Genomic DNA, 57,671 nt, shown 5'->3' on the forward strand with positions numbered 1-57,671 from the left:
TTGCGAGTTGCGAGTTGCGAGTTGCGAGTTGCGAGTTGCGAGTTGCGAGTTGCGAGTTGCGAGTTGCGAGTTGCGAGTTGCGAGTTGCGAGTTGCGAGTTAACAAGATAGTGAATTATCTGAAAGAGTAAAGTGAAAGCTTTACTCTTTTTTCTAGTTTAATAACTATGTAATTTACTTTTTGAATTAATTAGATTTATCAAAGAAACCTAAATTAATTTGAATATACAAGGTTTTATACTCGCTGTTAAATGCATCCTTGTGGTGTTGTTGGCCATATAGGCTGATCGTTATCGCTATACAAAACTCCAAAATTAATGTTTGTGAGGTTATTAAAATGAAATTGAAGTTCTAGCCATTCTTTTTCAAACGTTACAGATATAAACGAGCCATAATCATCAACAGAAGGTTCAGAGTCTAGTTCGGTCTTAATAATTGATAAAACTTCGGCCATAGGCTTACCTATAAGTTGATAACCAAACAAAGCTGCACTTTTATTGTAAACTTCGATCCAGCCAAGACGATTATCATTGTCAATTTCAAAAGTCAGCTCTATTAAAAGCTGGTTAAACTGCAATCGCTTATTTTCTGAATCGGTGAAAAATATTTTATCAGGTACACCTAACGCAGAAACAGCTTGCGTCTCTGTAAGACCAAATTGAATTGTGTCGATTCCATGCCCTAGTTTGATTTCCATTAATTGAATCCTTTTAAGCGAAAACAGGGTTTTATATGCAATTAGATATTCGGCTCAACATATCTAAGCCTTGGTTTTGGTTCAAAATAAACCAAGAAGTTATTATCGTCGTTCGCTAAATAGACTCTTAAAACCAACTCACTGCCCCACGCTTGAAAGGCAATTCTTGTAATTTCTTCTTTATAAATATGAAATACTAACTCCGTTCCGTAAAATAACTTTACACTCACTGAGTTATTCATAAATGGTGAATGAGTAAATATTAATTTTTCGTCGGTCTCATAAGTCTTAATGAATGAGAATAGCCCTTCATCATGATCATATTCGCAAGAATAACCAAATCCTTTTTCAAAAAACTCTACTTCATCAGGAAACTCGTATGTCAATTTTACACCTTGCTACAACTGTAATTAATGTACAGTAAAGAGTTTTTAATTACGGGTAATTCTCTAGCTTTCATTAGCAAACAACCTAGCGTCTTCAAGTTGCCCTTCTGTACAAACCCATCGCCAATGAATGTCTTCAATCTTATTGCCTAGTATTGATAACTCTTTTTTTAAGCGGCTTCTATCTCTGGTAAGCCAAAACCAACCACTTAAATTATATCTCACAAAAATAGTTATTTTCGTTTCTTTAAAACTCTCATGATTTAAAGAGTCGTTATATAAATCAACTATGTCTTTCTGAATATTTTTGTCCATAAGGAAGTCATTTGCTTCATCAATTTTATTCTCAAACAAATCTAAATACTTCCAATATTCGATATAAGCTTTAACTAAAATAAGCTTAAGATCACTACCTGTCGGGGCATTCCTAGAAGCTTTTCTTGCAAACTCAAGCATTTCTTCGTTATCACCGCCCCACTTTTCAGATAAAGCAATGATCATGTGCATGTGTGCAGCCCAGTTATAAGGATCTCTAGCTATTGCTTCCTCATAATATTCAAATTTAAGTTCATCGCTATCTGAGTACCATGTAGCTACCATAATCAAGTATGCCCATGGTGTAGGATCCTCTGGTGTTTTATCTGCACATTCTAATAATACTTGCCTAGTTTTATCCAATCGTCTGAAAAACTCTTTCCATTGAGCTTCTGATATTTCAGCTCCACGACCATAGCCCCTTGCAGACCAAGACCATTGTAGTAAACGAGCACCATAACAAAGTAGAGCATCCCCAGAGTCTGGATGAGAATTTGTCCACTTATCTAAAGCTTGAGGAAACATTATTCGAGACATACTTACAGAATAAAAATAACGCTCCTCATGGCTATCTAATGTTTCAAATAACTCTTTAAGGTCACTGTATTGTCCAGGTTTATCTAAAACGTTGTAAGCTTTTATACATCCGTAAGCACATTGTCTACGTTTATTATTCTTATGTTTTCGATGGAAATACATCAACATAGATAAAATTGATAAAGCACACAAAATCAAAAAAATCATTCAAAATCCAAATTTAATAAATAAAGTTCAATGTTGCTTGTTAGTCTTTAATGTCTTCCAACAAACGCTAAAATCCAATCATATTCTTCATCAATTGATGTTTCTTTATTAACGAACTCTGATATTTCAGCTTTCATTGCTTCAAATTCACTAATACCCTCTTTTATGTTTGATAAGTGAGTTGTATGAAAGAAGCAACCGTAAACCCCACTTGTTAAGGTGTATGGTGCATTAACACTATCTTTTTCTAAAGTTAGGCGAGCACCTTTTGAGTGCTCCTCGTCTTTAATTATTTCACCATTTTCAGAACCTATCGTTCCTATAGTTTCTCCGTTATCGATTTCACTCCACATATCATAACTTGTAGTTTAGAAAATCAGTTTCGGGTAATAACAATATCGCATTTATACCCACCCATTTCGCTTTCTAAATTATCACTATTATATAAAGTGTATTTACCGGGAACTGTGAAAAGAATCTCATTAAAACCATTAGCTTCTTATACATATTGGAATTGATGGGCAACATACAAAATAACAGCTGCGGTTAGCCAGCACAATAAAGCCAGTCCTAGGTTTTTAAAAGCCTCTTTTTTATGTGAAATCGCAATTGAATTGAAGAAGTTATTAGTTAGAAATAAAAACGGGAAACAACTAACGAGCAATGGATGAGAACAATTTTCTAATGATTTTCTAAATTCAGAGACTGAATTGACAGAAAAAATTACAAACCCAATAAGCAGTGGGATTACTAAAATTGCAAGTACAAATTTTTCCATGTCCTAATATTTTCCTTACGAATAACCCTGAAGCAATTTTATAATTGAAGAAAATTTACAGTTATAGACTAAAAATAATGTGGCACGAGACATAGCATACCGCATTCGTCCTTCTAATATTAACTTGCTAACTTGCTTTTAATTACCTCTAAAGAATACAGATTGTAAGAAGCTTAAAAGATCAGTTTGATTAGAATAATAGTCAGCAATCTCACCCCAAACTTCGAAGTTACTTAAGTTGAACCCGTCTTCTATATCATTATAATAAAGACATCGCTTACCAATTATTGCGACAACCCAAAAGCCATTGCCCTCTTCACCAAATGGATACTGAGTCCATTTTTCAAGCTCGTTTAGTTTAATTTGGTTCCACAGGTTTCTTTCTACAAAAGACATGTTGAACTCAGCAATTTCTATAATGCCTTCTAAATGAGGTTTTGTGATAGGTTTCCAGTTACTCATAATGCTTCTATATTTGGCGATTTAATTCATCTATAATCAATCACATAATCTTCTGATATTTAGTATTAACGAACTCAAGAAAGAGACCCTCAATATGTGTTTGCCGAAAATATTTTAACGGCTAACAGATATATCAAAGATAAACAGGTTTTTAAAATAACAAAAGAAAAATTAGCTACTTAAAGCAGCAAAAAAGAATCGTTATGCTTACTTTATCCAAGCATGTTGATATGTGTTAAGTGTCGATTATTACGAAACCTTCGGCCCAATAATCTTTACCAAGTGGGTAACACGATATATAGAAACCACTTTCGTCACAAGCAGCGGGATTAATATTTGGAAAATCACTAAACCCAGGTTGCTCTTTTAGCCTTCCAACAGCAGCAATGGCCTCTTGCTCAGAAGCATAAATTCCGATTGTCTTTACACAATCATTGTTTTCAGAAATTATGTGTAAATGCTCGAGCAGGTATACTTTATCCATAGACAACTAACATTTAAATAGTGCGTTCATCGCGCATACTTTGCAGACTTAACGCCAATTATCTGGTTTCTATATTTTTAACAAATTACCTAAATAATTACTACCACGAGGTTTTTTAAGACATCAAAGTCAAATTAAAAAGAGTAATCTGATCCCAACGTTCATATTAATTGATATATCTGAAAAGAACAGTTTAGCAATTGATTAAACATGATGCTTAGCCAATCTCAATGACCACTTTTTGCTCGGACCATACGACTGTAATTTTTCGTGAAGATTAAGTGTCAGCTCATGTATAAAATAAACGCAGTGTTATTTTTCTAAGTGGAGCTATTTGTTAAGCTGATTTATCCTTATTTTCTGTCATCAAGTTTTTCTAATGAAAATTTATTTAGCTTTCTGACAGTTGAAGCTTGTATTCCATTATTGATAATTTTTTTAATTCCAGTCCCATCTTTATTAATTTGATAAATATCTGAAAAACCATCACTGTTATCAGATGAGAAGATCAGTTTATTGCCATCATTTGACCAGTCAGGGTCCCAATCATCAACATGATTAAACGTCATACGCTTTTCGTTTGAACCATCAATATCCATTGTATAAATTTCTCTGTTTCCATCTCGGTCAGAGACAAACACAACATGGTTACCATCAGGTGAAACCTTTGGTGACCAATTATTGGTATCATTATTTGTAATCTGTATAAGATTCGTACCATCTGTATTAGCAATAAATATTTGGCTAGGATCTTTTTTCGAATGAAATAATACTCTGCCGTCTTTCAAAAAATGCGGTGCTCTCCCTTTTAAACCTTGTATTCGATGTTGTTCAGTTCCATCATGGTTCATTAACCATATTTCTTCTTGCCAGCCTTTTTCTGGATCATCATACTCTCTTGCAAAAACAATCTTTTTTCCATCAGCCGACCACGCAGGAGCGCTATCCCAGACATACTTTTTGCGCGTTAACCGTCGCATATTTGTGCCGTCTATATTAACCGTATGAATTGACCATGTTTTTCGGTTGTCGTATTTTCCATAAAATGCAAGCTGCTCTCCGTCAGGTGATACTGAAGGGTAACCATCACTTTTCGTAAAGTCTGTCACTTTAATTCGTGAAGTCCCTGTTTCATCACTTAAATAAATTTCTCTGCCTTTGGATTCTTTCGCTGAATATACAATCGTATAGTCAGAAGAGATTAATTTGGCATTATCTTCACAGCCAAGAATTACGAACAATATAGAAATTAGAAAAATGTATCTCATACCAGGGCCTTGAAACAATTAGGTTAAACATAGGACAGCTACAGAAGAGAGCGATGCTGGCTCCTTTTGTTATATTTGATAGCCATGAACTATAACCCCGTTTTTAGTTTTTGTTATTGGGAATTTACCAACTTTTTGAAGCTCATTTAGAAATGGATCGATATTAAGAGACTTTTGAGTTAATGGCGAATTTTGGTATGTGCGATAGTGATAAATGTATGGGATAAATATTGATTCGATGTGTTTATACTCTAATGGCCCGCCAACACCAACGACGGGGCTATCAATAGCATTTTCCAATACCTGCTGTGCTAAAGGAGCATGGCCATAAAGTACATAATTTGTATCAGTGAAATGATACTCAATCCCGGAAAAGTCTGAGCCATGTTCAGCCATCACAACAAAGAACTTTTGCCATTTATTGTTCGACATTAGAGCTGAAGAGTATTTTTTCCTTATAGCTTGGTCTTTGTGTGCGTCCATACGTTTTCTCTAAAAAATAACAATTTATAACGCGAAAATCGCGTATATATCTTATTCTACCCGTTCATTTTCTGAACACACTAGTTTTAACAAACTCGTTAGCTTATTGCCAACATTAATTGAAATCAGTATCCCTCACTTTATCCAAATGAATCTTCGTAAAGTTTTCACGTTCAAAAATATAAGGGAGAGGTAAAACAGCACAAACAAAAAGAGCACTGTATTTAGCGCGAAATAAATCACGCATACAATGCTCTTTAGAAACTATTTTAAAATAAAGAAGGTTATTATTTTAGTGAGTCGTTAATGTCTTTTAGTGTTGCAACTGGGTCTTCCGATTGTGTGATTGGGCGGCCTACAACTAAATAGTCGCTGCCATCTTCAACGGCTTGTTTTGGTGTCATGATGCGTTTTTGGTCGCCTGCATCGATGCCTGCTGGGCGAATACCCGGAGTAACCAGTTTAAAGTCTGCGCCAAGTTCTGCTTTTAGTTTTTTCGCTTCTTGTGCTGAACACACTACCCCGTCAAGGCCTGATTCTTTGGCAAGGTTTGCTAAGTAAATTACTTGCTCTTCTGGTGTTTTATCTACACCTAAACGAGTAAGCTCTGCGGCATCCATACTGGTTAGTACAGTTACTGCAATCAGTAATGGTGCGTCATCACCAAACTTCTCTAAAGCTTGTTTTGCTTTAGTCATCATTTCAACGCCACCTGAAGCATGCACGTTAACCATCCATACACCCATTTTTGCAGCTGCTGTTACAGCTTTAGCTACTGTGTTTGGAATATCGTGAAATTTTAGGTCTAAGAATACATCAAAACCTAAGTCGATTAGTTCCTTAACAAAGCTAGGACCAAAATACGTGAACATTTCTTTGCCTACTTTAAGGCGACACGTATCAGGCGATAATTGCTTTACAAACGCAAGAGCTGTTTGTTGATCATCATAATCAAGGGCAATTAATACTTTTTTTGAATCTTCGACAGACATAACTTTCCTAAAAACTAATGGACTAATATGAATTAAAAACCGTCTATGCCACGGCTTGGAACAATTGTTTCCCAGTGCTTACAAGATGGACATACCCAATAAATGGTATGACTGGTAAAGCCACAGTGTTGGCACTGAAAATCAGGTTTGGTTGCGATATAAGATGTTACTAGCTTATCAATTTGATCGAGTACATCTTTAATATCGTTGTTTTGTTTGGCAAGTAGCTGTAATAAAAAGCTAAAGCCACGAATAGTCGGATGACGCTTTAAACTATCCGTTAAAAATTTAATTGCTTGCTCGATGTGCCCTTGCTCAAGTAAAGCTTGGCAGTGTTTTATTTTTATTAATACACCACCTTTATCTAGCAGTTCATTCAGTAATTCGTAAAACTGATGCGTTAAATTAAGCTTTTGATAGCTCAGTGCTAATTCTTCAATAAATACCGGCGCAAAAAACGTGAATTGGCTAATAAGCTCGCGCCAATAGTAAATTGCTTTTACATAATCTTCTTTAGTGAAAGCACTGTGGCCAAGCTCATACAATGGGCGAATAGCTTTGTGGTTTAAGCTAATAGCTTTACGCATAATTTGCGTATCGTTATCTTGTAAGGCTGCTTCACAGTAAAAATTGGCAATCGCTTTTACATGCTGAGGTTTAGTGAACAACTCACTATGGGCCTCGTACATGTTAATGCCCTTTTCCCATTCACGGGTTTGTGAATAAAGATTAATAATTGGCTCTAACGCTTCTTTATAGCCTGCCTTTACAAGCCATACTAAATGCTCTTCTGCACCATCTAACAAGCCTGCCATAATATAATCTTCAGCAAGTTCTAAGCGGCTGGTTGCAGCTTGTTGCTCATCAAGACTTGGGTGTTTTAATAGCAGCTCATGAATTTTAATAGCGCGGTCAAGTTCGCCACGGCGGCGGAACATAGTTGCAAGCGTTGAATAGTGTTCAACAGAATCAGCGGCAACTTCGAGTAGATTAATAAGGTGCTCTAAGCCTTGGTCTTCTTCTCTGTCTAAGAGAAATTTAAGGCCTTTAGAATATTCAGAGGTAATTTGGCGATTAAGCTGATGAGCTTGGTTTTTAGCGCTGTTTTTACCCATTATCCAACCGTAACCGGCTGCAACGGGTAAAAGTAAAAACAGAAGCTCAATCATGATTAGGTGTCTTTATTAGCAACAAGCTTTTTATTGTTTTTTTCAGGCGCTAATTTTTTCTTTAAGCGATAATTTTGCCACTTTAACTGAGAAAACAGTGTAAAGCTTATAAAACAACCAATTGCGACACCTAAAATAAAGCAGATACTTATTACTACAGCTAAGGGCAAAGTATTACTGGCAATTAAATAATTGATTTGCACCAATTGTGGATTCTGTGAACCAAGTACAAACGCAATAAATAAACACAGCGCAATTAATACAATTTTTAATACCCTAAACAAGTAACTACTCCTGTATAAAACTAGGCAATACTCGCATTTACGCGGTCACGTAATTCTTTACCTGGTTTAAAATGTGGTACGTGCTTACCGTCTAACTCAACTGTTTCGCCAGTCTTTGGATTACGACCTGTGCGAGGAGAACGATAATGCAATGAGAAACTTCCAAAGCCACGGATCTCGATGCGATCTGAGCTAGATAATGAGCCGGCCATTTGTTCAAGAATTTCTTTAACGGCATTTTCAACATCTTTCACAGGGATGTGTGCGTGTTGCTCGGCAAGTTGTTCTATCAATTCTGACTTAGTCATAGCGTTTCCTTAAAGAGTGGTAAAGGAAGGGCAAAACTGCCCTTCCAATTTTAAAAGACTAGATATTAGTCTTTTTGAGCATTTTTGAATGCTGCAGCCATAGCGTTTTCGAACGCTGGCTCTTCTTTCTTAAGCTTCTCTAGTACTTCTTTCTCTTCTGCTTCGAAAAGAGCTTTAACAGATAAGCTTAAAGTGCGGTTCTTACGATCAACACCAACGTATTTCGCTTCGATTTCGTCGCCTGCAGAAACTACAGTAGTAGCATCTTCAACACGCTCTTGAGCGATATCAGCTACACGGATGTAACCTTCAACGCCTTCGATTAGCTCAACAGTTGCGCCTTTCGCATCAACTTCAGTCACTTTACCTTTAACAATAGCACCTTTTTTGTTTGCGTCCAGGTAGTTATTGAATGGGTCAGCTTCGATTTGTTTAACACCTAGAGAGATACGCTCACGCTCTGGGTCAACTTGTAATACGATAGCAGTGATTTCGTCGCCTTTCTTGAATTCACGTACAGCTTCTTCGCCTGGCGTGTTCCAAGAAATGTCTGAAAGGTGAACAAGACCGTCAATACCGCCTTCAAGACCGATGAAGATACCGAAGTCAGTGATTGATTTGATCTTACCAGTAACTTGGTCGCCTTTGTTTTGTAGACGAGCAAATTCTTGCCATGGGTTAGCAATACATTGCTTAAGACCAAGAGAAATACGACGACGCTCTTCGTCGATTTCAAGAACCATAACTTCAACAGTGTCGCCTAGTGAAACAACTTTTGAAGGGTGGATGTTCTTGTTAGTCCAATCCATTTCAGAAACGTGTACTAGACCTTCTACGCCTTCTTCGATTTCAACGAAACAACCGTAGTCAGTAAGGTTAGTTACACGACCAGAAAGCTTAGAACCTTCTGGGTAACGACCAGCGATAGCTGCCCATGGATCTTCGCCAAGCTGTTTAAGGCCTAGAGATACACGAGTCTTTTCTTTGTCGAATTTAAGAACTTTAACTGCGATTTCGTCGCCAACATTAACGATTTCTGAAGGGTGCTTAACACGCTTCCACGCCATGTCTGTGATGTGTAGTAGACCGTCAACACCACCAAGGTCAACGAACGCACCGTAGTCAGTAAGGTTCTTAACGATACCTTTAACTTCTTGACCTTCAACAAGGTTAGCAAGAAGTTCTTCACGCTCTTGTGAGTTCTCTGATTCGATAACTGCACGGCGAGAAACAACAACGTTGTTACGTTTTTGGTCAAGCTTGATTACTTTGAACTCAAGCTCTTTACCTTCAAGGTGAGTTGTGTCACGTACTGGACGAACATCAACAAGTGAACCAGGTAGGAAGGCACGGATTGAATCAACTTCAACAGTGAAACCGCCTTTAACTTTACCGTTGATAACACCAGTAACAGTCTCTTGCTCTTCACATGCTTTTTCTAAGCGGATCCACGCTTCGTGACGCTTCGCTTTCTCACGAGAAAGGATAGTTTCACCGAAACCGTCTTCGATTGCGTCTAAAGCAACATCTACTTCGTCGCCAACAGCAACTTCTAGTTCACCAGCAGCATTTTTGAATTGCTCAGCAGGGATTGCACTTTCAGATTTAAGACCAGCATCAACAAGTACGATGTTGTTCTCGATTGAGATAACAGTACCTTTAACGATAGAGCCTTGCTCTGCTTCAAAACCCTTAAGGCTTTCTTCAAATAACTGCGCAAAATTTTCTGACATTATACGTCTCTAAATAATTAAATAACCAATTAGCAACCATGCTGCATGGGGTTGTTAAAATAGCACTGGCTTCCTGCCGGCACCTTAATAAATTACTTTTAAGCTTTTGGAAGCTTTCCTGCAAGTACGGCTTCGTCGAGTAAAGTTACAACTTTATCAAACACTTGCATTGCATTGAGCTCGCTAGTATCGAGCTCAATGGCGTCTTCTGCAGGAACAAGCGGCGCAACTTCACGCGTCATATCACGGTGATCGCGAGCTTTTATGTCCTCAAGTAGACCACTTAGTGTAACATCAAGACCGCGTTCGTTCAACTCAGCAAAGCGACGACGAGCGCGCTCTTCAGCTGATGCGGTTAAATAAATCTTCAATGGTGCATCTGGGAACACAACTGTGCCCATGTCACGACCATCGGCAATTAAGCCGCTCTCAGTACGAAACGCACGTTGACGACGTAATAATGCTTCTCTCACCCGTGGTAATGCAGCAATTTTTGATGCCGCAGCACCCACTTCTTCGTTACGAATTGTGGTTGTGACGTCTTCGCCTTCCAAGACAATTTTAGAAGTATGCGTTTGGCTATCGACCAAAAACTGTACATCTAAGTTTGCAGCTAGCGGAACTAGCGCATCTTCATTATCTAGTTCAATTTGATGATGAAGCGCTGCAAGTGACAGCACACGGTAAATCGCTCCACTGTCTAATACATCCCAACCTAATTTCTCGGCTAACAAGCGACAAACAGTTCCTTTACCTGAACCACTTGGGCCATCGATGGTGATTACGGGCATTGATAACGCCTGCATTTATAACCTCCTGCAATGCACACCAAAATAAAACCGCGATATTATACGCCAGTTCTAGAAATAGATCCGCATTTAGAATGTAACTTTTTATATTTTCTTCTGTTTTATTGACTTGAGACAGACTCTAGTACTTTGAAAAACGTTGGAAAAGTTTTGTATGTACACTTAGGATCGTTAATGGTTATCGGCTTTCCGCCAACGGCAACCATTGCAAAACACATGGCAATACGATGATCGTTATAGGTATCAATCGCTACATCGTTAAAAGTGTCTGGTGGTGTAATTTCGATGAAATCTTCACCTTCAATCACTTCTGCGCCGACTTTACGAAGCTCAGTCGCCATGGCATATAAGCGATCTGTTTCTTTGACACGCCAGTTATAGATATTACGAATAGCTGTTTTACCTTTAGCAAAAAGCGCAACAGTGGCGAGTGTCATAGCCGCATCAGGGATTGCATTGGCATCAATATCGACCGCGTTTAGCTCGCCTTTACGTACCACCAGCTTTTCATCGTACCAATCGATTTTGGCGCCTACTTGCTCCATAACTTTGGCAAAACCAATATCACCTTGAACAGATGCCGCACCTACCCCGTTAATTTCAATTTCGCCGCCTGCTATTGCAGCCGCCGCAACAAAATAAGAGGCGCTTGATGCATCACCTTCTACCATAATACGCTCAAGTGCTTGATACTGCTGACAGCCTTTAACGTAAAATGTTTCGTAATTGTCATGGCTTACAGTAACGCCAAAGCGCTTCATTACATCTAGAGTAATATCAATGTAAGGCTTTGATACCAGCGTGCCTTTAATGGTGATTTCTGTATCGCCATTAAATAATGGTGCTGCCATTAGTAACGCTGTTAAGAACTGGCTAGAAATGCTGCCATCAATTGCAACTTTACCACCGTTGATTTTGCCACCTTTTATGGCCAGTGGTGGATAATCTTTATTCTTAAGGTATTCAACATCACCACCCAATGCTTGCAGTGCATCTACCAAATGGCCGATTGGGCGCTCTTCCATACGCGGCTCACCCACCAGCTGGTACTCGCCTTCTACAGCAGCTAAAACCGCTGTCAGTGGACGATAAGCCGTACCGGCATTACCTAAGAACAGTGGCTCACTTGGCGTTTTAAATTTACCTGCAACACCCTCTACGGTGGCCACTGTTTTATCTTCATTAAGCGATACATTTACACCTAGAAGATTTAACGCACCTAGCATGTGACGAATATCATCACTATCTAATAGGTTTTCAACAACCGTTGTGCCCTCTGCAAGAGCAGCTAGTAACAAAATACGGTTTGATAAGCTTTTTGAGCCTGGTAGTGTCACACTACCATTTACCTTTGCAATCGGTTCAAGACGAAGCTGTTCCATAATTAGCTGTTCTCCTTGGCGAATTTTTCCATAAAATTAACCAACGCTTGAACTCCTTCTAGTGGCATCGCATTATAAATGCTTGCGCGCATACCACCGACAATACGGTGACCTTCAAGGGCTAATAAGCCTGCTTCTTTTGATTCACTAATAAATTTATCATTCAGTGATTCGTCGTTTAACCAAAACGGAACGTTCATGCGCGAACGGCAATGCTTAGCAACTTTGTTGCTGTAAAAACCTGAGCTATCAATGTAGCTGTAAAGAAGTTCTGCTTTTGCGATGTTTTGTTCTTCCATCGCTTTAACGCCGCCGTTTGCTTCAAGCCATTCAAATACTTCAGCAGCTAAGTACCACGCAAATGTCGGTGGTGTGTTATACATGCTGCCTTGTTTTGCTTCTAATGCGTAATCAAGAATACCTGGCTTTGCAAGACCTTCACGCTCAAGAAGCGTTTTACGAACAATAACAATCGATAAACCAGACGGACCAATATTCTTTTGTGCACCAGCGTAAATAAGATCAAACTGATTTACGTCAAACTCGCGCGATAAAATAGTCGATGACATATCAGCCACAATCGGTGCTGATGGGTGTGATGGTACGTCAAAAATTTCAATGCCATCTACGGTTTCATTCGGACAATAGTGAATGTATGACGCATCAGCAGGTAATTCCCAGCTGCTTGCTGGTTTTATAGAGAACTGGCCATTTTGCTGCTCATCATCACGTACATTGATGCTTTCAACTGCAGTGAATTTTGCTGCTTCTGACGTGGCCCCTTTAGACCACACACCGTTTTCACAGTACACGGCTGGCTTATCATCAAGGTGAAGGTTCAGTGGTACAGCACTGAATTGACCACGGCCACCACCGTGCATAAATAACACTTCAAACTCATCGCTAATATTCATTAAACGACGCAGGCTTGCTTCACATTTAGTGGTAAGCGCTAAAAAGTCGCTGCTGCGATGGCTAATTTCCATCACAGAGACACCTAAACCTTGCCAATCTATAAATTCTTTTTGTGCTTTTTGCATAACTGCCGGCGGTAGCATTGCCGGTCCTGCACAAAAATTATACTTAGTCATTACTTTGCCTCATTCCAGTAATTATAGTGCGGATAAAAAAAGCGGCCGAAGCCGCTTTTTAAATCAATGTTATTCTGAAGGTGGGTTATCACCCGTTTCTTCAGTATTGGTATCGACTACTTCAACGGCCTCGCCTTCGATGGCTTCAAGCTCATCAACTTCGATTTCTTCGATACGTTGTAAACCAACTACTTGCTCTTCGTCAATAGTTCGTATCAAAATAACGCCTTGAGTATTACGACCAACCGTAGAAACCTCGTTTACACGGGTACGTACTAAGGTACCGCGATTCGAGATAATCATGATCTCGTCGTTATCGTCTACTTGTACTGCACCAACCACAGCGCCATTACGCTCGCTTACTTTGATTGATACAACACCTTGTGTTGCACGGCTCTTCGATGGGTAGTCTTCAAGTGCTGTACGCTTACCATAACCGTTTTCTGTCACAGTCAAGATTGCGCCATCTGACTTAGGTACGATTAACGACACAACGCGTTGGTCGTCAGCCATCTTAATACCACGAACACCTGTTGCTGTACGACCCATTGGACGTACACCTTTGAAGCGGATTTCTGGGTTACCGTTTTCGTCTAGAACTGGGTTACCATTTTCATCAACAACTTCTGTCTCTTCTGCTTCTTTAAAGCGAACAACTTTACCAGCATCAGTGAATAGCATGATTTCATTCGTGCCATCAGTGATATCAACACCAATTAGGCTATCGCCTTCATTTAGGTTAACAGCGATGATACCGCTCGCACGTTGACGGCTGTATGCTGTAAGTGGTGTTTTCTTAACTGTACCAAACGCAGTTGCCATGAAGATGTATTTATCTTCTTCGTACTCACGTACTGGTAAGATAGCAGTAATACGTTCATCAGCTTCAAGTGGTAATAAGTTAACAATTGGCTTACCACGCGCTGCACGGCTTGCTAATGGTAACTGATATACTTTCAGCCAATATAAGCGACCTGCTGTTGAGAAGCACAGGATTGTATCGTGTGTGTTAGCAACTAATAGACGTTCGATGAAGTCTTCATCTTTCATCTTCGTTGCTGATTTACCTTTACCACCACGACGCTGTGCTTCGTAGTCAGATAATGGTTGATACTTAACGTAACCTTCGTGAGAAAGCGTTACAACAACGTCTTCTTCATTGATTAGGTCTTCAAGGCTAATATCGTGAGCAGCTGCACTGATTTCAGTACGACGTTCGTCACCATATTGCTCTTTAATTTCTACTAGCTCGTCGCGGATAACTTCCATTAGACGCTCTGGGCTTGAAAGAATATGTAAAAGCTCAGCAATTAGATCAAGTAAGCTTTGGTACTCGTCTAAGATCTTCTCATGCTCAAGACCTGTTAGTTTGTGTAAACGTAGGTCTAGAATTGCTTGTGCTTGTTGCTCAGATAAATAGTACTGACCGTCACGGATACCTAAATCAGCCGCTAACCAATCAGGACGTGCAACGTTATCTTCACCTGCTTTTTCAAGCATTGCTTTAACAGTGCCTAGTTCCCAAGAACGTGCTGTTAGTGCCGCTTTTGCTTCTGCTGGTGTTGGTGACTTACGAATAAGTTCGATAATTGGGTCGATATTCGCAAGGGCAATCGCTAAACCTTCAAGCGTGTGAGCACGGTCACGGGCTTTACGTAAATCGAATACTGTACGACGTGTAACAACTTCACGGCGGTGTACGATAAACGCTTCAAGCATTTCTTTAAGGTTGAAACACTTAGGTTGGTTGTTATCAAGTGCAACCATGTTCATACCAAACACAGTTTGTAACTGAGTTTGTGCATAAAGGTTGTTTAAGATTACTTCACCAACATCACCACGTTTGATTTCGATAACGATACGCATACCGTCTTTATCTGATTCGTCACGTAGTGCACTAATACCTTCAATCTTCTTATCTTTAACAAGCTCTGCGATCTTTTCGATTAGGCGTGCTTTGTTAACTTGATAAGGGATTTCGTGAACGATGATTGTTTCACGACCGGTTTTTTCGTCAACTTCGATTTCAGCACGAGCACGGATATATACCTTACCACGACCGGTTAGGTACGCTTGCTCAATGCCTTTTTTACCATTGATAATCGCCGCAGTCGGGAAATCCGGACCTGGGATATATTCAATAAGATCAGCAATTGACATATCAGGGTTTTGAATAAGCGCTAAACAGCCATTGATAACTTCTGTTAAGTTATGAGGTGGAATGTTCGTTGCCATACCAACCGCAATACCCGAAGAACCATTTACTAATAAGTTAGGTACTTTAGTAGGTAATACGTCAGGAATTTGCTCAGTACCGTCGTAGTTCGGTACGTAATCAACCGTTTCTTTTTCTAAATCAGCTAATAATTCATGTGACATTTTCGCCATACGGACTTCCGTATAACGCATTGCTGCCGCAGAGTCACCGTCAACAGAACCAAAGTTACCTTGGCCGTCAACAAGCATGTAGCGTAATGAGAAAGGCTGCGCCATACGAACGATGGTGTCATATACCGCGCTGTCGCCATGTGGGTGGTACTTACCGATTACATCACCAACAACACGTGCTGATTTCTTGTAAGGTTTATTCCAATCATTATTGAGTTCGTTCATTGCAAATAAAACGCGGCGGTGAACTGGCTTTAAGCCGTCACGTACGTCTGGCAATGCACGTCCTACGATTACACTCATCGCGTAATCAAGGTAGGAGTTTTTTAATTCATCTTCAATATTGACTGGCAGAATTTCATTGGCGAGATCAGTCATTTGATTTCACATTCCTTCAGTATTGACTCATTAAGAGGCAAACCGCCGTCTTAAGAGCTTTAGTTATTATTTCCAGACCATGCTATCACAATTTATTTAGATTTACAGGCGCTAAATCTTTGCGATTTATTAATTTCCCCCTATATAATGGCCTCAGATTAACGAGGAAGTTTTTTATGACCGAGCATCAAAATGTAGATAATGCAGAAATTGCAAAGTTTGAAGCCATCGCAGAACGTTGGTGGGACCGCGACGGAGAGTTCAAACCCCTTCATGAAATAAATCCTCTACGTTTGGATTTTGTCGCTGATAAAGTAGGCGGCTTATTTGATAAGGAAACCTTAGATGTTGGCTGTGGTGGCGGCATCTTAAGTGAAAGTATGGCGCGTATGGGCGCTAAAGTAACCGGCATCGATATGGGCCAAGAGCCACTTACCGTTGCTAAGTTACATAGTTTAGAAACAGGCGTACCTGTTGATTATATAAAAGTACCAGCAGAGCAATTCGCTGCTGAGCACCCTGCTCGCTTTGATGTAGTGACTTGTATGGAAATGCTTGAGCATGTTCCAGACCCTGCTTCTATTATTCGTGCTGTAGCAGAACTTGCTAAACCGGGCGCCGATGTATTCTTTTCAACATTAAATAAAACACCAAAAGCATACTTGTTTGCTATTGTCGGTGCTGAAAAGCTTTTAAAAATGGTACCTGAAGGTACACATGACCATAAAAAGTTTATCAAACCTGCACAGCTTATTGCATGGGCAGAAGAAGCGGGATTAAAAGTACGCGCTAGTACTGGCCTTCACTATAACCCGTTTTCTAAGCAGTACAGCTTAAATGATGATGTAAGTGTTAATTACATCCTGCACTTTGAGAAACTAGCCTGATGAGTGTTGTGCAAGCACCCTCTATCGATTTTGATGCTTTTATCTTTGATTTAGATGGCACACTACTCGATACCGCGGATGACTTAGGTGGTGCATTAAACCGAGTGTTAGCAGACGCCAATGTGGCGCCTGTTGCTGAGCATGTTTATCGCCCTGCAGCTTCTAACGGTGCAAATGCATTATTAGAAGTGGGCTTTGGTGATAAATGGCCTGAACTTGAACAGCTCGCCTTGCGCCAGCAGCTTCTTGACTACTACGCCGAAGATATTGCTGTACACAGTAAATGTTTCAATGGCATAGAACAGCTTTTAATTGCACTTGAGCAAAACAATATTAAGTGGGGCATTATGACTAATAAGCCCGGCTTTTTAACTGAGCCCTTAGTGCAAGCTATTCCCTCTTTGCGTGATGCAAAAGCGGTTGTGAGTGGCGATACATTAGCTGTGTCAAAACCATCACCGGATCCACTATTACACACCGCTGAGATCTTAGACGTTGATCCGAGCCGTTGTTTGTATATCGGTGATGCTGAACGTGATATCCAAGCTGCAAAAGCGGCCAATATGTACAGCGCAACAGCGTTATGGGGTTATATACCCAGTGTCGACGCTGCACTTGGCTGGCAAGCGGATTTCAATTGGCAAACGCCGATTGATGGTTTCAACCATATATAGTGTTATTTGATAACTGAAACACCATATATTGTGATTTGATTTACTTTTGAGCATTCATTGATGATAAAAAAATCAGTCAAAATTTATTTTTAAAAACGGTAAATTTTCTGGATCTTTTGTTGATTTCTACAAATTTCGTCGTCTATGAATGTTCAAAGGTTAATGGTCACTAACACAATGCGCTTATCCAATAGTTATCCACAAAATGGGGCAATTCTATCCCTTGCAAAACAGCGCAGACCACACTATCTTGTGATCTGCAATTTAAACAACACCAGATATTGTGGCTAAATGTTATTCAATTAGATCACCCTGGCGTTTAATAATAATAATTACATAAAGAATACCTTTGTCTTTACAACTATAATTTCCCAAGGAATACAGGCAAAACTATGAACCAACAGCTATCTGTAAGCAAACGTGACGGCCGTAAAGAGTCACTTGATCTAGATAAGATCCATCGCGTGATCGCTTGGGCCGCAGAAGGTCTAGAGAATGTGTCTGTCTCACAAGTTGAATTAAAATCACATATTCAATTTTATGACGGCATTCGTACCGATGACATTCATGAAACAATCATCAAAGCTGCAGCTGATCAGATCTCTAAAGATACGCCTGATTACCAATACCTAGCTGCTCGCTTAGCTGTATTCCATTTACGTAAAAAAGCGTACGGTCAATTTGAGCCACCACGTTTATACGATCACATCACGAAATTAGTTGAAGACAAGCGTTATGATCAACACCTACTTGTTGATTATACCGAGCAAGAAATTGACGAGTTAGATGCTTACATCGATCACAACCGTGACTTAAACTTCAGCTACGCTGCTGTAAAGCAACTTGAAGGTAAGTATTTAGTTCAAAACCGTGTTACTGGTGAAATCTACGAAAGTGCACAGTTTTTATATATCTTAGTGGCTGCAAGCTTATTCTCTGATTATCCAAAAGAGACACGCCTTGATTACATCAAGCGTTTTTATGATGCAGTATCTACATTCAAAATTTCATTACCTACACCTATTATGGCAGGTGTACGTACCCCTACACGTCAGTTCAGCTCATGTGTACTTATTGAATGTGGTGATAGCCTAGATTCTATTAATGCAACATCGTCTGCGATTGTTAAATATGTTTCGCAACGTGCAGGTATTGGTATTAATGCCGGTCGCATCCGTGCCCTTGGTAGCCCTATTCGTAACGGCGAAGCGTACCATACAGGTTGTATTCCGTTTTATAAGCACTTCCAAACAGCAGTTAAGAGCTGTTCACAAGGTGGTGTTCGTGGCGGCGCAGCAACGCTGTTCTACCCACTTTGGCACTTAGAAGTTGAAAACCTACTTGTTCTTAAGAACAACCGTGGTGTTGATGATAACCGTGTACGTCACCTTGACTACGGTGTGCAGTTCAACAAATTAATGTATAGCCGTTTAATCAAAGACGATTACATCACATTATTTAGCCCATCAGATGTACCGGGTCTATACGATGCGTTCTTTGAAGATCAAGCAAAGTTTGATGAGCTATACATCAAATACGAGCAAGACGAGTCAATTCGTAAAAAACGTATTAAGGCGATTGAGTTATTCTCAATGTTTGCACAAGAGCGTGCCAGCACAGGTCGTATCTACTTACAAAACGTTGACCACTGTAATACGCACAGCCCATTCATCTCGACTGTGGCACCAATTCGTCAATCTAACTTATGTTTAGAAATTGCATTACCAACTAAGCCACTTAGCAATGTAATGGATGAAGAAGGTGAAATTGCACTTTGTACGCTGTCGGCGTTTAACTTAGGTGCAATTGAGTCACTTGACGAATTAGAAGAGCTTGCTGAACTTGCAGTACGTGCCCTTGATAACTTACTTGATTTCCAAGACTACCCTGTTCCTGCGGCGAAAAACGCGACTATGGGTCGTCGCACGCTAGGTATTGGTGTTATTAACTACGCTTACTACTTAGCAAAAAATGGTAAGCGCTACTCAGATGGCAGTGCAAATGCCCTAACTCACAAGACATTTGAAGCAATTCAATATTATCTAATGAAAGCATCAAATGAGTTAGCGAAAGAACGTGGTGCGTGTCCTAAATTTAACGAGACAACGTATTCTCAAGGCATTATGCCGACAGATACTTACAAACGTGACCTAGATCAGTTCTGTGATGAGCCTCTTCACTTAGATTGGGATTCATTACGCGAGAGCATTAAAGAGCACGGTATGCGTAACTCAACGCTATCTGCCCTTATGCCTTCAGAGACATCATCGCAAATCTCTAACGCGACAAATGGTATCGAGCCACCACGTGGTCATATCAGCGTTAAAGCAAGTAAAGATGGTATCTTAAAGCAAGTAGTGCCAGATTATGAAAATCTGAAAGATAACTACGAGCTACTGTGGGATATTCCTTCAAACGATGGTTACCTACAGCTGGTTGGTATTATGCAAAAATTCGTTGACCAAACGATCTCTGCAAACACTAACTATGATCCATCTAAGTACGAAGGCGGTAAAGTACCTATGAAGGTGCTATTAAAAGACCTACTGACTGCGTATAAACTTGGTGTTAAAACCCTGTACTATCACAACACACGTGATGGTGCATCAGACTCTCAAGATGAGTTAACACCAGAGGTAGAAGATGACGGTTGTGCAGGCGGCGCTTGTAAAATCTAATTAAATTAATAACATAACAAAAGCGGGCTCATTAGCCCGCTTTGTCCTGACTGTTTTTTGAGAAATCACTATGTCATATACAACTTTTAGCCGAAATCATAATAACCAATTACAAGAACCGATGTTTTTCGGCCAAACGGTAAACGTGTCACGTTACGACCAACAAAAGTACCCTATCTTCGAAAAGCTAATCGAAAAGCAACTTTCGTTCTTTTGGCGTCCTGAAGAAGTTGATGTAAGTAAAGACCGTCTTGACTTCCAAGCGTTACCAGAACACGAAAAGCACATATTTTTAAGTAACTTAAAATATCAAACGCTTCTTGATAGTGTACAAGGCCGTTCACCTAACGTTGCGTTATTACCTATTGTGTCTATTCCTGAGTTAGAAACTTGGATTGAAACATGGGCGTTCAGTGAAACCATTCATAGCCGTTCATACACGCACATTATTCGTAACGTTACGCAATCTCCTGAACTTATCTTTGACGATATCGTAAGCAACGAGAAGATCAGTGAGCGTGCTGATGCGGTAACTAAGTACTACGATGATTTAATTAACATGATTTCTGTTTACAACCTATATGGTGAAGGTAAACATGTGATCAACGGTGAAGAAGTTAAAGTCAGTTTATTTGACCTTAAAAAGCAACTTTACCTAGCAATGATGTCGGTTAACATCTTAGAAGCGATTCGTTTCTATGTAAGCTTTGCTTGTTCATTTGCTTTCGCTGAGCGTGAATTAATGGAAGGTAACGCAAAAATCATCAAGCTAATCGCCCGTGATGAAGCGTTACACTTATCTGGCACACAGCACATCTTGAACATTATGCAAGAAGGTAAAGACGACCCAGAAATGGCAATCGTTGCAGCACAATGTCGTGAAGAAGCAATTCAGATGTTTGTTGAAGCAGCAGAACAAGAAAAAGATTGGGCAGAATACCTGTTCAAGGATGGTTCTATGATTGGTCTTAACAAAGATATCTTATGCCAATACGTTGAATACATCACTAATGCACGTATGACTGCGGTAGGCCTACCTACACAGTTCGAAAGTAAGAGTAACCCTATTCCGTGGATCAACTCTTGGTTAGTATCAGACAATGTTCAAGTTGCTCCACAAGAAGCTGAAATCAGCTCTTACCTTGTTGGTCAAATTGACTCTCAAGTTGATGCATCTGACTTTGGTGACTTCGACCTGTAATGAGCTCAAACACCACTGCAGAGGTTATCCTTGCAGGAACAGACAGCCAGAATCTTGAATTTGATTCTGGCTGTTCATCTCTCCTTGAATGCCTAGAACAACACAAAATAGATGTCCCCTACCAATGCCGTGAAGGTTATTGTGGCGCATGCCGTGCAAAATTAGTCGAAGGTGATGTGAGCTACAATCAAGAACCGCTTGCTTTTGTTAGAACTGGTGAAGTATTGCTGTGTTGTAGTAAACCCAATGGTAAGGTAAAAATTGAGCTTTAATGCCAAATAAGCTGACTCGTTTGATAGAAATTTTCTTTATCTGACACACTCACCATTTGCTGATCAATCGTAATATCCCACTGCAGATTTTTAGTTAGATGACTCGCTAATTCCTCAATAAAGCTGTTATCAAACGCAATTAAATGGCCATTATTAATAAGTTCCAACTGGTGTTCATTTTCTTTAAGCCAGTCGTTGTTTAAGGTTGTCACGACCCACAGTTCATCAACCCGCTTCGCGATTTTATTAAGCTGCACAATATCCGGTTGGTCAACAGCAAGCCATGTTTGATAGTGGTCATCAAGCGCTTTTATTGACACATCTGGTTCAGCATGACTGAACCTTGCATTCAATATGGCTGTTTCGTTGTGTGAAAATAAGCAATAACTTAAAAGCTTGAGTACAAAGTGTTGATAGCTTTCACGACGGTCACAAGCAGTGGTAAACACCTCTTTGTGATTACGATGCTCTCTTAAATCAGCAATAGTAAAATTTGCTTTGAATACCCTATTTTTATCAGACATAAGATTCAGCCATCTCAGTGTAACAGTCTCAGTATAGTGTATGGTGATAAAATCGCGACTTAGGGTTAAGGTATAGGTAAAGTTATAGTATAACGTTATTGCGATTAATATTTTCAGCGTTATAATATAACGCAACACTCAACAACAAACTTAGAAGTAGTAATGATGAAGCAAGTTTCAATTCTTTCTAGTGCTGTTGCCGCTGCGCTGTTTTCCCAATCAACAATGGCTGCTGTGATCACAGGTCAAGTATTAGATAAAAACCAACAACCTATCAGTAATGCTGAAATACATGTACACGGCAAATCACAAAGCGTTGTGACTGACAAACAAGGTCAGTTTAAAATTGATGTAGATAATAAAGGTCAGCTTCACATCAGTAAAAACAATTTCATCGATAAGCGTATTGCTATTAATGGCGAAGACCAAAATGTTGTGGTTACGCTTACACCAACCTCAGTTGAAACGGTTGTTGTTTATGCATCAGCGCTTCATAAAAATAGTCTTGAAATGATTTCGCCTGTGAATGTTTTAGCCGGTGATGAGTTAAAAGACAAAGCAAAACCGACATTAGGCGAAACACTAAAAGGTTTACCAGGCGTTAATGCTAGCTACTTTGGCCCAGTTTCATCAAGCCCAATTATTCGTGGTTTAGATGGTCCGCGTGTGAAAATCACCCAAAATGGCCTTGATAGCAGTGATGCATCTCGTATCGGCCCTGACCACGCAACATCAAATGACAGCCTAGCAGCAGAGCAAATCGAAGTACTTCGCGGCCCTGCTACTCTACTTTATGGCTCTGGCGCTATCGGTGGTGTGGTGAACGTTGTTGATAACCGTATTCCTACCGATAACATCGAGTCTTTAACCGGTGCTGCTCAATATACACACGATACAGTATCTAATACCAACACCTATGCTGCAAAACTTGAAACCGGTAACGATGGTTTCAACTTCCATTTTGACGGTACCAAGCGTAAAGGACACGATTACGACACACCGAACTTTGAGCTTCCTGAGGAACATGAAGAGCACGAGGAGCATGAAGGTGAAGAGCATGAAGAACACGAAACAGCTAACAGCGTAGAAAACACCTTTATCGATAGCCAAACAGTTAACTTTGGTACTAGTTACGTGGGCGATCACCTAACGATAGGTGTGTCATTCGGCCGCATCGAAACAGATTATGGTATTCCTGCTCATGAGCATCATCATCATGAAGAAGAGGAAGATCATGATGAACATGAAGGTGAAGAAGAGTACGAAGAATCAGTATTTGCACAGCTAGAGCAAGACCGCTGGCAAGGCTACATGAGCTATGCACTTCATGATAACTGGATTGAAAATATCTCACTACGCGTTGGCTACACAGACTACAAACACGCTGAAATTGAAGATGGTGCAGTGGGCACCGTGTTTACAAACAAAACAACCGAAGCACGTGCAACCGTTGAGCACAAGTTAGGCCTTTGGCACGGTATGGCTGGTTATCACTACACTGAGTCTGACTATGATGCAGATGGTGAAGAAGCTTTTACGCCAGCAAGTGTCACTAAAACAAACGCGTTATTCGTTCTTGAAGAGCGCCAGTTTGGTGATGTGACCATTGAATTAGGTGCACGCCTTGAAGTTTATCAAATCGATTCTGCTGTAAGCATGGCTGAGCATCATCACGATCATGAAGAGGAAGGAGAGCACCATGACGAAGAAGAAGCTGAAATCATTAACTACAGTGAAGATTTCACAAACCTAAGCTTATCTGCAGGTGCAATTTGGCAATATCAAGAAGGCCAAAGTGTTGCTTTAAGTGTATCTCGTTCAGAACGTGCTCCGCTGAGTGCTGAACTACTATCAAACGGTATTCATATCTCAACAGGTACTTACGAGCTAGGCCTTGGTTATCATATTGAAGATGGCGAAATTCATTTTGAGCCAGAAGATATCGAGCAAGAAACTGCAACGAACTTTGATCTAAGTTTCCGTCGTTTTATTGGTGACTTTGGTTACACAGTTAACTTCTTCTATAACGACATTGAAAACTACTACTTCCAGCAAAATACCGGTTTAGTTTTCGATGAAGAGCATGGCTTAGAATCAGCAGCTGGTGCAGATGAAGATGCAATGGCGGTTTACCAATTCACAAGTAAAGATGCGAAATTATACGGTATTGAATTTGATGTACACTATCAAGTGACGCCAAATGCGCTAGTTAAAGTGTTTGGTGATTCAACAACGGCTAAGCTAAAAGATGATGAAGGTTATTTACCGCGTATTCCGGCTAATAAACTAGGTTCTGAATTACAGTACACAGTGTCTGATTGGAAGTTTAGCCTAACCGGTACTCATTATTTTGAGCAGTCTGACATTACTGCTTACGAGACAAAAACTGACGGTTATACCCTGTTTGACGCATCAGCTAACTACCAACTTGACTTAGGTCCTGTTGATACACAGCTTTATATTAATGTTGACAACTTAACCGATGAACTTGGTTTCGTACACAGCTCATTCATTAAAGAAAAAGCACCACTACCTGGTCGTAACTTCAGCTTAGGTATTCGCGGTTATTTCTAATCGCTTTTAATAGTTATAAAAAAACCCTTTCATTTTTAAAGTGAAAGGGTTTTTTATTAAGCATAGAAACTAAATAGGTTAGCTATTAGCCTTTTTGTTCAATCTTCGCCCATGAATCACGAAGACCCACAGTTTGATTGAATACTAATGTTTCTGCTTTGCTATCACGACAGAAGTAACCTGTACGCTCAAACTGGAAGCCCTGCTCTGCTTGTGCATTTGCAAGTGACGGCTCAACTTTCGCATTTTCAAGAACCACAAGTGATTCAGGGTTTAGTGTTGCGTTAAAGTCTTCTGCTGCCGCTGGGTTTGGCACGTTAAATAAACGGTCGTATAAACGAACTTCAGCTGTGATAGATTTACTCGCTGATACCCAGTGAATTACACCTTTAACTTTACGGCCATCACTTGGGTTTTTACCCAGAGTTTCAGGATCGTAAGAGCAGAAGATAGTCGTAATTTCGCCGTTTTCGTCTTTTTCAACGCGCTCAGCTTTAATTACATAAGCACCACGTAAACGTACTTCTTTATCAAGAACTAAACGCTTAAACTTGTTGTTTGCTTCTTCACGGAAGTCTTCACGCTCGATATAAAGTTCACGAGTGAAAGGTACGTCACGGCGACCCATCTCTTCTTTATTCGGGTGATTTGCAACAGATAACGTTTCTACTTTATCTGCGTCATAGTTTTCGATAACAATCTTCACCGGATCAAGAACAGCCATTGCACGAGGTGCATGTTCATTTAGGTCTTCACGGATACAGGCTTCTAGCATGCCCATTTCAACCATGTTCTCTTGTTTAGTGATACCGATACGAGAACAGAACTCACGTACTGATGCAGGTGTATAACCACGACGACGTAAACCTGCAATCGTTGGCATACGTGGGTCGTCCCAGCCTTCAACATGACCATTTACCACTAAGTCGTTTAATTTACGCTTAGACATAATGGTGTACTCAAGATTTAATCTTGAGAACTCGATTTGTTGCGGATGACACTCAAGGCTGATGTTATCTAATACCCAATCGTATAAACGACGGTTATCCTGGAACTCAAGCGTACATAATGAATGTGTAATACCTTCTAGCGCATCTGAAATACAGTGCGTGAAGTCGTACATTGGGTAAATGCACCACTTGTCGCCGGTTTGGTGGTGATGAGCAAAACGTACACGGTATAAAATTGGATCACGCAATACCATGAATGAGCTTGCCATATCGATTTTAGCACGCAGTACACATTCGCCTTCTTTGAACTCGCCATTACGCATTTTTTCAAATAGCGCTAGGTTTTCTTCAACTGGCGTATCACGGTATGGGCTGTTTTTACCCGGCTCTTTTAAAGTACCACGGTATTCACGGGCTTGATCTGGCGATAAGAAACACACATATGCTAGGCCTTTTTCGATAAGCTCAACAGCATAGCCATATAGCGCATCGAAATAGTTAGATGAATACTTAATTTCACCATCCCACTGGAAACCTAACCACTGCACATCTTCTTTAATCGAATTTACGTAGTTGATGTCTTCTTTTTCTGGATTCGTATCATCAAAACGTAAGTTACAAAGACCTTGATAATCTTGGGCGATACCAAAATTTAAACAAATAGACTTTGCATGACCAATGTGTAAAAAACCGTTTGGTTCAGGTGGAAAACGCGTGTGTGTAGTCGCATGCTTACCGCTTGCTAGATCTTCGTCGATACGCGTTCTAATAAAGTTACTTGGGCGATTCTCAATTTCCGCCATAGGAGCATAATCCTCTGAATATTGCATGGTGACAAAACTAATGCATTATTACAAAAACAAACCCTAACATACAGTGGTTGCATCATGTTTATTGAAGATATTACGTCGATTGTTGAATACATAGTTCACAGACTGGACAAAATCGGTAAAAAAATTGTTCTAACGCAATAAAATGATCATTGACTAGCGATATAGTGCCGTCAGTTTCACTACCAATAAGGAAAAGAGATGGCTTCGCTCAATCAACATCGAGTCTATATTCCAAGCTCAGCACGTGCAAACCAGTATGTGTTAGTTGAATTTAAACCTACTGATGAGTTTTTTGCCCAGTTCACCAACGTGAGCTGTGCTTATAAGCGTCTTGCAAGGGAGTTATTTGCACTATGTGATGAGTATGAATTACATAATGTACACCTAATCGCCAACGATAAACTGCCAGTGGTTCGTTACCATGATGAGGCATATAGCTTAGAAACCGCTAAGCAAATTTTGTTTTTCTATAACCCACAATACCATGAAGCACATAATGTATTTGCTGATGGTGAGCAAAGATGCAAAAAAATTCGTTTATTATTCTTAGCGACCGGTGAAGATATTCGCGCTCATGCGGCTAGTTTTCATCATAATGTGCAAAGAGTGATCAACTCACTACAAGAAAAGCTACTAAGCGGCCAACCACCTCTTAAAATTCGTGACCACCAACACCTAACTTATGATTTATTTGCTAAAGCAAAAGGTCACAAAGAAAGCTATGGCTATAAATTACGTAGCTTATACCCACGTTACCAGTCTCGCCAATGTCATGTGCCAAATGAACACAGTGAGATGACATACGCTGGGTTTTCGATTCCAGTAACTCGTGCCATTAAAACGCAATTTCAGCATATGTTGAATGAAGAGAATTATACGCAGTTTTATCAATATATCTTTGATGCGTTCAAACGAGCATGTGATAAACGCGGCTTAACACTCGGCGCTTTCATCGCTAACGGTACCCGCCCTATTGTTCGTAATAGCAATATTGATAACGCACAAAGTAACAGCGAACTGCAAAAACTAACCTTTGATTGCAGCTCTGAGCAGGTGCAATTACAACAGTACTGGGATGCTGATCAACTTGTAGATTCGCTACATTTTGTGATTGCCGCAGCCGATAAAGACAAGCATGACATTGGTTATGGTAAGTTTATGAATCAAGTGCAAAGTGCGATAAATGAAGTTACTGACGAGCTGGCATTTAATCCAACTCGCCAAGATTTACGTGTGCGTTTTTATCAGCACATTAACTATCAATATTAAGAGTATACCCAAGCCCCTCAATATGCTGAAACTCGCACCTTGGGGTGGTTTGGGTATATAAGAGGTGACACATGCGTCACCTCTTATTACCTAGCTTAGTTAAATCTAGACGCAATACTTTAGAGCGGCGTTCATGGTTATAAAGCGCTTTTTTCTTCGCAGGTAGCTCCTCAACTGTCACTATTTCAAAACTTTGCTCTAAAAACCAGTGGATGCTGCGTGTAGTGAGAGCAAATAAATGCGAATAACCTGCACGTTTAGCCTTATTAATAATAAACCTCAGTAGATAACTGCCACGATCGGCATCTCGGTACTGAGGGTGGACAGCCAAACTTGCAAACTCCCCTACTTGTTCATCAGCAAACGGATACAAAGCCGCACAGGCTATGATAAGTCCATCACGCTCAATAACCGTAAATTGTTCAATTTCGATTTCTAGCTGTTCACGAGAACGACGAACCAAATAGCCTTGCTGTTCAAGGGGTCTAATAAGGTTAATGATACCGGTAATATCAGCAATACTGGCACTTCGTAATTGCTCAGAGCTTTGTGGTGCGATTTGTGTACCAATACCATCTAAAGAGAATAACTCTTGAAGTAATGCGCCATCCTCTTTATAGCTAACAAGGTGGCAACGATGCACGCCACCTCGACAAGCATCAATTGCAGCTTGTAAAAATACAGTAGCACTTAAACATGAATCTGGTTGCTTGCGATAGCTTGCTAATAGCTGCTCAGCTTCATTTGGCATTAGCTCTGCAATTGCTTCACCATTTTCATCCAAAATACCGGCTTCTTTACAAAAACCAAGCATTTTATCGGCGCGTAGTTTGAGAGCTACTTGCGTAGCAATTTCTTCAGCAGTTAAATTAAAGCTTTCACCTGTAACAGACGCCGCTATTGGCCCAAGCAGCACAATTCCGTTGTTATCTAACTGGTGGCGAATACCCGCAACATCGATACGTCTCACTCTTCCTGAATGATGATAGTCAACACCTTCATCAACACCTAAAGGCTGAGCAATAACAAAATTACCACTCACCACATTTAAAAATGAGCCAGACATAGGTGTACTACTTAAAGACGTAGATAAACGCGCGGTTATATCGAACTGCATTGCACCCGCAACTTTTTTAATTACATCAAATGTTGCGTTATCAGTTACCCGTATCTCATTATGAAACTGACTAGTTATGCCAACTTGTTCAAGCGCTGCGTTAAACTGTGGACGAGCACCAAACACTAAAACAATCTTAATACCAAGACTAGTTAGTAGCGCGACATCGTTGATGATGCTGCGACAACCAGACTGATCGATCGCCTCTCCGCCAAGCATAACAACGAATGTTTTACCGCGGTGAGCATTAACGTATGGAGTTGACTGGCGAAATCCATCTACCAATTCTGTGGTACGCACGTAATATTTACCTTATTAAAGTCGAATGTTTTAATAAAAACAGATATACAAGCCACAAGTGTAGAGAATTTATATTCACAAATAAAGCATTATTATTCTTAATTTACAGGTGGAATTTTCGTGCATGTTATAAGATAGTGGCAGATACAAAAAAGGCCCGCATAAGCGAGCCTTTTTTAAGAGATTAGAACTGATTACCAGCCTGTCTTCTCTTTAAGTGCATTACCGATGTCAGCTAGTGAACGTACAGTTTTTACGCCAGCAGCTTCTAATGCAGCAAATTTCTCATCAGCAGTACCTTTACCGCCTGCGATGATTGCACCAGCGTGACCCATACGCTTACCTGCAGGTGCAGTAACACCAGCAATGTAAGAAACAACAGGTTTAGTCACGTTGTGCTTGATGTATTCTGCAGCTTCTTCTTCTGCAGTACCACCGATTTCACCGATCATAACGATAGCTTCAGTTTGCTCGTCTTTTTCGAACATTTCTAAAACGTCGATGAAGTTAGTGCCAGGGATTGGGTCACCACCGATACCAACACATGTTGATTGGCCGAAACCAGCGTCAGTAGTTTGCTTAACCGCTTCATAAGTAAGAGTACCAGAACGTGATACGATACCTACTTTACCAGGCTTGTGGATGTGACCAGGCATGATACCGATCTTAGTTTCACCCGGAGTGATAACACCTGGGCAGTTAGGACCGATCATACGAACACCAGTTTCATCAAGCTTAACTTTAACGTCAACCATGTCTAGTGTTGGGATACCTTCAGTGATACAAACGATTAGCTCGATGCCAGCATCGATAGCTTCTAAGATTGCATCTTTACAGAAAGGTGCTGGTACGTAGATAACTGATGCAGTTGCGCCAGTTGCTTCAACAGCGTCACGTACTGTGTTGAATACTGGAAGACCAAGATGCGTTTGACCGCCTTTACCTGGGCTTACACCACCAACCATTTGTGTACCGTACTCAAGCGCTTGCTCAGAGTGGAAAGTACCTTGGCCACCTGTGAAACCTTGACAGATAACTTTTGTATCTTTATTGATTAATACAGACATTATTTGCCCTCCGCAGCAGCAACAACTTTTTCAGCTGCGTCTGTTAGTGATTCAGCAGCGATGATGTTAAGGTCAGAACTAGCTAGTACTTCACGACCAAGTTCAGCGTTAGTACCTTCTAAACGTACTACTACAGGAACATTTACACCTACTTCTTTAACTGCACCGATGATACCTTCTGCGATCATGTCACAACGAACGATACCACCAAAGATGTTAACTAAAACTGCTTTAACGTTGTCGTCAGATAAGATGATCTTGAATGCTTCAGATACACGCTCTTTAGTTGCACCGCCACCAACATCTAGGAAGTTAGCTGGCTTGCCACCGTGTAGGTTTACGATGTCCATAGTACCCATTGCTAGGCCTGCACCGTTAACCATACAACCAACGTTACCGTCTAGTGCAACGTAGTTAAGCTCGAAGCTTGCAGCGTGAGCTTCACGCGCGTCTTCTTGTGAAGGATCGTGCATTTCACGGATTTTAGGTTGACGGTAAAGCGCGTTACCATCTACACCGATTTTACCGTCTAGACAGTGAAGGTTACCTTCGTCTGTAATTACTAGCGGGTTGATTTCTAATAATGCGAAATCGAAATCGTTGAACATGTTTGCAAGACCCATGAAGATCTTAACGAACTGTTTCATTTGAGTAGGGTTTAAACCTAGTTTGAAACCTAATTCACGAGCTTGGTAAGCTTGAGGACCAACTAATGGATCGATCTCAGCTTTGTGAATTAATTCTGGAGTTTCTTCTGCAACTTGCTCGATTTCAACACCACCTTCAGTAGATGCCATGAAAACAACTTTACGAGAAGCACGATCTACTACAGCGCCAAGGTATAATTCGTTAGCGATGTCAGTGCAGCTTTCAACAAGGATTTTAGCTACTGGCTGACCATTTTCGTCTGTTTGGTAAGTAACTAAGTTTTTACCTAACCAGTTCGCAGCGAACTCTTTAACTTCGTCGATTGTTTTAACTAGCTTAACACCGCCAGCTTTACCACGGCCACCTGCGTGAACCTGTGTTTTAACAACCCACATATCACCGCCGATTTTCTCAGCAGCTGCTGCAGCTTCTTCAGGTGTATCGCAAGCGAAACCTTGAGAAACTGGTAAACCATATTCGGCAAAAAGTTGTTTTGCCTGATACTCATGCAAATTCATGATGCTTTATCCAATTTTTTATACTAAAAGAGCTGAATATTTATGCAAAATAAACAGCTATCCCAAATTGCGCACTTAGTATAAATCCCAAGGCTCCACATGAAAACCCCAGTTAGACCAAAGGCGCAAAAAAAAAGCTGTGAACGAGGTTCACAGCTTAGTTTTCATACAACCAGATTAAACATCTAGTAGTAAACGAGTCGGATCTTCAAGTAACTCTTTAATTGTTACTAAGAAACCTACTGATTCTTTACCATCGATTTGGCGGTGATCATAAGATAACGCTAAGTACATCATTGGTAAGATTTCAACTTTACCATTTACAGCCATAGGACGCTCTTGGATTTTGTGCATACCTAAGATTGAAGACTGTGGTAAGTTGATGATTGGTGTAGATAGTAATGAACCGAATACACCACCGTTAGTGATAGTGAAGTTACCACCTGTCATATCATCAATTGATAATTTACCGTCACGACCTTTAAGCGCTAGCTCACGGATACCTTTTTCGATTTCAGCAACTGATAGCTTGTCACAGTCTTTAAGTACTGGTGTAACAAGACCACGTGGTGTAGAAACCGCGATGCTGATGTCGAAGTAGTTGTGATAAACAATATCATCACCGTCGATAGACGCATTTACTTCAGGGAAACGCTTAAGTGCTTCAGTTACTGCTTTCACGTAGAAAGACATGAAACCTAAACGGATACCGTGACGCTTTTCGAAAACTTCTTGGTACTGCTTACGAAGATCCATGATTGGCTTCATGTTAACTTCGTTGAAAGTCGTTAACATTGCAGTTGAGTTTTTCGCTTCAAGAAGACGATTAGCGATTGTTTTACGTAAACGAGTCATAGGAACACGTTTTTGCGTACGGTCACCCATAGGTGCTGCTGGCGCTGCTGCTTCTGCTTTAGGCGCTGCTGCCGGTGCTTTTAAGAATGTATCAACATCTTCTTTAGTTACACGGCCATTTTTGCCAGTACCTTTGATTTTTGATGCATCAAGACCTTTCTCAGCGATTAAACGACGAACTGACGGTGTTAATACGTCAGAGCTGTCATTTGATTCGCTTGCTGGTGCTGCTTCAGCTTTAGGAGCTGCTGCTGCCGGTGCTGCACCCGCTTTAACTGTACCAATTACTTGCTCACCAAGTACTGTTTCGCCTTCAGCGTGAATGTGCTCACCCATGATACCGTCTTCTTGAGCAACAACTTCAAGAACAACTTTATCAGTTTCGATGTCAACAAGGTTTTGGTCGCGTGTTACCGCTTCACCTGGTTGAACGTGCCAAGTAGCAATTGTCGCGTCTGCGACTGATTCTGGAAGTACAGGTACTTTAATGTCCACTTCTTTACCTTCTGATGCTGGTGCTGATTGCGCCGCTGGCGCGTCTTCTGATTGAGCTGGTGCAGAGTCGTCACTTGCTGGTGCAGCATCTGCATCACCAAGTAATGCAATTACTTGTTCGCCAAGTACCGTTGCACCTTCTTCTTGTGAAATTTCAGTGATTACACCGTCATTTGGTGCAACAACTTCTAAAACAACTTTATCTGTTTCGATATCTACTAAGTTTTGGTCGCGGCTTACTTTGTCGCCAACACTTACGTGCCATGTTGCAACAGTAGCATCAGCAACCGACTCAGGAAGTACAGGAACTTTAATTTCTGTGCTCATTGCTTATCCTTTCTTTTCAATAGTAAGCGCATCTGCAACGAGCGCTTGTTGTTCTTTATTATGCACTGACATGTAACCACACGCTGGTGATGCTGATGCTTTACGACCTGCGTAAGTTAATTTAGCACCGGCTGGGATTGCATCAACAAAGTGGTGTTGAGAACAATACCATGCACCTTGGTTTTGTGGCTCTTCTTGACACCAAACAAAATCTTTAACGTGTTGGTAACGCTGCATGATTGTATCCATCTCAGCGTGTGGGAATGGATATAATTGTTCTACACGAACAATAGCAATGTTATTTAATTCTTGCTTACGACGCTCTTGTAGTAGCTCGTAGTAAACTTTACCGCTACAGAATACAACGCGTTCTACTTTATCTGCTGCAATATCATCGATTTCATCGATCATATTATGGAACACACCTTCAGATAACTCTTCAAGTGAAGATGTTGCCAACGGGTGACGAAGTAGCGACTTAGGCGTCATAACAATCAATGGACGACGAAGTGGACGTACTGATTGACGACGAAGCATTGCATAAACTTGCGCTGGTGTTGAAGGAACACATACTTGCATATTGTGATCAGCACACAACTGTAAGAAACGCTCTAAACGTGCCGAGCTATGCTCAGGACCTTGACCTTCGTAGCCGTGTGGAAGTAAACATGTAAGACCACATAAACGGCCCCACTTCTGCTCACCTGAACTTAAGAATTGGTCAAATACAACTTGTGCACCATTCGCGAAGTCACCAAACTGTGCTTCCCACATTACAAGTGACGTAGGTTCAGCTGTTGCGTAACCATATTCAAACGCAAGTACCGCTTCTTCAGAAAGAACTGAGTCATACACTTCAAATGCACCTTGCTTTTCGCTGATATTTTGCAGCGGCAAGTAGGTTGATGCATCTTTTTGGTTATGAACAACAGCATGACGGTGGAAGAATGTACCACGGCCTGAATCTTGACCTGTTAAACGGATATCTGTACCCGCATCAACAAGCGTTGCATAAGCAAGTGTTTCAGCCATCCCCCAATCAAGTGGTTTTTCACCTGTTGCCATTAGCTTACGGTCGTCGTAGATTTTCTTAACGCGCGACTGTGCTTTGTGGCTTTCTGGGAAGCTTGCTACTTTTTCGCCAAGCTCTTTTAACTTTTCAACCGATACTGTTGCATCGTACTCAACATCCCAATCGTGACCAACAAACTTAGCCCAATCAGAAGAGTGCGATGTCTCTAGTTGAATTTCTTCAACAACACAGTTGCCTTTGTCTAAACCGTTACGGTAATCATCAGCAAGTGCTTTTACTTCATTTTCTGAGAATGAACCTTCAGCAACTAATTGATCTGCGTAAATTAGACGAGGTACTGGATGCTTTTTGATTTTTTGGTACATAAGTGGTTGAGTCGCGTTCGGCTCATCCGCTTCGTTATGACCATGACGGCGATAACATACTAAATCAATCACTACATCACGTTTAAACTGGTTTCTGAAATCAAGTGCGATTTGAGTAACAAATGCAACCGCTTCAGGATCGTCAGAGTTAACGTGGAAAATTGGTGCCTGAACCATTTTCGCAATATCAGTACAGTATGGTGTAGAACGTACATCAGACTGTTTAGACGTTGTGAAACCAACTTGGTTATTTACAACAATACGGATACTACCACCACAACTAAATGCATTAGTTTGCGATAAGTTAAATGTTTCTTGTACAACACCTTGACCTGCGATTGCAGAGTCACCGTGAATAGTAATTGGTAATGCTTTAATACCTGACTTATCACCTAGACGGTCTAAACGAGCACGTACCGACCCCATAACCACTGGGTTAACGATTTCTAAGTGAGACGGGTTAAATGCAAGTGCCATGTGCACGTTGCCACCCTTAGTTGCAAAGTCAGATGAATAACCCATGTGATATTTAACATCACCTGAGCCTAATGTGTCTTTGTGTTTACCAGCGAACTCATCGAATAATTCTGATGGGTTTTTACCTAAAACGTTCACTAGTACGTTCAAGCGACCGCGGTGAGCCATACCAATAACAGCTTCTTTTTGTCCGCTTTCACCTGCACGATGAATTAGTTCTTTAAGCATTGGTACTAACGCATCACCACCTTCAAGTGAGAAACGTTTTGCACCAGGGAACTTAGCCCCTAAATATTTTTCAAGACCATCTGCAGCTGTTAATCCTTTAAGGATACGTAGCTTTTCTTCTTTAGAGAACGTTGGACGTGATTGCACTGATTCTAAACGTTGTTGTAACCAACGCTTTTCTTCAGTTGAAGTGATGTGCATATACTCAGCACCAACCGACCCACAATAAGTCGTTTTGAGTGCTTGATATAGCTCACCTAATGGCATGGTTTCGCGACCGACAGCAAACGAACCCACATTGAATTCACGGTCAAAATCAGCTTCAGATAAATCGTGGTACTCTAATTCTAGATCACGAACACGTTCGCGTTGCCAAATACCTAATGGATCTAGGTTGGCATTTTGGTGACCACGGAAACGGAAAGCATTAATAAGTTGTAGCACCTTGACCTGTTTAGGATCACCAGAGCCACCCTCTGCTACCACTACTTCTCTATGCTTGTTTTTAGCAAGCTGTGCAAATTGTGAACGAACTTCTGAATGTTTAACGTCAACATCCACACCATCAACTTTTGGTAATTGTTCGAACACTTCTCGCCATTCTTCTGGCACAGAAGTCGCATCATCTAAGTACGCTTCATAAAGCTCTTCTACGTAAGCAACGTTACCGCCGTTTAAGTGAGAAGATTCTAGCCATGCCTTCATCACACCTTCGTGCATTTATAAGCCCTTTTCTTTAGCGCAGAAATTAATTGTTGTAAAAACAAGGTGGTTAATCACTTAACCACCTTACATATTCAAGCTTTAAACAGCGCGGTTTAAAAGCATTGATTTGATTTGTCCAATTGCTTTGGTCGGGTTAAGACCTTTTGGACACACGCTAACACAGTTCATGATACTGTGACAACGGAACACGCTGAACGCATCGTCAAGGTCAGCAAGACGCTCTTCAGTCGCTGTATCGCGGCTATCAGCCAAGAAACGATACGCATGAAGAAGGCCCGCAGGACCGATGAACTTGTCTGGATTCCACCAGAACGAAGGACACGATGTTGAACAACATGCACATAAGATACACTCATATAAGCCATCTAACTTATCACGTTCTTCGATTGACTGAAGACGCTCACCCGCCGCTGGCGTGTCGTTAATTAGGTAAGGCTTAACTTTTTCGTATTGAGTGTAGAACTGACTCATGTCAATAACAAGGTCACGTACCACAGGTAAACCTGGTAATGGGCGAATTACGATTTTACCTTTGCCACCTTTAAGTAGCGTTGATAAAGGCGTGATACACGCTAAACCATTTTTACCATTCATGTTGATACCGTCTGAACCACACACACCTTCACGGCATGAACGACGGAATGATAATGTTGGATCTTGCTCCTTCAATTGCATAAGGGCATCCAATACCATCATATCTTGGCCTTCTTGCGTTTCTAGCGAGAAGTCCTGCATACGTGGTGCATTATCAACATCTGGATTGTAACGATAAACCGAAAATTGTACTTGTGCCATCGTCTCGCTCCTAGTATGTACGTGCTTTAGGTGGGAAAGCTTCACGCAGTTTCGGCGCGTAGTTTACATCACGTTTGCTCATTTCTTCGCTCTTAGGATCGTAGATTGAGTGACATAACCAGTTTTCGTCATCACGATCTGGGAAGTCAAAACGAGAGTGTGCACCACGGCTTTCTGTACGGAAGTTTGCAGCTACTGCTGTTGAGTAAGCTGTTTCCATCAAGTTATCAAGCTCTAGACATTCGATACGTGCAGTGTTGAACTCAGTCGACTTGTCGTCAAGACGAGCGTACTGAAGACGTTCACGAATTTCTTTAAGCTCTTTAAGACCTGTTGCCATTGCATCACCTTCACGGAATACCGAGAAGTTAAGTTGCATACACATTTGTAGGTCTTTCTTGATTTGTACTGGGTCTTCACCTTGGCCAGCTTTAGAGCTTTCCCAACGGTTAAAGCGTGCAAGTGATGCTTCAAGGTCTGAATCAGACGCATCTTTACCTGCTTCAACACCGTTAAGGTACTTACCTAAGAAGTTACCAGCTGCGCGGCCGAATACAACTAAGTCAAGTAGTGAGTTACCACCTAGGCGGTTAGCACCGTGTACAGATACACATGCAATCTCACCAACAGCGAATAAACCTTCAACTACTTTCTCTTGGCCGTTTGCATCAATTTGTAATGCTTGACCATTTACGTTAGTTGGAACACCACCCATCATGTAGTGACATGTTGGGATAACTGGAATTGGCTCTTTAGCTGGATCAACGTGTGCGAATGTTTTCGCAAGGTCACATACGCCTGGAAGACGTAAGTTAAGTGTTTCTTCACCTAAGTGGTCAAGCTTAAGCTTGATGTGTGGACCATAAGGACCATCGCAACCACGACCTTCACGGATCTCAGTCATCATTGAACGAGCAACAACGTCACGAGACGCTAAGTCTTTTGCATTTGGAGCGTAACGTTCCATGAAGCGTTCGCCGTCTTTATTTAGAAGGTAACCACCTTCACCACGACAACCTTCAGTTACAAGTACACCGGCACCGGCGATACCTGTTGGGTGGAACTGCCACATTTCCATATCTTGCATTGCAACGCCAGCACGTGTAGCCATACCAACACCATCACCAGTGTTGATGTGTGCATTCGTTGTCGATGCATAGATACGGCCTGCACCACCTGTTGCTAAAACAACAGCTTTTGATTTGAAGTAAACAACTTCACCAGACTCGATGTCGATTGCTGTACAACCAACAACGTGACCGTCGCTGTTTTTAACTAAATCTAGTGCGTACCACTCAGAGAATACGTTAGTTTTGTTTTTAACGTTCTGTTGGTATAAACAGTGTAATAACGCGTGACCTGTACGGTCAGCTGCTGCTGCAGTACGTGCAGCCTGTTCACCACCAAAGTTTTTCGACTGGCCGCCGAAAGGACGTTGATAAACACGGCCATTTTCAAAACGAGAAAATGGTAAACCCATGTTTTCTAATTCAGTAATAGCTTCTGGGCCTGTTTTACACATATATTCGATAGCGTCTTGGTCACCGATAAAATCGGAACCTTTAACAGTATCGTACATGTGCCATTCCCAGTTATCTTCATGTGAGTTACCCAGCGCAACCGTAATACCACCCTGTGCAGACACAGTGTGAGAACGTGTAGGGAAAACTTTTGAGATAAGTGCACAGGTTTTGCCTGATTCAGTGATAGCTAGTGCTGCGCGCATACCCGCACCACCGGCACCAATCACTACAGCGTCAAATTCACGAACAGAATAATTCACTTAAACACCCCATAAAACGATTAGACCAATTGCTACGTAAGCAACAGCCATAAGGTTTAATACAAAGCCTAAAACAGCACGTAATTTAGCGCATTTAACATAGTCAGTAAGAACTTGCCAAAGGCCGATACGGGTGTGAACCATGATGCAAACTAGGGTAATTAAGGTAAACCCTTTCATTGCTAGGTTAGAGAATAGGCCTTGCCAGGCTTCGAAAGTGACTTCTGGCGTACATAAAAAATAGCCGATAATAAAAATCGCGTAAGCGCTGATTATTAATGCTGTTGCACGTAGTGATACGAAATCTTGTACACCATCACGTTTAAGAGTTGCTTGATTTAAAACCATATCCACACTCCTGCTAGAATTGCAGCTACAACACCTAAAGCTAATGCAACTTTAGCGCTGAAGTTACCTGATTCAAGTTCTTCCCAGTGACCCATGTCCATAATGATATGACGGATACCACCAATTAAGTGATACGCCAATACAGAAATGGTGCCCCATGCTATGAATTTGGCAATGAATCCGCTGAACAGACCCTTGACGAATTCAAAACCTTCTGCAGAAGAAAGAGACTCAGACCAAGCCCAAATGACAAACGTTAAAGCAAAAAATAATGCAACACCGGTGACGCGGTGTAAAATTGATGCTTTAGCCGTTGCCGGCATAGATATAGTTGTTAGATCTAGATTTACAGGTCTTTGCTTTTTCACAGTTACTTGCCCATCTTGCCCTTATCGGGCTCATCTACTTGTTTTTCTAAAACCCATCAAAATGAATTTCGATGGAACTATCTAAGTAAACCGTGTTGATACACAAAAAGTTCACACTTATGCAAAACTCAAATGTAAAAATAAAGTTTACCTACAGACAATACGGTATAAAACCTTGGATAGTATATATAGCCAAAGGTCTTTTTACAATTCTTGTTTAGTAAGAGACGTTTGCGAATTAGCCAATAGTATAATATTTAATCCTGACAGAATATTTATTATCCATTTGTGCATAATGTTTATAAAAATTGACTTTATACCCCTCTTTCACGTTAAAATGAAAAGAATGTGCTTAAACAGATTCAGAACATAACAATCAGAGTTGTTATCTTAATAGGAGATAAATAGATGGCGGATAAGAAAGCCACGGTCCATATTGATGGTCTTGATCCAATCGAACTTCCAATTTACCAAGGCACTGCTGGCCAAGACGTAATCGACGTACGTACGTTAGGTTCACACGGTCACTTCACTTACGACCCAGGTTTCATGTCGACCGGTTCTTGTGAATCTTCAATCACTTACATCGATGGCGGCAAAGGTGTTCTATTACACCGTGGTTACCCAATCGAGCAATTAGCTGATGAATCAAACTACATCGAGCTTTGCTACTTACTATTAAACGGCGAATTACCGACTAAAGAACAATACGAAGCGTTTGCTCAAGAAATCACGCACAACACAATGCTTGATACTAAAATCGCAAACTTCTTCCAAGGTTTCCGCTTTGACGCTCACCCAATGGCAATGCTGTGTGGTGTTGTAGGTGCTCTTTCTTCTTTCTACCACGAAGATTTAGACATTACTGACGCAACACAACGTAAAACAAGCGCAATCAAGCTAGTTGCTAAACTACCAACTATCGCTGCGATGGCTTACAAATACAATGTAGGTCAACCGTTTGTTTACCCACGTAACGACTTAAGCTTCGCTGAAAACTTCTTACACATGATGTTCTCAGTACCAGCTGAAGAATACAAAGTAAGCCCTGTTCTTGCTAAAGCAATGGACAAAATCTTCATGCTTCACGCTGACCATGAGCAAAACGCATCAACGTCAACTGTTCGTCTAGCTGGTTCTTCAGGTGCTAACCCTTACGCGTGTATCGCGGCTGGTATCGCATCTCTATGGGGCCCTGCGCACGGTGGTGCTAACGAAGCATGTCTTAACATGTTAGAAGAAATCGGCTCTGTTGACCGTATCGACGAGTACGTTGCTAAAGCGAAAGATAAGTCTGATCCTTTCCGTCTTATGGGCTTTGGTCACCGCGTATACAAAAACTTCGACCCACGTGCGACAGTAATGCGTCAAACATGTCACGAAGTACTTGCTGAGCTAAACATTCAAGATCCACTTCTTGATATCGCTATGAAGCTTGAGCAAATTGCACTTGAAGACCCATACTTCGTTGAGAAGAAACTTTACCCTAACGTAGATTTCTACTCAGGTATCATCTTAAAAGCAATCGGTATTCCAACAAGCATGTTCACTGTAATCTTTGCAATGTCACGTACTGTTGGTTGGATCTCTCACTGGGATGAGATGCTTTCTCAACCTGGTCACAAGATCAGCCGTCCTCGTCAGTTATACACTGGTGAAACTTCACGCGATTACGTACCAACAGACAAGCGTTAATACGAATTTGCGTTTAAAAAAGGCCGCTATGCGGCCTTTTTTGTTGCCCTGCACTTGTCTATTTGTGCAAAGTAATTAAAATCGTCGCATTCTTGTAGCTTAAGGCCTTTCATGTTCGATATCACAAAAATACGTGCTGACTTTCCAATACTGAATGAAACAGTCAATGAGCAGCCTTTGGTGTATTTAGACTCAGCGGCTACCTCGCAAAAGCCACAGGCAGTTATTAATGCCCTTAGCCGATTTTATAGCCATGAGAACGCCAATGTGCACCGCGGCCGCCATACCCTCAGTGAAAACGCGACACGCAACTATGAACAAACCCGAACGCTACTTGCAGATTATTTTTCTGTAAAAAGTAATGAGATAGTGTGGACCAAAGGCGCAACCGAATCGATTAATTTAATCGCAAATGGTCTGGCTTCGAGGCTTAATCCTGCCGATAAAATTGCCCTATCTGCTATTGAACACCACGCCAACATAGTCCCTTGGCAACAGCTAGCTCAGCGTACCGGTGCAGAAGTCATTATTTTGCCGATAGAAAATGATTTAACTATTAATAGCGTGCACTGTAGTGAATTTATCAAGCAACAAAAGCCTAAAATAGTCGCTATTACCCATGCATCAAATACCCTTGGGAATATCACTGATTTAGCGCCAATCATTAGCGCATGTAAAGCCATTAATGCTATTTCGGTTATTGATGGTGCGCAGGCAGCGATGCATTTACGCCCTAATTTACAAGAGATCTCCTGTGATTTTTACGTGTTTTCTGCCCATAAAATGCTCGGGCCGACAGGTTTAGGAGGCCTATATGGCCGATTTGAGCTGTTAAATTCGCTCGATGTATATCAAACCGGTGGCGAAATGATCGAAACAGTGAACCTAACACACAGCACTTTTCGTGATGCGCCGGGTAAATTTGAAGCAGGAACACCCAATATTGCAGGTGTCATTGCCTTTAGTGAGGCAATAAATTATTTAACATCGTTAGATTTTCAGCAAATGCGTCAACATGAGCATACAGTTTTTGACTATGCGATAAAACAATTATCAGCTATCGATGGTATTAATATCTATTCAAACCAAATACATAACATTGGTAACATTAGTTTTAATTATCGCGATGAACATCCGTTTGATTTAGCCACCCTACTGGATGGATTTGGTGTTGCGGTACGTAGTGGCCATCATTGTACGCAACCTATTATGAGCCATTTAGGCATCCCAGGTACTGTAAGAGCAAGTTTTGCGTTATATAACACTAAAGCTGATGTCGATGCCTTTGTCAGTGCTGTTAAAAGTAGTATTGAGTTATTAGATTAATTTTGGATAAGTTATGAATTCAGCGTTTGAAGCCGTTAGTAAAAACATTGAAACAGCTGCTGGGTGGCAGCAAAAATATCGCCAAATAATGCTCTTAGGTAAGCAATTACCTGTTATGCCTGAAGTACTCAAAGTAGATGATGCTCTAGTTAAAGGCTGTGAAAGTAAAGTTTGGCTATATATCGACTTTGATCACACAGAAAACAGCCTGGTTTTAGCGGGCGATTCAGATACTCGCATCGTTAAAGGACTATTGGCTTTAATTTTAGCCTTATACAATGGTCTAACACCGGAGCAAGCAGCGCAAATTAATGCCTATGATGAATTTGAACGACTCGGTCTAATTAGCCATTTGAGCCCTTCTCGTGGGAATGGTATTAAAGCCATGGTTGATAAAATTCAAACCATGGCTGAACAAAAACAATAAGTTTTATAAACTACGCTGTTTTTTATCTAGGTATTTTCTAATCGCTTTGGCTGCAACAAAAAAGCCAAAGCTGCCTGTTACCATGGTTGCAGAGCCAAAACCATTATTACAGTCCATATTCATTGAACCATCTGCACCTTGTTTTGCTTGGCAAACCTCACCTTCGGAGGTTGGATATACAAGCTGCTCTGTAGAATAAACACAATCGACGTTAAATTTTCGCTTTGGATTGCTACTAAAGTTGTACTGTTTTCGCAAAATATAACGTACTTTTGCAAGCAATGGATCATGAGTTGTCTTTGCAACGTCACCAAAACTGATTTGACTCGGGTCGGTTTGCCCGCCTGCTCCTCCGGTGGTAATAACCGGTAGTTTTATGCGTTTACAGTGAGCAATAAGCGCTGCTTTTTCTTTTACAGCATCAATACAATCAATTACATAGTCAAAACCTTTAATATGCTCACGAATGTTATCTAGCGTAATGAAATCGTCAATAACATTAATTTTGATATCTGGGTTTATCAACTCACAACGTGTTTTCATCGCTTCTACTTTTGCTTCGCCTACGGTGCCAGTTAAAGCATGAATTTGACGATTAACATTCGTTGCACAAATATCATCTAAATCAATGAGGGTTAGTTGCCCTACACCCGTTCGAGCCAATGCTTCAGCAGCCCAACTACCTACGCCACCAATACCAATGACACAAAAATGTGCTTGTTGTAACCAATCAAATTGTTGATGACCATATAAACGTTTAATGCCACCAAAACGGATGTCTTGTGTTGTTTCTTTCATTTACCAATCCAACGTCCAAGGAGCTGTCCACTCTTTGAATTCGTCTGAGTTAAAAACTTCATTAAGATGAGCACCTAAAGTGTAATCGCATCGATATTCTTTAAGCTGCCCTTTATAGCTAAATTGTAGTGCATAGGCATGCAAGTTTGTGCGCTCGTCTTCACTACCCGCATAGGTACTATCACCTAGAATTGGAGCGCCTAAGCTTTTCATTGCGACTCTAAGCTGATGTGTTTTACCAGAGAATGGCTTTAACAAGTATGCACGAAGCCCTGGTCGAATACTTTTTGAATAAAAGCGTGTGATAGCAGGGTTCGTTTGGCTCTTTAACAGCTTAAATGCACCACGACGACTTTTTTGCATATCCCCTTTTATCCAACCTTGCTTTTTCTTAGGCTTAGCATCACTAACGGCCAGATAAAACTTATTTATTTTATGATCAGAAAATAGTGAAGTGAATTCGGCTGCAGCTTCTTTGTTACGGGCTAATATAATTAAACCTGATGTCACTTTATCTAGCCGATGAACCGGATAGAGCTTCTCATTAACAAGCTCTTCAGCAAGTACGACAAAACCAGCACATTGTTCACTATGAAAGCTCACTCCTGCTGGTTTATAAAAAACAAAGAAGTCATCTTCAATGGCATGAAGATGAACATTGTTTACATCATGCATTTTTTAGTGGCCAAGCACTGCAATAACGCGCGCTAAATCTTCAGGAGTATCTACGCCTGCTTGCGGTGCACACAGAGCTTTTGCGATTTTAATTTTGTGACCATGATAAAGTACACGAAGCTGCTCTAATGACTCTAAAAGCTCTAATTGAGATTCTGGTAATTCGATGTAGTCTTTAATGAAGCCAGCACGATAAGCATAAATACCAATATGGCGCGCAAAATCAGCAAAATTTAGCTTATCTAGGTCATCATTCATCATCGCATCACGGTGATAAGGGATAGGCGAGCGCGAAAAATACAGTGCGTTGTTGTCTGCATCGTTAATGACTTTCACGCAATTGGGATTAAATACATCGTCAATCTCATCAATGCTGGTGCTCAAAGTCGCCATTGGCGCATCAGAATCAGCAAGTAGCATGGCAACTTGAGATACATTTTCGCTTGCCAATAAAGGCTCATCACCTTGCACGTTGACAACAATAGTGTCACTTTCAAGCTTTAACTGTTCAACAACTTCAGCTAAACGCTCTGTGCCTGATTGGTGATCTTCACGTGTCATCAATACATTATCAGTAAACTTCTTTACTGCATCAAACACTGTTTGATGATCAGTCGCTACATAAACTTGTGATGCACCGGACGCAACTGCTTTTTCATAAACATGTTGGATCATTGGTTTACCACAAATATCGGCAAGTGGTTTACCTGGTAAACGCGTCGATGCGTAGCGAGCGGGGATAACGACTACGAATTCCACTTATCAACCTCTTCTTGGCTTAATTCACGGGCTTCATTTTCTAAAAGCACCGGGATATCGTCTTTGATTGGGTACGCTAGTTTCGCAGCGGTACTGATAAGCTCTTGATTTTCTTTATCAAGACGTAATTTACCTTTACACACTGGGCAAGCGATAATTTCAAGTAATTTTGTATCAAAGGCCATTGAGGATCCCTTTTTGTTTTAATAATAAATTAAGTTTTTCGATAACTGCTGCTGTTGGCTTTGCATCAACAGGTAAATAATACCAATTTGGTTTAGCAAAACTAAAGCATTTAACTGCATCTTTTTCTGTCATAAATACAGCGTCATCTGCAAAATCGCTAAAGTCATTTGCTTGGTAGGCATAATGATCACGAAAATGATGAGTCGATAGTAAGTTAATGCCTTGCTGCTCAAGACTTATTTCAAAGCGTTTGGGGTTACCAATAGCACTGACCGCATGGCCTTTATCTTGAACTGAATTGGCAAGTTCTGAATTACTTACGGTTCGAAATGGGCTTGATGCTAAATTATAGCGGCTTTGAGCGTTGCCACCATTTTCTATGACTAAATCAACCGACTTTAAGCGTGCTTTGGTTTCACGAAGTGGACCAGCAGGCATTAATAAACCGTTACCAAATTGGCGTTCACTATCAACGATACAACATTCGATATCACGCGCCATTTTATAATGCTGCATGCCATCATCAGAAATAATGACATCTATATCATGTTGCTCTAAATTTTTTATACTCGCTTGTCGGTCAGGGCCAACCATTACAACACAACCTAGGCGGCGCTTAATAAGTACAGGTTCGTCACCCGCTTGCGTTGTCGTCGTTTGTTCAGTCACTAACAAAGGATACGAATCAGACTGACCACCGTAGCCACGGCTGATCACAGCCACTTTTAAACCTTGCTGCTGTAAGTACTCAGCAAGCCAAATAACAAATGGCGTTTTGCCGTTTCCACCCACACTAATGTTACCAACCACAATAACCGGAACATGCGCTTTAAATGCTTTTAGTATATTTAGCTTATAAAACAAAGCACGAAGCGTTGAGATTAGCCAAAAAAGCACACTGAAAGGTAACAGCAGAACGCTGAGTAAGCCTGGTTTTTTATACCAGCTTTTTTCAATAACACTCACTACTGCTCACCAAATTGCATCTTACATAACGCACTATAGGTACCGTCTTTTTCAAGCAGCTCGCTATGTGTGCCCTTTTCGATAACTTGACCATGGTCGATAACATAAATGCAATCACTGTTTTCTATTGTTGATAAACGGTGTGCTATCACAATCGATGTTTTTTCTTTCATTAAGCTATCAAGTGCTTGCTGAATCAGTTTTTCAGATTCAGTGTCAAGTGCAGATGTCGCCTCATCAAGAATCAAAATAGGGGCATTTTTTAATATTGCACGTGCAATGGCTATTCGCTGACGCTGGCCGCCTGACAACATAACGCCGTTTTCACCCACCATGGTATCTAACCCTTCTGGTAAGTCTTTAACAAACTCCCAAACATGGGCTTGCTTGGCAACCGCCATTAACTCCTCGCTTGTTAATTCGCGGTCAAGGCCATAGCAAATATTATTCGTGATGGTGTCGTTAAATAAAACCACTTGCTGTGAAACCAGTGCAAATTGCTTACGTAAGTCTGTCAGTTTGTAATCAGCGATGTTGACGCCATCAAGCAAAATTTCACTGTCACCTTCAAGCTCATAATAACGCGGCAATAAATTTGAGATGGTCGATTTACCTGAGCCAGAACGGCCAACCAATGCGATGCTTTCGCCGGCATTAATCGAAAGTGATAAATTCTTTAATACAGGCTCATCTTTCGTTGGGTATTTAAAGGTCACATTGTTTACTTCAATTTTCCCAGTTACTTTATCAACGCTGTAAGTGCCAGTGTCTTTTTCTACTTCTTCATCAAGTACTAAAAAGATACTTTGCGCTGCCGAAATACCACGTTGTAAATCACTATTAACGTTAGAAAGTTGCTTCAGTGGCCGTAATAACATCATCATTGATGAAATAAGTAATACGAAGTCACCTGAACTGATGGTATCAATCATCGACGGCATAGAAACAACCCATAAAATCACGGCCATCGCGCTTGCTGCCAAAATTTGGATAACAGAAACGCTTAACGCTTTAGTTGCATCCATTTTAATGCGCTGCTGACGATTATGATTATTAATAGTCGAGAATTGCGATATCTCTTGCTGTTGACCACCAAAGCCATGTATCACTTTATGACCAGATAGCATTTGCTCTGAGCTGCGAGTTACTTGGCCCATAGCAGATTGGATTTTTTTCGAAATCATACGAAAACGTTTCGATACAAAGGCAACGATCACGGCCACAAGCGGAATAATAACTAAAAATATTAGTGATAGCTTCCAGCTGGTATAAAACATATTAAAAAGTAAGAAAACAACAAACGCCCCTTCTCTAACAACAATTAACAGGGCTTTGGTAATGGCTTGTTGAACCTGCTCAGTATCAAAGGTGATTTTAGAGATTAAATCGCCATTTGAATTTTTATCATGAAAAGACACCGGCAGGTGTAAAATATGTTCGAATAATTGTTGGCGCAACGTTCTTACAACTTGAGAGCCAACATAACTTAAACAGTACGACGACATATAGTTAAACATGCCACGACCTAATACCAATGCAATCACAACAAATGGTGCATAAGTTAAAACATCAGTGTTACGATCATTTAAACCTTCATCAATGAAGGGCTTCATTAAATTGATAAACAATGCATCCATGGCTGAATAGCCAATCATGCCTACAATGGCGAAAAACGCGATTAACTTATAATCACCCACATAACTGATTAATCGCTTATAGATTTGGGATGTAGTTTGATCCATAACACTCTCTTATTCATAGACTTCGACTATTGTAGCCTTTAGGGGGTAAAAACAAAACGTCAATCTTGTTCGAACCAATAACTTTCCTGCTCTCGCGCAAATTCTAAGCGATACGTATCTGAATAAAATTTTATGCGTATATGGCCATACTTTGCCGTCGATAACTGCTGTATATGGTGTTGGTTATAACGATTTACAACCTCTGGGTGAGGAAAGTGCCATTGCCCTTGGTAAGCAGATGAATGGATAACTACTTCAGGATTTACTGCATCTATAAATTCATAACTGGAAGAGGTATTACTGCCATGATGGGGGCTTATTAAAATAGTCGCTCGTAAATCCACCTCCTCTTCAATAAGTTTAGCTTCTGCCGCTGCTGATATATCTCCAGTTAGTAAAAGTGAATAATTAAAACCTGTTACTTTTAATAAGCAAGACTGGTCATTGCGACTCGCTTTTTCTACCTTTGCTGTAAAACTTCTGATATTGAGCTCAGCAAGTTTGAGGTTGGTTGTTTTGCACTTATTTAACAGTCCCTGAGGATGAAAAGTAGCTAAAGTGTGTTGATAGCCAGCCACTTTCCAACTTGCTAAACCACCAGAGTGGTCGTTATCTAAGTGGCTTACTATGGTGGCAATCACAGATAGCTGCTGTTTATTGATGTTGTTAAGTAATACGCGGTGTACATAATCATAACGGCCAAAATACTGTGGGCCTAAATCATAAATTATCGCTTTATTTTTGCTGCTTACCATCACCATTAAGCCATGCCCGACATCAAACACATCCATCCGAAAATTAGCTTCTGGCTGTAATTCACTATCAACGGCATATATACAAACAGGAATTAAACACACATATTTATTAGGGCTAAAGTACAACAGCAGAAGTGTTATGTAACTGATGATCAATAATGAGAAATTAAACTCATTGAACGACAACCAACGCCAGTCATTAGGGATAGAAAGCAATAGTTGATAACTAAAATACAGGGCACTGTCGATCAGTGATAACAGACCTGAAATATCCAGTAGGCTAGAAATCAGACTATAAAAAATCAACAAAGGCAATAACAGCACACCAACCAAGGGCACAGCAATAAGGTTAATCAATAAACCTATCACGCTAGTACCTGAAAAGTAATATAAGGATAGCGGTAGTAAACCAACAAATAAAGCGCATTGAACTTGCAGTAGCTGTACAAATCGCTTTAAAAAACTAAGTGACAAATTAATTGTTTTTTTAGTCAGTAGAAAGATGATCGTAACGGCCAAAAAACTGAAATAGAGCCCAGGATTCAACAGCGTAAATGGGTCTATAAACAACACCACACTCAAGGCGTACAAAATTGAACGCCAACGCACTGGGTTTTTTCCTAAGTTATAGATTACAAGGTAGCAGCCTAACATTAGCAGCGCCCGGCTTGCAGAAACTATAAAATCACTTAAGTAAACATAAACGAGCGAGCAACTGAACCCTATTACAACAAATAGCTTATTTAATTGAATTGATTGGCTTACACGAAAGTGACTCACTCTTAACAGCCACTTACTACTATAAAAACCGACTGCGAAGATAAGTCCGATATGAAGACCCGAAATAGCAAGTAGATGAGACAATCCTAATTCACGCAAGTGCTTTTTATCTTCATAACCTATTTTACTTTTATCACCGGTTAAAAGTGCATAATAAAGCCATTGTAATCGTGTGTTTGCCGTAATTTTATCAATATAAGTGCGGTAACTCACACGCAGGGAGTCATATTGATGATGATTTAAATAGCTTATCTCTCCTACGCTTCGGCCTTTATAAAATACTCGCTCAAGTAATGCTTGCCGTTCTCTATTAAAACTGTAGAAATTTTTTACTGACCGATAAGGTTTAAGTTTGAGTACTGCGCTTAATTCATCTCCACTAGTAACAGGTTTATCTGAAGTAATGCTGAGCATTGCATTAGGAGCAGGTCGGATGCTTGTAGGGCAAGATTCAATATGTTTCAGACTTGCTTTAATGTAGTAAGGGCTTTGTTCACTGTATGTTTCAACTACCTCAAATCGAACTAATCGGCTTTGTTGATAATCGATTTCGCAGTCAGAGATTGAGTAAAAGATGAAGTAATGAAAAATCACTACCAAAATAGCGCAAATAAACCCTGACAATAGAGTTAAAAAAGGCTTAAAATAGGCACCTGCTAGCAATACAGCAAAACTCATTATATAAAACGCCGCAGTGTCAAATGTATATAGGGTGAAAAAACAGCCTATGACAAAGCCGCTGCATAACCAAATAGATGTAAATGGTTGCTTTAAATGGCTAAGAAAACGATCCAACGCTTTTTACCTGATCATAACAAGGTAAAAGAACACAAGTATTTAAGAATTTTTGGTCGTTTATTGCATGATGCCAATTTATGGCACTTAAATAGACGCTCAGCACGCGGTGCATTTGCTGTTGGTTTATTTTTTGCGTTCATCCCTGTTCCTTTTCAAATGGTTCTTGCAGCCGCCCTGGCTATTCCATTTCGAGTAAATTTACCGATTTCTGTTGCAACCGTGTGGATCACGAACCCACTAACCATGCCTCCTATTTTCTATTGTTCATATATTGTAGGCACAATTGCCCTTGCTCAGCCACAACAGCACTTCCAATTTGAACCAAGCTGGCAATGGTTTATAGATAGCCTTACAACAATTGGCCCAGCCTTTTTAGTTGGCTCACTTATTTGTGCTACTGCTGCTGCTATCATCGGTTATTTTGCTACCGACATGCTTTGGAAACGCTCAGTCCGAAAAGCATGGATACATCGCCATAAAAAATAACTGATTTCAGTATAGACAAAAAACCCAGCTTAAAGCTGGGTTTTTTAATATTGATTAGTAAGTCTCGATTACGAAACGATTACTTTTTAAAGAAGCGACGTGCAGCTGCAAATGGTAATAGCAATAAAGCATACCATGGGAAGCTTGCTGATTGACGCTCGTATTGTTCAATCTCTTCTGCAGGACACTCTTCAACACTGCCATCAATTGGTGTTAACTTAACAGCCACTGCGACACTTTCATATTCGATATTGCCATTAACATCGACTACAACGTTACCGAATGAATCTGTCTTTTCAACAGTTTTAGTCGCAACACCGAAGATTTCATTATTGTTGTTAATTGATTTCGCTTCAGCAACCGTGTATTTAAAGCGAGTCTCACCATCTTCTTCATAACAAGGTAATAAATCGTTTAAGTTAACAACTGAATCTTCACCAATGGTGTACATGAAACCTTCACGACGACGCGTAGAAGTATTATAAATATCTGTTTCACCCTCACCAACAACAATACCATTATCATTAATATCGTTAGCTAATGAGCTTGAGCTTGAGAAGTAATCCGTTGGGAAAACAACACTGTCGCTATTTTTATCATAGTAAAAGAACTTAGTTCTATTCGTACCATCAATACGTTTAGTTGCATAACCGACTACAACATCATCATTGTTAACAGCTAATGGCTGACCTGAAATCCAATCGTCCTCTTGGTCGATAAACTCTTTCACTTCACCATTTTCGAAAATAACAGGCATACTAATACGTGTGCTATTACTCTTGTAACGCACATCAGACGTACCAACCACTAAACCATTTTCGTTTATCGCAAGTGCGTTACTACGGAACGCGAAATCTTCATCATCTTCAGGCGTTAAACCTAAGCCATACATTTCTGTATTGGTGATGTTTAGATTACTGTCTAATGTCCACTTAACAGCTCGTTTATTATAAATACCCGTTGAATAAGTACGGTTGTACGCTTCAACACAGTCTGAAACTGGTTCATCTTCGCCATCACAGTTATCAGTAATATCATCCAGTGGATCAACCGCAATATCAGTAGAGACAGTGCCTACAACTTCATAGCCATTTGCTGTTTTGATAATGTCATTTGCTGAGCTAACACCACCGTACTCATCAAACTCTGGTGCAAGTTCTACTTTTACACCGTCTTCGGTGATAACAATTGCACGGCTAATGAAGTCTCTTAAAAAGTGGGTTTCTTCTTCGTCTTCATCTGTTTGTGTGAATGATGTTTTTTCGTAAGGTGCGCTTCCCCAACCAACCATAACACCGTCATCTGTTACAGCATTTAGTAAGTTAGAAGTTGAACGTGTTAAGCCATCAAAATCAAGTGACTGTTCATCAAACAAAACTTGCTCTGAAGCACCTTCAGATGTGTAAAGCGTTGCAATTGCACTTGATAGTTTTTGATATTCAGAGTCAGTTGAGCGACCAGTTAAAAAACTAACCATAAATGAATGTGCATCTGCATTGGTATTTACCGCATCGTTGCTAGCAATATCGTCAAGTGTGAATGTAATTTCTTTATCAATGAGTTCGTATTGCGCTTCAGCAGTATCATAAGCTGATTCAAGATAGCTATCATCTGTGAAATCAATATATGAAATATCAATAGGTAGCTTATAAAGACCGTTTGCTAAGCCTATGATGTGACCGTTTTCACTAACATCTGTTACGTAGTTAAATTTAGCGCCATCAACGCCACCTAATTCTTCTAATTTATAGGTTGCGCTCATCGCTGAGGTACTTAGGGTGGCTAAAATACTGGCAGCGAGTAATTTGTATTTCATTTTAATCCTTACTACTGATTCTTTAAATCTTCGAGTTCTTCCCAGCGCTCAAAAGCGACTTCAAGCTCAGACTCTAACTCGGCTAAATGGTTCAATGCTTCTGTTGTAATTGCAGCATCTTGCTTAAAAAAGTCAGGGTCATTAACCACAACTTGCTGAGCGTCTAACGCTTTTTCAAGTTGTTCCACTTTACTGGGTAATTCTTCTAATTCAAGTTTTAATTTGTAAGAGAGTTTATTACTTTTCTTTGGTGTTTTATCTTGGCTAACAACGGCCGGCTTTTCTTGCTTAATTTGTTGCTGTTGTTGTTTTTCTTGCTCAGCTAAATGAGCGGCATACGCTTCATAGTCGCTATAACCACCAACAATGTCGGTTATCTTGCCGTTACCTTCAAATGCCCATACAGAATTACAGGTATTATCAATAAATTCACGGTCATGGCTTACAATCAGCACGGTGCCCTGATATTGGTTGATGATCTCTTCTAAGAGCTCTAAAGTTTCAATATCGAGGTCATTGGTTGGCTCATCGAGAACAATAATGTTAGATGGCTTTAAAAATAACTTTGCTAATAATAAGCGGTTTTTCTCACCACCTGATAGCGCTTTTACTGGCGTACGCGCTCTTGCCGGTGGAAATAAGAAGTCTTGTAAGTAACCAAGCACATGACGTGAGCGCCCGCCCATCATCACTTCTTGCTTACCTTCAGCTACGTTATCTTGTACTGTGGCTTCTTCATCAAGCTTTTGACGATACTGATCAAAATAAGCAAACTCTAAATTAACACCTTGCTTAACACTGCCGCTATCTGGTGTTAAGTCACCAAATAAAATTTTAAGCAGTGTTGTTTTGCCAATACCATTGGGTCCGACAAGGCCAACACGATCGCCACGCATAACAAGGGTCGAGAAATCCTTCGCGATCACTTTATCTTTAAATGCATGACAGATGTTTTTCGCTTCGAATACTAATTTACCTGAACGCTCCGCTGTTTCAATATTGAAATCGGTTTTACCGACCTGATCAACACGCTGCTTACGCTCTTTACGTAACTCTTTTAAAGCGCGCACACGGCCTTCATTACGCGTTCTACGTGCTTTAATACCTTGGCGGATCCACGCTTCTTCTTCTGCTAAGCGTTTATCAAATAGTGCGTTTTGTGTTTCTTCTACTTTTAAATCATGCGCTTTTTGCTCAAGGTACGTCGCGTAATCGCCAGGGTACGAAACCAGCTTACCACGGTCTAAGTCAAGAATACGGGTTGCAACTGCTCGAATGAATGCACGGTCGTGAGAAATAAAAACGATACCGCCTTTAAACTCTTTTAAAAACTGCTCAAGCCAAATAACACTACTCATATCTAAGTGGTTGGTAGGCTCATCAAGTAGCAGTAAATCGGGTTCACTAACCAAGGCTCGTGCAAGGGCAACTTTACGTAGCCAACCACCCGATAATGATTCAAGCTTGGCTTCTGGATCTAACTCTAAGCGAGATAAAACGAGCTGAATACGGGTATCAAAACGCCAGCCATCAACGGTTTCTAATTGATTAGATAAACGCTCTAATTTGTTAAGCAATTTATCGTTATAGTCAGTTTGCATTTGATTACTAACTTGGTGATATTCTATCAGTAAGTTAGCGATGTCAGGCATACCCTGCGCTACATAATCAAATACTGAGCCTTCCGCCCCTTTTGGTGGATCTTGCTCTAAACGTGAAATGCGAATACCGCCTAATTGGTTGATTTCACCATCATCCAATGTCACTTGGCCATCAAGCACTTTTAATAGTGTTGATTTACCTGCACCGTTTCGACCAACGATACAAACACGCTCACCTGACTCAATAACGGCATCGGCATCATCTAGTAGTGGATGCGTACCATAAGCGAGTTGAGCTTTGGCTATTCTGATTAAATCCATCGTGATTACTACTCTTATTCTTTATTATCAGCAATAAATTGCGCTAATTGCTCAGCATCAAAAGGCCAAAATAATTTCTCGCCTTGATGAGATTCCACAACCGGAATACTGGTTTGGTAAAGTTCAATCAGCTGTTCACTGTCCATAATGTCTTTTGCTACAAACGAAGCGTTTGCAGCAATTAATAATTCATCGGCCATTTCACACAGATGACAGCCATCAGTGTGGTACAGGGTAAAATTAGCCATGAGTAATAAGCCAGCTATTATGAATTTGCTTATTACGTTTAAAATCTGGTGATAAAGTCTTGTCAGAAATGTTTTCTGCTTTTAAACCCAGACCCATTAGCCCTACTTCATCCATGTTAAAGCCACGCTTATTGTTTGAGAATATAAGCGTACCGTTCGGGCTTAAAATCTTCTTAACCCAGGTAAGAAGTTTGATGTGGTCGCGCTGAACATCAAACGCATCTTTCATACGTTTTGAGTTTGAGAACGTCGGTGGATCTAAGAAAATTAAATCATATTGGCCTTGTGCATACTCAAGCCACTTCAAGCAATCTGCTTGCTCAAAACGATAGCGTGTATTACTGATATCATTCAGGGCAAAGTTTTCTTGCGCCCACTTTAAGTAGGTTTTTGACATATCAACGGTGGTAATGGCTTTAGCACCACCCACAGCAGCATGCACAGATGCACTGCCCGTATAAGCAAACAAGTTTAAGAAACGTTTACCTTGTGCGTTTTGTTGGATATAACGACGAGCTAAACGGTGATCTAAGAACAAACCAGTGTCTAGATAATCAAATAGATTTACTTTGAATTTAGCGCCAAACTCTTCAACGACTTGCGTACGATTTTGTTTTGCTACCTTGGTATATTGTTCTTCACCTTTTTGTTTTTTACGAACTTTAACTGCGATATTTTCTGGTGCGATATTTAACTGCTCTGCAGTCAGGCTGATCACATCTTGCAAACGTTTTTGAGCCGTATTATCGTCGATTTCTTTCGGTGCAGCATATTCAAAAATAACCGCTGAATCATCGTATACATCAACAGCTACGTTATATTCTGGAATATCCGCATCATAAACACGGTAGCAGCTCACTTCATTTTGCTTTAACCAGTTCTTTAAATTTTGCTTATTTTTCTTTAAACGGTTTGCAAAGGCGGTTGAACCTTCAAAGTTAAGAGCTGGCTTATCTTCTTTGCTAAGTTCTACTTGTTTATCGTCTAGTTGGTAAAGGTTTAATACAACATCTAACGGGCCATTTTTAAACTTATAGCGTTTTAACTTAACTAACTTTAATAACTTAAATAAGCTTTCGTCAGTGCCAAGCAAAGCAAGTTTCCAATGATTAAAGTGCTTTTTAAAACCTACACCGAAGCTACGGTGTAAGTTAACCAGCTCAGCCATTGAGCCTAAACGTTCACCATAAGGTAAGTTTGAAATCACCACACCAGGTAGTTTCGCAACGGAGGTTAACTTAGTGGCATCGCTTTGTTTAAACTTAATCACATTAGCAAGGTCTGCACGCTCTGCGTTTTCTTGCGCTTTTGCAATCACACTTCCGTCAATATCATGGCCAATAAGCCAAAGTTTAGGATCTGTAATTTGTGCAGTTAGTTCTGCTTTTAATTCTTTGTATTTTTGAATTCTGAAACTAGGCAGGCGCTCAAAAGCAAAACCTTCACGGAATAAGCCCGGCGCTTCATTGCGTGCCATGCTTGCGGCTTCAATTAAAATGGTACCCGAACCACAACATGGATCGAATAAAGGTTGTTGCACGTTTTCAAGCCAACCACTTCTTTTTACAAGAGCAGCAGCTAAATGCTCCTTAATCGGCGCTTTACCTTGATCTTGACGATAACCACGCTCAGATAAACGCGGGCCAGAATAATCGATATAAAGCGCAACACCTTGACGGTTCAATCTTGCTACAACTCGAACGTTGGCATTGTATTTATCAACATCTGGACGTTGTTCGAATAAATCAGCGAAGTAATCAACAATCGCATCTTTTACAACTAGACCTGAAAATTGCGTATTTTTTAAGTCGTTATTTGTACCGCTAAAATCAACAGCAAAGGTTTGCTTAGGGCCAAACCACTCCTGCCAAGGCTGCAAGCGTGCGAATTGATAAAGGCTGTCTTTGTCTTTTACGCCTTCTTTTTCTTCTATCAGCATCATGATACGAGTCGCAAAACGGCTCGATAAACAAATCTTTTGTGCTAATAAGCTATCTGCTTCAAAACGTACAGAGCCCACGGTTTGTTTTGAGACTTCGGCACCGAGTGCTGTAAGCTCATCAACAAGTAAATTTTCTATTCCGATAGAAGTAAGTGCGATAAATTGCAAAGTAAAAACCCTTAAATGCTAATTGCGCAGGATTATAGCATAGCTTGGCGAACAAAAACGCCAACATTTGCAGGGATATTAGCTGGATTTTTACTTAGCCCACTAGGTTACAAATCTCGCGCCGCGATTAAATCGCCCCTAGAGTGAACAAATTTAAATTCACAAAGGTCAACACGCCCTAGGCTGATTTAAACTGTTTTTGTTGAATATAAACAGGATGGATACGGTTATTTAAAACCTTAATAGCTTCAAACTGTTCAAGGGAAAGGTTTTCGTCTAATTGAAAGTGTTGGCTTAGATTAATACAAACCGACGCTTCACTTGAATGGTCAACAATTAAAAACTCACCTTCTTGTGCCTGCGAGCACAATTTAACCACTGCTTCAACACTTGGCTGGCTGCCATGATACTCATGAAAGAACCAACTTTTTGCAAGTACTGGCTTTAAATGAAATTTGACCGCAGTGGCGTTTAGCGCGATTTGGCAAAGCTGTGCAGGGTTCCACAGTGAGAATGTTTCGAGGTATTGATAAACTTGTTGATAAAATGCAGCATCTTCAAGGCTAAAGTTTGGCTCTTGTAAAACAGCATCAGTAAGTTGGCGAAGTTTATAAGGCGTGCACAGTTGCATATCTTGGTCAAGGTCAACCAAAAGACGGTTGTTTTTCGCACAAGCAAGCCATTTCCATTGCTTAGATGCTTGTAACATGTCTCCTCCCT

Annotated in this window: 53 protein-coding genes; 11 read left to right on the forward strand and 42 right to left on the reverse strand. The window is 40.5% G+C overall.

Annotated features, from left to right (window positions below; genetic code table 11):
- Positions 1 to 246 precede the first annotated feature (246 nt).
- The 19 genes from BIZ38_RS00005 to gyrA all read right to left on the reverse strand — a co-directional run bounded on the left by BIZ38_RS00005 (position 247) and on the right by gyrA (position 16,150).
- Positions 247 to 696 carry a hypothetical protein gene (locus tag BIZ38_RS00005; RefSeq protein ID WP_187489235.1) on the reverse strand — a complete coding sequence of 150 codons (450 nt, stop codon included), beginning with the start codon at positions 694 to 696 and terminating at the stop codon, positions 247 to 249.
- Positions 697 to 737: 41 nt separating this feature from the next.
- Positions 738 to 1,082 carry a hypothetical protein gene (locus tag BIZ38_RS00010; protein ID WP_187489236.1) on the reverse strand — a complete coding sequence of 115 codons (345 nt, stop codon included), beginning with the start codon at positions 1,080 to 1,082 and terminating at the stop codon, positions 738 to 740.
- Positions 1,083 to 1,145: 63 nt separating this feature from the next.
- Positions 1,146 to 2,141: a hypothetical protein gene (locus BIZ38_RS00015; RefSeq protein WP_187489237.1), complete on the reverse strand. Its 996-nt coding sequence runs from the start codon at positions 2,139 to 2,141 to the stop codon at positions 1,146 to 1,148.
- A 47-nt stretch (positions 2,142 to 2,188) separates the two neighbouring features.
- Complete coding sequence (locus BIZ38_RS00020; protein WP_187489238.1) at positions 2,189 to 2,494, reverse strand: hypothetical protein; 306 nt, start codon at positions 2,492 to 2,494, stop codon at positions 2,189 to 2,191.
- Between the two features lie 146 nt (positions 2,495 to 2,640).
- Positions 2,641 to 2,919 carry a hypothetical protein gene (locus BIZ38_RS00025; protein WP_187489239.1) on the reverse strand — a complete coding sequence of 93 codons (279 nt, stop codon included), beginning with the start codon at positions 2,917 to 2,919 and terminating at the stop codon, positions 2,641 to 2,643.
- Positions 2,920 to 3,057: 138 nt separating this feature from the next.
- On the reverse strand, positions 3,058 to 3,381 hold the full coding sequence (locus tag BIZ38_RS00030; protein WP_222937977.1) for a hypothetical protein: 324 nt from the start codon (positions 3,379 to 3,381) through the stop codon (positions 3,058 to 3,060).
- A gap of 235 nt (positions 3,382 to 3,616) precedes the next feature.
- Positions 3,617 to 3,865: a serine kinase gene (locus BIZ38_RS00035; protein WP_187489240.1), complete on the reverse strand. Its 249-nt coding sequence runs from the start codon at positions 3,863 to 3,865 to the stop codon at positions 3,617 to 3,619.
- A gap of 353 nt (positions 3,866 to 4,218) precedes the next feature.
- Positions 4,219 to 5,133 carry a TolB family protein gene (locus BIZ38_RS00040; protein ID WP_187489241.1) on the reverse strand — a complete coding sequence of 305 codons (915 nt, stop codon included), beginning with the start codon at positions 5,131 to 5,133 and terminating at the stop codon, positions 4,219 to 4,221.
- A 69-nt stretch (positions 5,134 to 5,202) separates the two neighbouring features.
- Positions 5,203 to 5,616: a hypothetical protein gene (locus tag BIZ38_RS00045; RefSeq protein ID WP_262387530.1), complete on the reverse strand. Its 414-nt coding sequence runs from the start codon at positions 5,614 to 5,616 to the stop codon at positions 5,203 to 5,205.
- A 115-nt stretch (positions 5,617 to 5,731) separates the two neighbouring features.
- Positions 5,732 to 5,863: a hypothetical protein gene (locus BIZ38_RS21730; protein WP_262387531.1), complete on the reverse strand. Its 132-nt coding sequence runs from the start codon at positions 5,861 to 5,863 to the stop codon at positions 5,732 to 5,734.
- A gap of 40 nt (positions 5,864 to 5,903) precedes the next feature.
- Positions 5,904 to 6,608 (reverse strand): orotidine-5'-phosphate decarboxylase, encoded by a 705-nt coding sequence (gene pyrF, locus BIZ38_RS00050; RefSeq protein WP_187489242.1) that lies wholly within the window; start codon positions 6,606 to 6,608, stop codon positions 5,904 to 5,906.
- 32 nt (positions 6,609 to 6,640) lie between these two features.
- Positions 6,641 to 7,777, reverse strand: a complete 1,137-nt coding sequence (gene lapB, locus BIZ38_RS00055) for a lipopolysaccharide assembly protein LapB (protein WP_058585078.1) — start codon at positions 7,775 to 7,777, stop codon at positions 6,641 to 6,643.
- Positions 7,778 to 7,779: 2 nt separating this feature from the next.
- On the reverse strand, positions 7,780 to 8,061 hold the full coding sequence (locus BIZ38_RS00060) for a lipopolysaccharide assembly protein LapA domain-containing protein (protein WP_054551349.1): 282 nt from the start codon (positions 8,059 to 8,061) through the stop codon (positions 7,780 to 7,782).
- Positions 8,062 to 8,081: 20 nt separating this feature from the next.
- Entirely contained in the window at positions 8,082 to 8,369 is a 288-nt protein-coding gene (gene ihfB / locus BIZ38_RS00065; protein WP_036968575.1) for an integration host factor subunit beta, read from the reverse strand.
- Between the two features lie 65 nt (positions 8,370 to 8,434).
- Entirely contained in the window at positions 8,435 to 10,102 is a 1,668-nt protein-coding gene (rpsA, locus tag BIZ38_RS00070) for a 30S ribosomal protein S1 (protein ID WP_054551350.1), read from the reverse strand.
- A gap of 98 nt (positions 10,103 to 10,200) precedes the next feature.
- Complete coding sequence (gene cmk / locus BIZ38_RS00075; protein ID WP_058585079.1) at positions 10,201 to 10,908, reverse strand: (d)CMP kinase; 708 nt, start codon at positions 10,906 to 10,908, stop codon at positions 10,201 to 10,203.
- Between the two features lie 104 nt (positions 10,909 to 11,012).
- Complete coding sequence (gene aroA / locus BIZ38_RS00080) at positions 11,013 to 12,293, reverse strand: 3-phosphoshikimate 1-carboxyvinyltransferase (protein ID WP_187489243.1); 1,281 nt, start codon at positions 12,291 to 12,293, stop codon at positions 11,013 to 11,015.
- A 2-nt stretch (positions 12,294 to 12,295) separates the two neighbouring features.
- Positions 12,296 to 13,384 carry a 3-phosphoserine/phosphohydroxythreonine transaminase gene (serC, locus tag BIZ38_RS00085; RefSeq protein WP_187489244.1) on the reverse strand — a complete coding sequence of 363 codons (1,089 nt, stop codon included), beginning with the start codon at positions 13,382 to 13,384 and terminating at the stop codon, positions 12,296 to 12,298.
- Between the two features lie 69 nt (positions 13,385 to 13,453).
- Complete coding sequence (gene gyrA / locus BIZ38_RS00090) at positions 13,454 to 16,150, reverse strand: DNA topoisomerase (ATP-hydrolyzing) subunit A (RefSeq protein WP_187489245.1); 2,697 nt, start codon at positions 16,148 to 16,150, stop codon at positions 13,454 to 13,456.
- A gap of 176 nt (positions 16,151 to 16,326) precedes the next feature.
- Between gyrA and ubiG the strand changes: the two genes are divergently transcribed.
- The 5 genes from ubiG (at position 16,327) to yfaE (ending at position 21,862) form a co-directional block, all read left to right on the forward strand.
- A complete protein-coding gene (gene ubiG, locus BIZ38_RS00095; protein WP_058585083.1) occupies positions 16,327 to 17,037 on the forward strand; it encodes a bifunctional 2-polyprenyl-6-hydroxyphenol methylase/3-demethylubiquinol 3-O-methyltransferase UbiG in 711 nt (236 codons plus the stop codon).
- Positions 17,037 to 17,711 carry an HAD family hydrolase gene (locus BIZ38_RS00100; RefSeq protein WP_187489246.1) on the forward strand — a complete coding sequence of 225 codons (675 nt, stop codon included), beginning with the start codon at positions 17,037 to 17,039 and terminating at the stop codon, positions 17,709 to 17,711. The genes ubiG and BIZ38_RS00100 overlap by 1 nt, the downstream gene beginning before the upstream one ends.
- 392 nt (positions 17,712 to 18,103) lie before the next feature.
- On the forward strand, positions 18,104 to 20,389 hold the full coding sequence (gene nrdA, locus BIZ38_RS00105; RefSeq protein WP_054551357.1) for a class 1a ribonucleoside-diphosphate reductase subunit alpha: 2,286 nt from the start codon (positions 18,104 to 18,106) through the stop codon (positions 20,387 to 20,389).
- A gap of 70 nt (positions 20,390 to 20,459) precedes the next feature.
- Positions 20,460 to 21,590, forward strand: coding sequence for a class Ia ribonucleoside-diphosphate reductase subunit beta (gene nrdB, locus BIZ38_RS00110; RefSeq protein WP_138619454.1), 1,131 nt, complete (start codon positions 20,460 to 20,462; stop codon positions 21,588 to 21,590).
- Complete coding sequence (gene yfaE, locus BIZ38_RS00115) at positions 21,590 to 21,862, forward strand: class I ribonucleotide reductase maintenance protein YfaE (RefSeq protein WP_054551359.1); 273 nt, start codon at positions 21,590 to 21,592, stop codon at positions 21,860 to 21,862. Before nrdB ends, yfaE begins: the two co-directional genes overlap by 1 nt.
- Here the strand turns inward: yfaE and BIZ38_RS00120 are convergent.
- Positions 21,859 to 22,386, reverse strand: a complete 528-nt coding sequence (locus BIZ38_RS00120) for a YaeQ family protein (RefSeq protein ID WP_187489247.1) — start codon at positions 22,384 to 22,386, stop codon at positions 21,859 to 21,861. The genes yfaE and BIZ38_RS00120 overlap by 4 nt on opposite strands.
- A gap of 165 nt (positions 22,387 to 22,551) precedes the next feature.
- Between BIZ38_RS00120 and BIZ38_RS00125 the strand changes: the two genes are divergently transcribed.
- The gene (locus tag BIZ38_RS00125) at positions 22,552 to 24,960 is read left to right on the forward strand and encodes a TonB-dependent receptor (RefSeq protein WP_187489340.1); all 2,409 of its coding nucleotides are present in this window, start codon (positions 22,552 to 22,554) and stop codon (positions 24,958 to 24,960) included.
- A gap of 85 nt (positions 24,961 to 25,045) precedes the next feature.
- On the opposite strand, the gene glnS is transcribed toward BIZ38_RS00125, so the two are convergent.
- A complete protein-coding gene (gene glnS, locus BIZ38_RS00130; RefSeq protein ID WP_187489248.1) occupies positions 25,046 to 26,713 on the reverse strand; it encodes a glutamine--tRNA ligase in 1,668 nt (555 codons plus the stop codon).
- Positions 26,714 to 26,941: 228 nt separating this feature from the next.
- On the opposite strand from glnS, the gene BIZ38_RS00135 reads away from it, so the two are divergent.
- Complete coding sequence (locus BIZ38_RS00135) at positions 26,942 to 28,012, forward strand: DUF3083 family protein (protein WP_187489249.1); 1,071 nt, start codon at positions 26,942 to 26,944, stop codon at positions 28,010 to 28,012.
- A 76-nt stretch (positions 28,013 to 28,088) separates the two neighbouring features.
- On the opposite strand, the gene argA is transcribed toward BIZ38_RS00135, so the two are convergent.
- The 9 genes from argA to sdhC all read right to left on the reverse strand — a co-directional run bounded on the left by argA (position 28,089) and on the right by sdhC (position 39,462).
- A complete protein-coding gene (gene argA, locus BIZ38_RS00140) occupies positions 28,089 to 29,429 on the reverse strand; it encodes an amino-acid N-acetyltransferase (RefSeq protein ID WP_138600676.1) in 1,341 nt (446 codons plus the stop codon).
- Positions 29,430 to 29,623: 194 nt separating this feature from the next.
- The gene (sucD, locus tag BIZ38_RS00145; protein WP_054551365.1) at positions 29,624 to 30,496 is read right to left on the reverse strand and encodes a succinate--CoA ligase subunit alpha; all 873 of its coding nucleotides are present in this window, start codon (positions 30,494 to 30,496) and stop codon (positions 29,624 to 29,626) included.
- Positions 30,496 to 31,662 carry an ADP-forming succinate--CoA ligase subunit beta gene (sucC, locus tag BIZ38_RS00150; protein WP_054551366.1) on the reverse strand — a complete coding sequence of 389 codons (1,167 nt, stop codon included), beginning with the start codon at positions 31,660 to 31,662 and terminating at the stop codon, positions 30,496 to 30,498. The genes sucD and sucC overlap by 1 nt, the downstream gene beginning before the upstream one ends.
- A gap of 177 nt (positions 31,663 to 31,839) precedes the next feature.
- Positions 31,840 to 33,339, reverse strand: coding sequence for a 2-oxoglutarate dehydrogenase complex dihydrolipoyllysine-residue succinyltransferase (gene odhB, locus BIZ38_RS00155; protein ID WP_187489250.1), 1,500 nt, complete (start codon positions 33,337 to 33,339; stop codon positions 31,840 to 31,842).
- 3 nt (positions 33,340 to 33,342) lie between these two features.
- Positions 33,343 to 36,162, reverse strand: a complete 2,820-nt coding sequence (locus tag BIZ38_RS00160) for a 2-oxoglutarate dehydrogenase E1 component (protein ID WP_138600672.1) — start codon at positions 36,160 to 36,162, stop codon at positions 33,343 to 33,345.
- Positions 36,163 to 36,246: 84 nt separating this feature from the next.
- Positions 36,247 to 36,963, reverse strand: coding sequence for a succinate dehydrogenase iron-sulfur subunit (locus tag BIZ38_RS00165; RefSeq protein ID WP_054551369.1), 717 nt, complete (start codon positions 36,961 to 36,963; stop codon positions 36,247 to 36,249).
- 10 nt (positions 36,964 to 36,973) lie between these two features.
- Positions 36,974 to 38,746, reverse strand: a complete 1,773-nt coding sequence (gene sdhA, locus BIZ38_RS00170; RefSeq protein WP_054551370.1) for a succinate dehydrogenase flavoprotein subunit — start codon at positions 38,744 to 38,746, stop codon at positions 36,974 to 36,976.
- Positions 38,747 to 39,094 carry a succinate dehydrogenase, hydrophobic membrane anchor protein gene (sdhD, locus tag BIZ38_RS00175; RefSeq protein WP_054551371.1) on the reverse strand — a complete coding sequence of 116 codons (348 nt, stop codon included), beginning with the start codon at positions 39,092 to 39,094 and terminating at the stop codon, positions 38,747 to 38,749. It lies immediately after the preceding gene.
- A complete protein-coding gene (sdhC, locus tag BIZ38_RS00180; protein ID WP_082389167.1) occupies positions 39,085 to 39,462 on the reverse strand; it encodes a succinate dehydrogenase, cytochrome b556 subunit in 378 nt (125 codons plus the stop codon). The genes sdhD and sdhC overlap by 10 nt, the downstream gene beginning before the upstream one ends.
- A gap of 408 nt (positions 39,463 to 39,870) precedes the next feature.
- On the opposite strand from sdhC, the gene BIZ38_RS00185 reads away from it, so the two are divergent.
- The 3 genes from BIZ38_RS00185 (at position 39,871) to BIZ38_RS00195 (ending at position 42,910) form a co-directional block, all read left to right on the forward strand.
- Positions 39,871 to 41,157, forward strand: a complete 1,287-nt coding sequence (locus BIZ38_RS00185; RefSeq protein ID WP_054551373.1) for a citrate synthase — start codon at positions 39,871 to 39,873, stop codon at positions 41,155 to 41,157.
- Between the two features lie 111 nt (positions 41,158 to 41,268).
- Positions 41,269 to 42,483, forward strand: coding sequence for an aminotransferase class V-fold PLP-dependent enzyme (locus tag BIZ38_RS00190; RefSeq protein WP_187489251.1), 1,215 nt, complete (start codon positions 41,269 to 41,271; stop codon positions 42,481 to 42,483).
- A gap of 13 nt (positions 42,484 to 42,496) precedes the next feature.
- Positions 42,497 to 42,910, forward strand: coding sequence for a SufE family protein (locus BIZ38_RS00195; protein WP_054551375.1), 414 nt, complete (start codon positions 42,497 to 42,499; stop codon positions 42,908 to 42,910).
- Positions 42,911 to 42,913: 3 nt separating this feature from the next.
- Here BIZ38_RS00195 and tcdA read toward each other — a convergent pair whose 3' ends face one another.
- From tcdA to BIZ38_RS00230, 7 genes are read right to left on the reverse strand one after another with little or no spacing between them, the layout of a single operon-like run.
- Positions 42,914 to 43,708, reverse strand: a complete 795-nt coding sequence (gene tcdA / locus BIZ38_RS00200) for a tRNA cyclic N6-threonylcarbamoyladenosine(37) synthase TcdA (protein WP_138600668.1) — start codon at positions 43,706 to 43,708, stop codon at positions 42,914 to 42,916.
- Entirely contained in the window at positions 43,709 to 44,383 is a 675-nt protein-coding gene (locus tag BIZ38_RS00205) for a TIGR01621 family pseudouridine synthase (protein ID WP_187489252.1), read from the reverse strand.
- Positions 44,384 to 44,386: 3 nt separating this feature from the next.
- Positions 44,387 to 45,142: a 3-deoxy-manno-octulosonate cytidylyltransferase gene (gene kdsB / locus BIZ38_RS00210; protein WP_187489253.1), complete on the reverse strand. Its 756-nt coding sequence runs from the start codon at positions 45,140 to 45,142 to the stop codon at positions 44,387 to 44,389.
- Positions 45,130 to 45,327, reverse strand: a complete 198-nt coding sequence (locus BIZ38_RS00215) for a Trm112 family protein (protein ID WP_036968654.1) — start codon at positions 45,325 to 45,327, stop codon at positions 45,130 to 45,132. Before BIZ38_RS00215 ends, kdsB begins: the two co-directional genes overlap by 13 nt.
- Positions 45,317 to 46,294, reverse strand: a complete 978-nt coding sequence (gene lpxK / locus BIZ38_RS00220; protein ID WP_166340253.1) for a tetraacyldisaccharide 4'-kinase — start codon at positions 46,292 to 46,294, stop codon at positions 45,317 to 45,319. The genes BIZ38_RS00215 and lpxK overlap by 11 nt, the downstream gene beginning before the upstream one ends.
- A complete protein-coding gene (gene msbA, locus BIZ38_RS00225) occupies positions 46,294 to 48,036 on the reverse strand; it encodes a lipid A export permease/ATP-binding protein MsbA (RefSeq protein WP_166340255.1) in 1,743 nt (580 codons plus the stop codon). Before msbA ends, lpxK begins: the two co-directional genes overlap by 1 nt.
- Positions 48,037 to 48,095: 59 nt before the next feature.
- Positions 48,096 to 50,249 carry a DNA internalization-related competence protein ComEC/Rec2 gene (locus BIZ38_RS00230; RefSeq protein ID WP_187489254.1) on the reverse strand — a complete coding sequence of 718 codons (2,154 nt, stop codon included), beginning with the start codon at positions 50,247 to 50,249 and terminating at the stop codon, positions 48,096 to 48,098.
- 96 nt (positions 50,250 to 50,345) lie between these two features.
- Here BIZ38_RS00230 and BIZ38_RS00235 point away from each other — a divergent pair, with 96 nt between their 5' ends.
- Positions 50,346 to 50,855 (forward strand): DUF2062 domain-containing protein, encoded by a 510-nt coding sequence (locus BIZ38_RS00235; RefSeq protein ID WP_054551382.1) that lies wholly within the window; start codon positions 50,346 to 50,348, stop codon positions 50,853 to 50,855.
- Positions 50,856 to 50,934: 79 nt separating this feature from the next.
- On the opposite strand, the gene BIZ38_RS00240 is transcribed toward BIZ38_RS00235, so the two are convergent.
- From BIZ38_RS00240 to BIZ38_RS00260, 5 genes are all read right to left on the reverse strand, one after another.
- A complete protein-coding gene (locus BIZ38_RS00240; RefSeq protein ID WP_166340259.1) occupies positions 50,935 to 52,671 on the reverse strand; it encodes a DUF3466 family protein in 1,737 nt (578 codons plus the stop codon).
- An 11-nt stretch (positions 52,672 to 52,682) separates the two neighbouring features.
- Entirely contained in the window at positions 52,683 to 54,593 is a 1,911-nt protein-coding gene (locus BIZ38_RS00245) for an ABC transporter ATP-binding protein (protein ID WP_166340261.1), read from the reverse strand.
- A 14-nt stretch (positions 54,594 to 54,607) separates the two neighbouring features.
- The gene (locus BIZ38_RS00250; protein WP_054551385.1) at positions 54,608 to 54,841 is read right to left on the reverse strand and encodes a glutaredoxin family protein; all 234 of its coding nucleotides are present in this window, start codon (positions 54,839 to 54,841) and stop codon (positions 54,608 to 54,610) included.
- Positions 54,834 to 56,951: a bifunctional 23S rRNA (guanine(2069)-N(7))-methyltransferase RlmK/23S rRNA (guanine(2445)-N(2))-methyltransferase RlmL gene (rlmKL, locus tag BIZ38_RS00255; RefSeq protein ID WP_187489255.1), complete on the reverse strand. Its 2,118-nt coding sequence runs from the start codon at positions 56,949 to 56,951 to the stop codon at positions 54,834 to 54,836. The genes BIZ38_RS00250 and rlmKL overlap by 8 nt, the downstream gene beginning before the upstream one ends.
- 178 nt (positions 56,952 to 57,129) lie before the next feature.
- Positions 57,130 to 57,660 carry a cell division protein ZapC domain-containing protein gene (locus BIZ38_RS00260; RefSeq protein WP_138600650.1) on the reverse strand — a complete coding sequence of 177 codons (531 nt, stop codon included), beginning with the start codon at positions 57,658 to 57,660 and terminating at the stop codon, positions 57,130 to 57,132.
- Positions 57,661 to 57,671 lie beyond the last annotated feature (11 nt).

It is taken from the genome of Pseudoalteromonas sp. BZK2 (genome assembly GCF_014349195.1).
Taxonomy (GTDB): domain Bacteria; phylum Pseudomonadota; class Gammaproteobacteria; order Enterobacterales; family Alteromonadaceae; genus Pseudoalteromonas; species Pseudoalteromonas simplex.

Excerpts from the sequence above, each read along its gene's own strand:
- BIZ38_RS00005 (WP_187489235.1), bottom strand. The coding sequence starts at position 696 with ATGGAAATCAAACTAGGGCATGGAATCGACACAATTCAATTTGGTCTT.
- BIZ38_RS00015 (WP_187489237.1), bottom strand. The coding sequence starts at position 2,141 with ATGATTTTTTTGATTTTGTGTGCTTTATCAATTTTATCTATGTTGATG.
- BIZ38_RS00020 (WP_187489238.1), bottom strand. The coding sequence starts at position 2,494 with ATGTGGAGTGAAATCGATAACGGAGAAACTATAGGAACGATAGGTTCT.
- BIZ38_RS00025 (WP_187489239.1), bottom strand. The coding sequence starts at position 2,919 with ATGGAAAAATTTGTACTTGCAATTTTAGTAATCCCACTGCTTATTGGG.
- BIZ38_RS00030 (WP_222937977.1), bottom strand. The coding sequence starts at position 3,381 with ATGAGTAACTGGAAACCTATCACAAAACCTCATTTAGAAGGCATTATA.
- BIZ38_RS00035 (WP_187489240.1), bottom strand. The coding sequence starts at position 3,865 with ATGGATAAAGTATACCTGCTCGAGCATTTACACATAATTTCTGAAAAC.
- BIZ38_RS00040 (WP_187489241.1), bottom strand. The coding sequence starts at position 5,133 with ATGAGATACATTTTTCTAATTTCTATATTGTTCGTAATTCTTGGCTGT.
- BIZ38_RS00045 (WP_262387530.1), bottom strand. The coding sequence starts at position 5,616 with ATGGACGCACACAAAGACCAAGCTATAAGGAAAAAATACTCTTCAGCT.
- BIZ38_RS21730 (WP_262387531.1), bottom strand. The coding sequence starts at position 5,863 with ATGCGTGATTTATTTCGCGCTAAATACAGTGCTCTTTTTGTTTGTGCT.
- pyrF (WP_187489242.1), bottom strand. The coding sequence starts at position 6,608 with ATGTCTGTCGAAGATTCAAAAAAAGTATTAATTGCCCTTGATTATGAT.
- lapB (WP_058585078.1), bottom strand. The coding sequence starts at position 7,777 with ATGATTGAGCTTCTGTTTTTACTTTTACCCGTTGCAGCCGGTTACGGT.
- ihfB (WP_036968575.1), bottom strand. The coding sequence starts at position 8,369 with ATGACTAAGTCAGAATTGATAGAACAACTTGCCGAGCAACACGCACAC.
- rpsA (WP_054551350.1), bottom strand. The coding sequence starts at position 10,102 with ATGTCAGAAAATTTTGCGCAGTTATTTGAAGAAAGCCTTAAGGGTTTT.
- cmk (WP_058585079.1), bottom strand. The coding sequence starts at position 10,908 with ATGCAGGCGTTATCAATGCCCGTAATCACCATCGATGGCCCAAGTGGT.
- aroA (WP_187489243.1), bottom strand. The coding sequence starts at position 12,293 with ATGGAACAGCTTCGTCTTGAACCGATTGCAAAGGTAAATGGTAGTGTG.
- serC (WP_187489244.1), bottom strand. The coding sequence starts at position 13,384 with ATGACTAAGTATAATTTTTGTGCAGGACCGGCAATGCTACCGCCGGCA.
- gyrA (WP_187489245.1), bottom strand. The coding sequence starts at position 16,150 with ATGACTGATCTCGCCAATGAAATTCTGCCAGTCAATATTGAAGATGAA.
- ubiG (WP_058585083.1), top strand. The coding sequence starts at position 16,327 with ATGACCGAGCATCAAAATGTAGATAATGCAGAAATTGCAAAGTTTGAA.
- BIZ38_RS00100 (WP_187489246.1), top strand. The coding sequence starts at position 17,037 with ATGAGTGTTGTGCAAGCACCCTCTATCGATTTTGATGCTTTTATCTTT.
- nrdA (WP_054551357.1), top strand. The coding sequence starts at position 18,104 with ATGAACCAACAGCTATCTGTAAGCAAACGTGACGGCCGTAAAGAGTCA.
- nrdB (WP_138619454.1), top strand. The coding sequence starts at position 20,460 with ATGTCATATACAACTTTTAGCCGAAATCATAATAACCAATTACAAGAA.
- yfaE (WP_054551359.1), top strand. The coding sequence starts at position 21,590 with ATGAGCTCAAACACCACTGCAGAGGTTATCCTTGCAGGAACAGACAGC.
- BIZ38_RS00120 (WP_187489247.1), bottom strand. The coding sequence starts at position 22,386 with ATGTCTGATAAAAATAGGGTATTCAAAGCAAATTTTACTATTGCTGAT.
- BIZ38_RS00125 (WP_187489340.1), top strand. The coding sequence starts at position 22,552 with ATGAAGCAAGTTTCAATTCTTTCTAGTGCTGTTGCCGCTGCGCTGTTT.
- glnS (WP_187489248.1), bottom strand. The coding sequence starts at position 26,713 with ATGGCGGAAATTGAGAATCGCCCAAGTAACTTTATTAGAACGCGTATC.
- BIZ38_RS00135 (WP_187489249.1), top strand. The coding sequence starts at position 26,942 with ATGGCTTCGCTCAATCAACATCGAGTCTATATTCCAAGCTCAGCACGT.
- sucD (WP_054551365.1), bottom strand. The coding sequence starts at position 30,496 with ATGTCTGTATTAATCAATAAAGATACAAAAGTTATCTGTCAAGGTTTC.
- sucC (WP_054551366.1), bottom strand. The coding sequence starts at position 31,662 with ATGAATTTGCATGAGTATCAGGCAAAACAACTTTTTGCCGAATATGGT.
- odhB (WP_187489250.1), bottom strand. The coding sequence starts at position 33,339 with ATGAGCACAGAAATTAAAGTTCCTGTACTTCCTGAGTCGGTTGCTGAT.
- BIZ38_RS00160 (WP_138600672.1), bottom strand. The coding sequence starts at position 36,162 with ATGCACGAAGGTGTGATGAAGGCATGGCTAGAATCTTCTCACTTAAAC.
- BIZ38_RS00165 (WP_054551369.1), bottom strand. The coding sequence starts at position 36,963 with ATGGCACAAGTACAATTTTCGGTTTATCGTTACAATCCAGATGTTGAT.
- sdhD (WP_054551371.1), bottom strand. The coding sequence starts at position 39,094 with ATGGTTTTAAATCAAGCAACTCTTAAACGTGATGGTGTACAAGATTTC.
- BIZ38_RS00185 (WP_054551373.1), top strand. The coding sequence starts at position 39,871 with ATGGCGGATAAGAAAGCCACGGTCCATATTGATGGTCTTGATCCAATC.
- BIZ38_RS00190 (WP_187489251.1), top strand. The coding sequence starts at position 41,269 with ATGTTCGATATCACAAAAATACGTGCTGACTTTCCAATACTGAATGAA.
- BIZ38_RS00195 (WP_054551375.1), top strand. The coding sequence starts at position 42,497 with ATGAATTCAGCGTTTGAAGCCGTTAGTAAAAACATTGAAACAGCTGCT.
- tcdA (WP_138600668.1), bottom strand. The coding sequence starts at position 43,708 with ATGAAAGAAACAACACAAGACATCCGTTTTGGTGGCATTAAACGTTTA.
- BIZ38_RS00205 (WP_187489252.1), bottom strand. The coding sequence starts at position 44,383 with ATGCATGATGTAAACAATGTTCATCTTCATGCCATTGAAGATGACTTC.
- BIZ38_RS00215 (WP_036968654.1), bottom strand. The coding sequence starts at position 45,327 with ATGGCCTTTGATACAAAATTACTTGAAATTATCGCTTGCCCAGTGTGT.
- msbA (WP_166340255.1), bottom strand. The coding sequence starts at position 48,036 with ATGGATCAAACTACATCCCAAATCTATAAGCGATTAATCAGTTATGTG.
- BIZ38_RS00230 (WP_187489254.1), bottom strand. The coding sequence starts at position 50,249 with ATGAGTTTTGCTGTATTGCTAGCAGGTGCCTATTTTAAGCCTTTTTTA.
- BIZ38_RS00235 (WP_054551382.1), top strand. The coding sequence starts at position 50,346 with ATGGCTAAGAAAACGATCCAACGCTTTTTACCTGATCATAACAAGGTA.
- BIZ38_RS00240 (WP_166340259.1), bottom strand. The coding sequence starts at position 52,671 with ATGAAATACAAATTACTCGCTGCCAGTATTTTAGCCACCCTAAGTACC.
- BIZ38_RS00245 (WP_166340261.1), bottom strand. The coding sequence starts at position 54,593 with ATGGATTTAATCAGAATAGCCAAAGCTCAACTCGCTTATGGTACGCAT.
- BIZ38_RS00250 (WP_054551385.1), bottom strand. The coding sequence starts at position 54,841 with ATGGCTAATTTTACCCTGTACCACACTGATGGCTGTCATCTGTGTGAA.
- BIZ38_RS00260 (WP_138600650.1), bottom strand. The coding sequence starts at position 57,660 with ATGTTACAAGCATCTAAGCAATGGAAATGGCTTGCTTGTGCGAAAAAC.